This window comes from Candidatus Margulisiibacteriota bacterium, assembly GCA_028715625.1.
In the GTDB taxonomy this organism is placed as follows: Bacteria; Margulisbacteria; Riflemargulisbacteria; order GWF2-35-9; family GWF2-35-9; genus JAQURL01.
In genome coordinates, this window is sequence record JAQURL010000016.1 from 1 (window position 1) to 42090 (window position 42090).

The window sequence follows — 42090 nt, forward strand, 5'->3', positions numbered from 1 at the left end:
AATAAAAAAATATTCCGGCCTGATTCAGTATGCCAGCGGAATAATTTTGATCCTTCTGGGAATTCTGTTGTTTTTGGGAAAATTAAGATTTACAGGAGTATAAGATGTTAAAAAAATATATGTTCATATTTATTATGTTGCTGACTTTTACCTGGACCATGGCAGACAAGCTGCCTGACTTCAAATTAACAAGCCTTGAAAATAAACCTGTCAGTATCAGTAGTTTGATTAAAGAAAATGATTATACACTGGTCAGTTTTTTTGAGACATGGTGCCCTTATTGTCGCGAGGAGTTAAAAGATTTCGTGATTCTCAAGAAAAAATACGGGTATCAGAAAATCGGTCACCTGGCAGTCGCTTTTGACAGCAATCCGGACTTGGTGGTGCGGCTCATTAAACAACTGGGTATAAATTTTCCTGTAATCAGAGGCAGTGATGAAATCCGCGCGTATTTGTCAATTCGTGCATATCCTGTAACTCTGGTTCTGGATAAAAATCAGAATATTATTCAAAATAATCTTGGGTACTATCCTTTGGATTATTATGAAAATTTAATCAAAGAGCTTAAAAAGGAAGGTAAAGGAGAGAAATAGATGGCAAAATACGAATATAAATGCCGGCACTGTCATTGCAGATTTTCCAAATCTGTAAAAATTGAAGAACGTAACCAGCCGCAAATGTGCCCGTCCTGCGGCAAAACCGATTCCGAAAAAGTTTTATCCAATATAGCTTTTAATAAAACAAATTTTCAGGATTCAGCTGACTGTGAATCTTGCGTAGAAGATTCAGGTCAGGCTGGCTGTCATGGTGACGGCTGTGCCTGCTGTTCAAATTAGTATGGTTTTTTTTGTTTTTGCTCAGACCTTCAGGTATGATATACTTCTTCTGTCACCCTGAGCCTGACGAAGGGTGAACAGTTTAATTTTTTGTCATACTGAGCTTGACGAAGTATGACAAAAAATTCTCAATACAGTTAATAACTAGAAGTTGTTAGCATTTTATGGAGGTAAAGCGTGAATATACTGGTAATAGGCAGCGGGGGCAGAGAACATGCTATTGTCTGGAAATTAGCGCAGAGTAAAAAAGTAAAAAAAATTTATGTAATGGCAGGTAATGGCGGCACTGCTCTTTTGGCTGAAAATTTGCCTGGAAGTGAAACCGATTTTCCCTTGATCCATAAATATATTTTAGATAAAAATATTGATCGGGTTATTGTTGGCCCTGAAATACCTCTTGTTGAGGGAATAGTAGATTACTTTGAGCTTAAAGGTATAAGAGTATTCGGGCCCGCTAAACATGCCGCTCAGCTGGAAGGCAGCAAGATTTTTTCCAAAGAATTCATGCTTAAATATAATATTCCTACAGCACAGTATGAGCAGTTTTCAGATATGCACGCGGCCATGAAATATTGCGACAGACAGGCGCGTTATCCTTTGGTAATCAAGGCAGACGGGCTGGCCTCCGGCAAAGGAGTATACATTGTTCAGGATGTGCGTGAAGCAGTAAAAACTCTGCAACAAATCATGCAGGACAAGATATTTGGTATTGCTGGCAATAAAGTAGTTATTGAGGAATTTTTGCAGGGTGAGGAAGCCTCAATTCTGGCTTTTGTTGATACTAAAACTATTGTGCCGATGGTTCCTGCTCAGGACCATAAGGCAGCATTTGATGACGATAAAGGGCCGAATACCGGAGGTATGGGCGCTTATTCTCCGGCTCCGATTATCAATTCAAAATTAATGGAAAAAATTAATAAAGAGGTTTTTGCCAGAGTTTTGGAAGGATTTCAAAAAGAAGGTATTATTTATCGTGGAGTTCTATATGCAGGGCTTATGATTTGCAAAGGCGAACCGAAAGTATTGGAATTCAATGCCAGATTTGGAGACCCGGAAACCCAGGTGGTTCTTCCCAGACTGGAAACAGACCTGGTAGATGTGGTGGAAGCGGTCTGCGAAGACAGGTTATCGGAATTGAACCTGAAATGGAAAGATGAATACGCGGTTTGCGTTGTTCTGGCAAGTGAGGGTTATCCTGGTTCTTATGAAAAAGGCAAGGAAATAAAAGGATTGGACAAGACCTCCCAACTGGTGTTTCACGCTGGTACAAAACTGGATAAGGACAAAGTAATAACTAATGGCGGACGGGTGCTGGGTGTGGTTGCTCTGGATAAGGATTTGAATAAAGCCATAAGAAAAGCATATGCGGATGTAGAACTGATCGAGTTTGATAATAAAATGTTCCGTAAAGACATCGGACAAAAGGCTTTCAAACATCTCTAAAATGGAAATTGTTCTTGCCAGTCATAATGCCCATAAGGTAAGGGAAGTAGCTGCTATTTTAAACTTCTGGAAGGTTTTGTCTTTAAAAGATATCGGATACTCTGCGGAGATTGAGGAAACCGGTAAAACTTTTGCCCAAAATGCGTTACTGAAAGCCGGGACCATTGCAGGCGCAATAAATAAAATAGTTCTGGCTGATGATTCCGGGTTGGAAATAAAATGTTTACATGGCGCGCCAGGCATATATTCAGCACGGTACGCCGGTGTTGGCGCTACCAAAGAAATGCTTTGTAATAAGGTGTTAAAGGAGATGGAGCAAGCCACTGACAGAAGTGCCCAATTTCATTGTGTGATGGCGTTGGTAGACCCTCTGAAAAATATCAGTAAAACTTTCGAGGGAATAGTTAAGGGGCAGATTATCCATGAGATGAAAGGTCAGAATGGTTTCGGATATGATCCGATTTTTTTTGTGCCTTCAAAGAATAAGACAATGGCCGAGATGTCCGAACAAGAAAAAAATTTGCTCAGCCACAGATTTCGAGCACTGGAACAGGTCAAAATCTATATTCAGGAACATTATTTAGGCGATGACAAATAAACATTCTAAAGTTTTATTTTTATCAAATGGTCACGGCGAGGACCTGATTGCCTGCGCTGTCATAAAAGAGTTGCAAAAAAAAGGAAATGTTGACATTTATGCACTGCCACTTGTTGGCAGAGGACTCGCATATTCAGCCCTAAAAGGAATAAAAATAATAGGCCCACAGAAAGAAATGCTGTCTGGAGGTTTTATTAAATCCGTGTCGGTATTCTTCAAAGACATTGTCAACGGTTTACTGTTTTTGCATTATAAGCAGGTAAAAAACGCCCGAAAAATTAAATATGATCTGGTCGTAAGTGTAGGTGATTTTTTCCCTTTTATCCTATCGGCACTTTTTATAAAATCAGATAATAAAATACTGATCGCAACCGCCAAATCTGATCTGTTTGAGCCTCATTTCGCGATTGAAAAATGGTTTTTTAGAAAATATAAAGTTCGCGTTTTTGCAAGAGATCAGGTGACAGCTGATAACCTGTTGGCAGAAGGTGTGCTGGCTGAGTATGCCGGTAATGTAATGATGGACCTGATAGATATCAGCAAGAGGCAAGTAGATGATAGCGAAACTGTAGTCGGTATACTTCCCGGCAGCAGATTCGAAGCCTATCGCAATTACGAAACTGTTAAACAGGTTATAACACATTTTCCGAAAGAATGGACTTTTCATGTGGCTGTTTCTTCTCATCTGCAACCTGAGAGATTTAATAACAGTGGTGTTCGGCAGAAGATTATATTTACCGATTTCTCTGACATTATTAATAAAGCCTCCTGTGTAATCGGTCTGGCAGGTACGGCAAATGAACAATGTATCGGCTGCGGCATACCTGTTTTTTGTTTTCCGGCAAAGGGACCTCAGACTACAAGGGAAAGATTTATTCAGCAAAGGAAGCTCCTTAAGGGATTAATTGAATTTGTAGACTCGCGGGATTCTGGTATAATAGCTAAGCAAATTCTGAAAAAAATGAAGGATTTCAAGTTTCTGCAGAAAGTACAAAAAGAGGGTCCGCTGGTAATGGGCAAGCATGGAGCCGCAGGCAGGATAACCAGGGAGATAGAATGTATTTTAGAATCCTCAAATACATAAAACCATATTATAAAAAATTACTTGTAGCTATATTTTTTGCTTTTATTTTTTCAGCTACCAATGTTTATTTTATTGCTCTGGTCCGCGATATCTCAAAGGCCATAGCATCAAAGGATATCTGGCTTTTTAATATCTATATCATAGACACTATAGGTTTATATATAGTGAGGCTTTTGTCCACTTATTTCCAGACCTACTGGATGGCCTATATTTCCAGCAGACTTACAATCGATTTAAGAGTTGAGCTTTATAAACACATACAGGGCCTTTCCCTGGATTTTTTTGAGAAATACAGACAAGGAGATATTATCAGTCGTGTGCTCAATGATATCGGGGCCATAGAAAATGTCATTCGCCAGAGCTTTACCCAGATAATACCGCAAACTCTCACTTTGATCGGAGTTTTCATCTATCTTGTAATAATCAACTGGAAACTTACTGTTTTAACCTTCATAGTTTTACCGGTTTTTATTTATCTTATCCAGATTTTCGCTAACCGTATCAGAAAAATCAGCAGTAAAATACAACGTAAAAATGCGGATATTATTTCCGTTTTGCAGGAATCCATAGCTGCCATAAGAATTGTTAAAGCTTTTGTCATGGAAAATTTCGAGACCAAAAGGTTTGTGCGGGAAAATGAAAGGAATTTCAAATTTACCATGCGTAATGTACGCATATCAGCTTTGCAGGAACCGGTTATAGGGTTCTTGCAATTCCTTTCTATAGTTCTTGTTATCTGGTATGGCGGTCAGCAGGTTGTTTTGAATGAAATGCCCGTTGAACAGCTTATAGCTTTTTTTACCGGGATACTGCTGTTAATAGACCCGGTAATTGCCTTAAGTAAAGTCTATACTCTCGTTGTCGGCGCCATGGCTTCCGCGGAAAGGGTTTTTAAAATCCTGGATATTATTCCTTCTGTAAAAGACAAGAAAAATGCGGTTATACTGGAAAACCTTCACGGAGATATAGAATTTAAAGATGTTTCTTTTGTTTATCCCGAGGGGCAGAACAAGGTCCTGGACAATATTAATGTCAAAATAAAAAGCGGAGAAACTGTAGCTATCGTTGGGCCTAGCGGAGCTGGCAAAACTACCTTTGTGAATCTTATACCCAGATTCTATGATGTTAGTGAAGGGGCCATTTTAATCGACGGGAAAGATGTAAGAGATCTTAATAGTAATTCTTATCGCAGCTATATTGGAATTGTTCCGCAGGAAACGATACTTTTCAGTGGTTCCGTGGAAAACAATATCGCCTACGGCAAAATAGGCGCCAGCAGAAAAGAAGTAATAGATGCCGCCAAACTCGCTAATGCCGATCAATTTATACTCAAAATGAAAAATGGTTATGTAACACGTATCGGAGAAAGGGGCATCAAGCTTTCCGGTGGACAGAAACAAAGAATAGCCATTGCCAGGGCTATTTTAAAGGACCCCAAAATACTTATTTTGGACGAAGCTACTTCTTCCCTGGATAACGAATCGGAAAAGCTTGTTCAGGAAGCTCTGGACAGGCTGATGAAAAACAGGACAACTCTGGTAATCGCACATCGCTTATCAACAATTATAAATGCCGACAGGATTTTGGTTCTCGACGAGGGTAAAATTGTGGAGAGCGGATCTCATAAAGAGCTATTAAAGAAAAATGGCCTTTATAAAAAATTATATGATATGAATTTTCAGTTTACAGCTGTCAGCAAAAAAGATTAATTCCGGTTAAGCCGCTTCCGTTTTATATAGGTCAACAGGAAGTTTGCCCTTTAGTGATGACGCTATGCTGTTCAGCTGAGTCCATCTTTCTTCCCAGACCTTTCGTACATTTTCCGGTAACTCGGTAAATGACGAATAGGTGGTACCATGGTTTTTATTGTATCTGGATAGAGCTTCAGCCTTTTCCTGCTCCTGATTTTCATTGGCTTCCAGATTTACCCTGGTATTAAGTTTTTTCATGAAGGTGTTCATGGTGTTCTTGAATTCGCTGTCGGAAGCACTCAGTTCATTCATTTTTGTATAAAAAGAATTCCCGGAATTAGCCAGGTCCGAACCCCATGTCTCCAACACAGCCCTGTCCAACACCCAAACACACTTGTTGTTGGCATTATCTTTTACTGCGTCGGTAAACATACTTTTGATCGTGTCATTATCCAGCTTGCTGAAAAGATCTCTGGCTACGCTGGAACCGGCCGTTGGATTGCTGGGATCGTTGGTGCAAAGAGCGATGTTCCTGAACATTAATCTCTGGTCATCGGCGTTAAGGGTTTTAAAGTAATCGGTAAATTCGCTGTTGTTTACCATTTTGCTCAACGCGTCATTAACTTTGCTCTGGGAGATTTTGCCGTTCGTGATCATTTTGTCTATCTGTTGGAAGAATTTTGCTGTCTGGTTTTTGTCAAAGGATTTGAGCTCGTCTAAATTTCCCTGTGCAATCGAATCCAGCAGGCCGTTCAGGAAATTCTGCATATTAGTTTTTAAAGTTGAGGTTTTTTTTATCTTATTCTGTTTTATTGTAATATCATAATCGTCAGATTCTCCGTTAGCTGTACCGTCCAGATCTATATTGAATGTGGTTATGCCTGTGCCGTCAAAGCCTTTTACATCGCCTATATCGTTTCCATCATGGCTGTAGATATTGTTATTTTTTATAAAGGCAAGCTCATCAACAGATATGCGATCATCTTTGTTCATATCCAGACAAATCAGATCCACAGTGCCGGTGCTGTCTGTGCCGTATGTCCAGGGCATACCGGCACCGCTAAATGAACTGGCATCAAATTGTTCGTCTGCTTCAAATTTACCGTCTTTATCCAGGTCAAAACTTACTTTGCCTGTTTTACTGTCATACTGATAATTTGTGTTCATATCCATTAAATATTTAAAATCCATAATCTCCCCCTGTTAATTATTGTTTTCTAAATATAGATATCGGTAAAAATTTAAAAAGAATTGTAACGAAAAAAATTGATTTATTTATTTTGTCAGATTAAATAACCACCGGTTTTTATGAACTGATTATAGTATTTCTTTACCCCTTCTTCGACAGTGTTGAAGTTTTCGGTAAAGCCCGCCTTGCGCAGCCTGGTCAGGTCTGCTTCAGTGAAACCCTGATACTTGCCTATTAATTGGTCGGGGAAAGGAATATATTTTATTTCAGTTTTAGGATTCATTTTCTGTAAAGCGAGTGCTATATCATTAAAGCTCTGAGCTTTGCCGGTGCCGCAGTTAAAAATTCCGTTTACTTTTTTTTCAAAGAAAAACAGATTTATTTTTACCGCGTCTTCGATAAATATAAAGTCACGTTTGAAGTTCTGACTTCCTTCAAAAAGTTTCATCGGTTCTTTGTCTTTAATCTGGTTCATTAAGTGAAAGGCAACAGAGGCCATTCTTCCTTTATGGTTTTCTTGATAGCCATAAACATTAAAATAACGAATCCCGCAAATTTGTGAGCTTAGGTTCTTTTTGTAATTAAAAATATTGCGTACATAATTATCGAACATGTATTTGGAAAAAGCATAGATATTCAAGGGATATTCGCAGGAAGGGTCTTCCTTGAAACCTGAGTCACCATTGCCGTACACGGAAGCGCTTGAAGCATAAATAAAGTCTATATTATGCAGTAAGGCAAAATCCAGTAATGCCTTGGAATATTCATAATTATTTTTCATCATGTACCGGCCGTCGGTTTCCATAGTATCCGAGCAGGCTCCAAGATGAAAAATGGTCCGAATATTTTTATATTGCCCCAGACTTTTTATGAAATCTTCTTTATCTACAAAGTCTTCAATTGTACAGCCGTTAAGATTAAGATGTTTGCTGGGATTCTTCAGGCTGTCTACAACTATAATTTGTTTGATGCCTTTGGCATTAAGGGCTTTGACAATATTGCTCCCTATGAATCCTGCCCCTCCGGTAACGATTATCATGCATCCGCTCCTTATATTTACTGCTCACATTGTATATTTTTTCTATCAGTTTTGGCAATGAGTAGTTCGAGCAATGTCATCCTGAGATAGTTTACCCTGAGCTCCGCCGAAGGGAAGGATTGACACTAGATATTCTGTCTACACTTCGTCAAGCTCAGCATGACAGAATACATTAATTCGTCTACTGTTTTCATTTGATTTTCCTTAAAAATCGTTGATATACTTCAGAACCCTGTAGCATATTATGATAATAATTATTAGCCTCAAACATATTGCATCCCTGCACACATTTCCGCCAGTCGGTAAAACATAGCATACCTTTCTGAGCTTTCAAAAAATACTCTCCGGGATTTTCAGGAAAAGTACTGCTGAGGATAAAAGGCTTGATATTTCCTTGGGAAATATCTTTGGTGTCGCAGCACATAGCTGCTTGCCCCAGGCTGTTTATGTGCATTTTTAAAAGCGGTGCAAAACAGACCGGGAAGTTCATCCGATAATCGTATAGCAAGCGGTCCAGCCTGTTGGAATTAATTATAAATTGAGGGGTGCTGGAAGCTTCCTTATCTTTAATTATGCTGTAAAGAGCTTCATTTTTAAAAAATTTTCTGGTTTTTTGCTGTTCATCAAAAGAATATGCCGGTTTAAAAGAAGCCATGGCCGCGCCGTATTTTTTACTTTTTTTGAGGAAGTTATTTATTTCTGCTTTATTTGTATCAGGATGCAAAAGCATTGATGTCCTGATTTTTAAAGGCAGGTTATATTTTTCTATAATTTTTCGTGTCTCTTGAACAACCTGAAAAATGTGTTCATTGTTTAGTTCATGAATAGAAACATTGAACCATTGAATTGTGTTCTGATAATTCTTATAAAGTGCTTTTAGCTGGTTAGGCCTGATTTTATTGATCCTCATAAAAGCCGCGCCCCAGGAATTGAATTCGGTCAGTAAACCCTGTTTCAGAGCCATTTTAAATATTTGCGGGAATTCTTTATATTCTCCCGGTTCACCGCCTCCTGTCAGAAAAAGCTGTCGACCGCCAAAATGTGCAAAGGAATTGATTATTGACAGATTTTTTGTGATTGGTAAATGAGTGTGTAAGTCAGCCTGTTTATATGAACAGTTTAGGCAATCTTTCGGAGGTTGTTTGCCGGTTTTGTGTTGTTTGAAGTTTTGTACCTGTTTTTTATAACTGCAATAACCTGTCAGATCAAGCTGCAGTTCTGAAGGAAAAAAAGAAGGCAGGGTATTTTTAAGAAATATGCTTGTAATTATGTCCATGGCAACCTGATTACTACGCTGCAAAAAGGCATTGTCAAAGACAGAACTGTTTATTTTATTGTTATTATCAGCGATAATTTTTGTTCGCATTTCATTATTTCTTAATGTCATCCCGACCGAAGTGGAGGGATATGCATTTCCTTATTATTATTAAAAGTCAGATTTCTCGACTACGCTCGAAATGACGTTTATTGCTGGCTCATGCTAAGCATATATTGTTAATATTCGTGAAATATTTCATAAAAATTCGTGAAAATTTCATAAAGCTTGTTCGATAAATTGGCATGGTGAATTTAAAAGCTATTGCGGGCAGTTGTGGTGTGGGTATCTCAACCGTTTCCACAGCCCTTAATCATCCGCAAAAAATTTCCAGGACACTGCGTGAAAAAATTCTGACCAGCGCCAGGAATATGGGATACTTTGAAAAGAATAACAAGAATGTTCTGACAAAGGTTATTATTGTCGCGGATAATTATAAAAATTATTTCTATGGAGAATATTATCAGGACGTTATTTTTGGTATTCAGCAGCAATTATCATCCATGAAAATACCTCTGCTTATTCTTTCTGATTTTTCAATTGATTATTCAGAGATTTATGATTACAGCGGTATAATATTTGTAGGCAGAACGCCAGAGGAATATATTTCCAAAGCCGTTAAATACAAAATACCTTTTATTCTTGCCGGGCATCCCTTTCATAATAATCAGTTCACCTGCGTTTATCAAAATACAGTGAGCGGTATTCAGGACTTGCTGGAATATGTCGTTAGTTGCGGCCATAAAAATATTGCTCTTTTAAAGGGCGAGACAGACCCGCTGGACTGGGCCTGGGGGAATTTTAACTCCACCTTCCTGGATGTCCTTAAGGACAGACGGATAGACTTTTCGGACAAAGATATTTTTCAGGCCAGTTATCACAAAGTAGAACTGGTTGAAATAGCGGTAAATAAATTGCTGTCTGCCGGAAAGAAGTATTCGGTGGTAATGTGCTCAAATGATTTGTTGGCCTGCTATGTCTATAAAGTGGCTGAAAAATATAAGATAAGAATTCCAGCCGAAATTTCTATAACCGGATTTGATGGTATAAACTTTCCCCGCCATACAAGAAGATATGAGCCGGAATTAACAACAATGGTAGCGGACAGGATTTTGATTGGTACCGAAGCGGTAAAAGGCTTAATCCTGATTATTAAGAAAGACGAAAAATATAAAGGCGCGGTAATTGATATGGTGCCCCATATAGGCAACAGTGTAATAAGAGTTTAATACTGCCCTAGTACATGCATTCAGCTAATTTTTTGACAGAGCCCATATAAATAAAGTAATATATACTCACTATGGTAGACAAAGTCAGAAAAAAACTGGTACTACATTTTCCCTCCAATTTAATAAATAAACCGATTGCTTATCATCTGGTAAAAGACTTTAATCTGGTCATCAATATCCTGCAGGCCAGCGCCATGGAAGAAAAGGATTCGTTTCTTATTCTGGAAGTAATGGGCAAAAAAAAGGATTTGGATAACGCTATAACTTTCCTCAAAACACAAGATATCGAAGTAGAAGACATGGAAAAGGGAATCAATCTTAATTTCAATAAATGTATCCATTGCGGTCTATGTGTAGGCTTATGTCCTACTGAGGCCCTGACCATCAATCAGAAGAATTACGAAGTGTGTTTTGATAAAAGTCAATGCATTGTATGTGATTTGTGCCTTAAGTATTGCCCGGTTAACGCCATCGAAATGGAGTTTTTAAAATGATAGTTACCAATCATCAGTTACTGAATATGGTAAACAAGGATGGTCTTAAAAAGACTGCCGCCAAAGTGGACAAAGTGTCCCTTGGTGTTTTTGAACCGCTGGACCATATCTATTTAAGGTTCGCTGTAAAAGACCTTGATGTGAAGCCTTTTTCAGCAAAACTTCAAAATGTTCCGCTGCATATCGAAAATAATGATCATTTTCTGGTAGGTTCACAAACTCTGGCCCAGGATGATCCGATGAATTCACATTTCCCCGGTGAGTTTACCTATGGCGGAGCGTTCCTAATTGAGGACTTGATCAATAAAAAGCATTTGGATTTGCGCGTGAACGGTTACATTAATGATGTTTTTGAAAAACATGAAATACGTAAAAATATAACCATGAAGGATATCAGCGAGGCCGAGTTGATCGCCGATATTTATCCGTACCAGGGCTTTAAAGCCTATGTAAATTCATCTGAGCACTTTAAGTTTACCGAGAACGGTATGGTCAAAAATAACTTCAGTACAATCAATTTTCGCAGTAGCGGCATACTTCAGCTTATCATAGAACTTCGTAAAAATATCGATAAAATATTTTTTGGTGGGACCAACGCTGAATATATATTTTCCAATAACGGACATTTAAAAATTACCGGTAATTTCCTGAAAATGGATACACTGTATATCAGCGGACTTAGTCTAAAGGGCTTTGGCGTTTATTTGGCAGTAGGTATAGGAGCCTTGATAAACGTTAATAAAAAACAGGACATCATTGAAAAAATTGTTGATAATGAAAACCGCTGCTTCAATGTTTTTGACATTGCAGCAAAAAAAGAACTGGAAAAAACCACATTTAAAGACCTGAAAAAACCTATTTTTACTTATAAGAAAAACAAAATGAAAACAGCCTCCCTTACCAGTTTGTACCTGTCCGAAAAAATAGCGGAAAAGATACAGAAGTAGTTTTACCAGACTCGGATTTCACAAGTCGTTAAGATTACTGTTATAAATTGCCTGATAATTTTGATGCGCGTGCCAGCAGATCACTTATTAAATTGAAAATTTCCTCGCTGCAATCTTTTTTTACTTGTAAACCTTGACTTATCGATTCAAGTTGTCGTTTCACGTTTTCCAGATAGATTATGGACCTGTCTCTTTGTTTCGGGCTGGGATGGTTGCAGGTAATTTCCATAAGAGCTTCGATGTGATTTACTATGGAATATGCTTCATCCACAACCTCCGCGTCATAATATCCTCTTGAATTGGTAAAGAAATTTTTGTCGAGATAGTCAGCATCATATACGCGTAAAACAGTTTTATAAAAATGTCTTGTTAGAGACCCCATTGTTTCTCTAAGTTTGATGTGGCCCAAAGCCTCATGGGCAATGACTTCTATTATATGTTCCAAACTGCCGTCCAGCCGGTCTAAAAAAATACCGATTCGTCGGGAGCTGGTGTAAGCTTCTCCTAATTTGTCTTTTTCTGACGATGTAGTTAAAAGATCAATGTAACTGATGTGTTTTATTATTTCATCATATATTTTTAAGGATGTATGCTTTACTTGTGTCATTGCTTGTTCTATTTTAGCGACATCTTTAAATACTCCGGCAACAGTTATGGAAGTGTCTTCCAAAACAGGCCATAAATATTCCCTGAACAGGTTTCTGTTTTTATCCATATGCTGCACAACCGTATTGCTTCTTAGATATTCCAGGCTGCGGGAAAACAATATTTCATCGGCTGCTTTAAATACTACATTTTGTTTATCAACTTCAATAATAATATCCGTATTTTTCAGGCCGTTTGAGAATTGCCAGTATCTGGGCAGTCCGCTGATAAACAATCTGCCTTGTTCATCAGTCTGCGTAATAAATGTTCCGCGAAGATCAGCCATATAGGCAATTGCCTCAATACCGCCATATACACCTGAAGCGTAAGGATACTGTCCGATTTGTTTATCGTTGGAGTAGATGAAATTATCTTTTACAGTGATATCCGCATGGGTTTCTTCATATTCTCTGGAACGGGCGACATTAATAATGGACAAACGCAGGTCAGGAATAGTCAGTTTGTTTCTTTTAAAAGTGACATCAACGGTGTATTTGCCAGAGCTTATAATACCGGTGTTATGTGGTAGAGATTGCATCATGGTATCCGTACTGTTGAAGATTACCCTGCCATTGTTGTCCAGAAGACTGAGGAGAGCAGGAAGGTCTTCCATATAGCCTTCCATGTCATAATAATATTCGGAAAGTATCCATTCGGCGTTATGCATACCCGGAACAGATTCTCCGGGAGTAGTTTCCAGTACATCATAAAAATTTATGCCCGGACATCTCAGCAAACTGCTGAAGCGGCTGATACATGGTTCTCTCCTTAAGGCTTTGTTGCCTGTAATAGTTGAAGTTATTATTATTATTTCCAAAATATTCAGAGATGTCAGTAATTCAATATATTTTGCTTCATAGTTTTCCGAAGATCGGCCAAAACGTCCTGTGATTACCTTGTCTTGTTTTACAGTGGTGTCAGGGTTACGCAATTGTTCGATAATGGATTCTCTTTCTTTGATACTGGCACTGGATAAATTTTTAATACTTAAATGAGCGGGCGCAATATTATTTTTCGCGTTGTTAATGAAAACATCAAATATCCTGGTATACAACGCGCTAAGGTATTCTATTTCATAAGATAGCTCAGGGACAACGTTTATAAGCACATAATGATCTTCCTGATCGCGCAACATATCCAGTTTTTTGATAAGGGGTCCTATCCAAGGTTCAATAGCCCACAGTTTGGAGATGAGTTCTTCTTTTTTTTCTTTTAGATAATATTCGTTCGCTTCCAACGCATAGCGCATTGTTTTTAGAATTTGTTCGAACTCTTTATCTACTTTGCTGATCATGGTTGAAAGTTTTTCATATTCATCCTTAAAATCAGCCATAGTATAGGTGTTTGTAATGCTAACTATTTTTTTGTTCATGGATTTAAATTCCTTGCCTTAGTAAAATATCGGCAAAAAACAAATCCGATTTCAAAGATTTGTAAAACATTTTGGAGAATGTGGATTTTGTGCCATTCGGCGTTGTTTTATACATGACAAAAAAAAGCGGATGTGGTTTAATTTTTTCTAAAGAATTAAGCCCAGTTTTGTAAGGAATTAATAAAAAAGATTAATTGACATAAAACAGCAATAATGGTATCTTTCCTTACTGTGCAAAAATTTGGGAATTATAAGGAGATTTAAGCATGTATGCGATTGTGGAAGTAGCGGGAAAACAATACAAGGTCACAAAAGGCCTTAAGCTTTATGTAGATCTGCTCAATGAAGATGTTGATAAGGCAGTCAGTCTTGATAAAGTTTTATTCGTTAAAATGGAAAATGATATTAAAGTAGGAATGCCTTATGTGGAAGGCGCAAGTGTTGAAGCAGTTGTAAAAGACCCTACTTTTAAAGACAAGAAGGTTATTGTTTTTAAATTCAAAAATAAAACCGGTTATCATAAAACACAGGGGCACAGACAGAAATATACCATGCTGGAAATCCTGGATATTTTAACCGAAGGCAAGAAAATTAAAAAAGCAGCCAAAGCAGAAAAAGAAGTTATTACCGAACAGATTGGGGAAAAGCCGGAAATAGTAGAAGCTGCTAAAGAAGCTGTTGAAGCAAAATCCGATACGAAAAAAGAAAGCGTGAAAGTTAAAAAAACAGAGGAAGTCGCTGAAGTGAAAACTGAAGAAAAGAAAAAGAAAAAAGTAGAAGAGACTAAAGCAACCGACTCTGAAAAACCGGTTCGTAAAAAAGCTAAAGCCAAAGAAGAATAATTTAAGGAGACCATTATGGCACATAAAAAAGGTAAAGGTAGTTCAACAAACGGCAGAGACAGTAATCCCAAATATCTCGGTGTAAAAAAATTCGGCGGTCAGCAGGTTGTAGCCGGCAATATTATCGTGCGTCAGCGCGGTACTCAGATTAAACCCGGAAGTAATGTAGGTTTGGGTCGTGATTTCACCATTTATTCTCTTATTAACGGTATTGTAAAGTTCGGAACGGTTAAAGGTGATCGTAAGATAGTCAGCGTTTTTGAAAAATAACAAGCTGGTTTTCAGATATAGAATTTAAAAAGCGGACACATAGTCCGCTTTTTTATTTTATACTCTTTCAAAATTGGTTTTCGGCTTTGCTCGCCTCGGCGAAGCCTCCGGCGTAGCGTGGGTTGTCTGCGTCGCCATGTGCTCGACGTATGTTTGAATACACCTCCGCGCTTGGCTCCTGGGCGCCTTGCCGAATTCCCAATTTTGTGCGAGTATGCCTTAAACCAGTTTAAATTATGTATATATTCCGGTTTAGTTGAAAGGATTTATATGTTTGTTGATTACGCGGAAATAAAAATTAAAGCAGGACATGGCGGAGCGGGCAGTGTACATTTCCATCGCGAAAAATATGTCCCCAAAGGCGGTCCTGACGGTGGAGACGGTGGTAAAGGCGGGGATGTGATATTTCAGTCCGATCATAATTTAAAAAGTCTTATGGACTTTAATTATCAAAAAGAATATTTAGCCGGTGACGGTATGCCGGGAGGGGGTAGGGACTGCTACGGAAAAGCGGCTATCGACCTGCATGTAAAAGTTCCTGTGGGTACCATCGTTAAAAATAAAGAAACGGGCGAGACAATAATCGATTTTAACGCAGACAATATGGTCCATGTCATGGCCAAAGGAGGGTTGGGCGGCAAGGGTAATGCCCGATTTGCCAGCAGCACCAATCAGACACCTTTTTATGCTCAGAAGGGCCTGCCGGGACAGGAAATGGAAATAATATTGGAACTGAAACTCATAGCGGATGTAGGAATAATCGGTCTGCCGAATGTCGGTAAATCTTCACTCATTTCTCAGATGACACATTGTAAGCCCAAGATTGCCAATTATCCTTTTACAACACTGGTGCCCAATCTGGGAGTGGTCAAGTATAAAAACGAAAAAGAATTTATTATTGCGGACATGCCCGGCCTTATAGAAGACGCGCATCATGGACATGGTCTGGGCATTCAATTCCTCAGACATATTGAAAGAACCACAATCCTTGTGCATGTTCTGGATATTTCCGATTTCTATAATCGTGATGTCCTGGATGATTTTCAGGTAATAAATAACGAACTTGAGCTATATAATCCGGATATAAAGAAAAAAGAACAGATTGTCGTTTTTAATAAGATAGATGCTGTAGCAGATAGAAAAAAAATTACTCAGCTTAAAAAAAAGTTTAAGAAATATCAGGTACTGGCTTTGTCCGCTGCAACCGGGGAAGGTGTCGCCGAACTTATCGACCGGCTGGCTTCTAAAGTAACATAAAAAATAAATATATAGAGTTATCCACAGGTAAAACGTGAAAAGTGGTCAATCGTTAACCTCATCCCCCTTCAGGAAACATCGATACAGGCAGTTGCATACGACTGTTTCTTCTTGTCCCTTCACTTTTCACCTTTCACTTTTCAGGATTTTGACTACTCATTGTGGTCAATCGGTAAAATTTGCAGAATTTTCAATTTTCATCTTTAATTGACTTTCAAAATTTTCTTTGTTAGTTTTTAATTACTATGGATTTTTTTAGCGACCCCAATTTGTTAAATGTTAATCTGCAAAACGCTGTCGCTAATAGTAGCAATACCAATTTGTTCAGCGCGCCAAATCCCAATGACCCAAATCAGACAGCTTTATATTTTCAACAGAAATTTTCGGATATATTCAGCGATTTTTTAACCACCTCTTCTGTAGATAGTGGTGACTTAACCGGCTCCAATAGCTCGGACCTTGATTCTTTGCTGGGCAGTTCTACAACAGACTCCTTGCTAACTAACTCCAATTATGAGCTGGTCCAGTTGATGATGGCCCAGAACGGACTGAATGCTTTTACTAATATTGACCAGCTAAACAAAACCTCAGCTCTGATCGGCGAAACAGCTTCATATAGTTATAACGGCGCCAGATTAACCGGAATTATTCAAAGCGTGGTAAATAATAATAATCAGATTTTTCTGAAAATAGATGACAATCTTGTCGCTCTGGATCAAATTGCAGAGATTAAAAAAGGTACAGTTTAATGCTTGATATTATGAAAAATGGCGAAAATGCCATGAGAGCTTTTGAAACTGCTCTCAGAATACAGACAGCCAATATGGGCAATATGAGCACAGTTGGCTACAAATCTCTCAAATATTCTTTCAAAACCATATTCAACAAAGTTTTAAATACGGGTTCGGCCGGAACGATCGATACCGGAGGTACCAATCCCAATCAGGAAGGTTCCACAGTCGGTCTTGCCAATATATGGGTTGATTTTTCCCAGGGAGAAATCGGCAGCGGGGGTAAATTGGACCTTGCTTTACAGGGCAACGGTATGTTTATGGTTTCTCCGGATAATGGCAGAACTTTTTTATATACCAGGTCTGGTAATTTCAAATTCAGCCAGGACGGATTTTTACTGGATAATTCCGGGAGGCAGGTTTATGGCTTCAAATATCTGGGGAATGGACAATACGATACTACCAATATTTCACCGATAAAAGCTAATGATTCCGCTACAGCCGGATGGCAATATCAGGGACGCAGCGGAATATTGGTAAATGATTATGATGCATCACAGAAAAATGTGGGTGATCTGGAAAACGCCAAGCCATTATATAAAGTTGCGCTTACGGATTTTCCCAACAGCGCGGCTCTTATCCAGCATGACGGTACAACATACAGAGCAACTCCCGCAGCCGGCATCCCGTTCAGTCCGGCAGTATCCGGAGAAAACGGTATGGCTGAGGCTATTTCACAGGCTGTTGAAAAGTCTAATGTGTTTTTTATAGGTGAAACGGTTGATGCCATGGAAGTTCAGCGAGCTATGTCTGCGAGTTTGACCGCAGTAAAAATAGCAAGTCAGCAAATACAAAATATTATTCAGCAGTTAGGATCATAAAATAATTAATAGTTTTATTTATGAAATCTAATATCAGCATAAATTATCAGGTGCATCATGAAGACTGGCATATATATAACCCGGTCAAGGACGAAGTTGTCAACGTAACACAGCCGGCGCCGTCATTTTCCAGAAAGGACATTGTCGGCTTTCAAAATCAGTTCAGAAAATTACTGGAGCTCTGGAGGGCTTCGCTGGAAGCTCTTTTTTCGGTATCGTTTGTGGTTACAGGATTCCAGTTTGATCAGCTTTCCTTTAAAGATTATTTTTCCATGGAAAATCATATAATTTATAGCATCAGGGAAAAAGACATGTTTTTTTCCATCTATATCGAGGACAGGATTGCCAAGTATTTGATCAATCAGTCATTCGGTGTCACAGAACTAGCTGTGGACAAGTTATCTTTTTCCGATATGGAGCAGCTGTTTTTCAGTCAGTTGTTCCAGGACCTGTTTATCCCGTTATTTGGGAAGACCGGTATTATTTCCGGACAACCGGATTATGAGTTTATTTATGGCAAAAAAGAAAAAAATACTTTAATCAATGATTCTGAGACCTATTATTTATTTACTTTCCATATGCAGCTACCGAATATTCACGAGAAGACCAAGGTTATTTTCGCTCTCACGAAGAAAAATCTGGAACAGTTTATGAGCCGGTTAAAATTTCCCGGAGAATCATTTTCCAGGATAATTCTTAATCCAATGGTGCAAAAGAAATTTAACACGGAAGTTGATGTGATTTTTGATGAGGTGACAATTAATTTGTCGGAATTACAGGCCTTACGTGGCGGTGATGTTTTATTGACTGGTAAAAAAATAGGTGATCAGGTCGAGGTGATTATAGGCAATGATCTGAAATTTTCAGCACTTCCTGGAATAATAAACGGTAAAATGGGTGTTCAGCTTAAGCATAAACTTGCCGATAATTCGAAAAAAGAAGATAATATTGAAGAAAAATTAACATTAAGTATGTCTGATGATCAAAACTCAGAGGATGAGGAATGGTTTGAGAAATCAGAGGAAGAGGAAGCCGACAGCCAGGATGAGGCATTTGTTTCCAAACTTGATGAAGAGGATAATTCTGAAAATGAATTTGATTGGGAGAATGTTTAATGAGCGTGGATAAAGAAGGTTTGCGGGAGCTGATAGAAAATAATTTATTCGGTGAAGGCGAGGAGAACTTTTCTCTGGATGATTTGCTTAGTAACGACAAAGAAGGTACTGGTGACGGTGAACTGTCATTAGAACCACAGGAAGAACAGATTCTAAATAAAAGTTTGGATATTGAGGACTCTTTTGATGACACGCTGGGTATGCTTAATGAAGCCATGGATGTCGGTACTGTTAGCTCAGCTGAACAACTCAGTGATAAAAACGATTACGACAATCTGGACTTGTCATTCGAATCTGCTGATAGCGAACCTCAGCCCGCAGCAACAATTGATGAGCATGATGAGGAAGAAGTAATGTTCGAGGATGAGTTCCATATACCCGATGGTCAGTCACCGGATATGAAGTTAGGACCGCTGGAAGAAGAAGAAAAAATTGTTGATGATTATATTAACAAAGTTGAAAAGGAAGTTGAGGAAACCCTGGTTATTAATGAACCTGTTTATGACGTCCCCAAAGTTGAACCCAAAATAATCGAGGAACCTGTTGCTCCTCCGGTAAGGGAAAGAACCGAACAGGAAGAATATGTTAATATCAGGCCTATAGAATTTCCTGAACTGGACGCGAAAATAACCGGAAAGAATTTTGACCTGGATTTTTTTGCCAATATTCCCGTAAAAATTGATGTTTATCTGGGAAATACTACCATTTCACTGCGCGAAATTTATGAGTTGACCGAAGGATCGGTTATTGAACTGAACAAACTCTTCGGAGAGCCTCTGGAGCTGAAAATCGGTGGACAGATCATAGCAGTCGGAGAAGTAGTTGCGGTAGACAATAACTATGGTATTATGCTAAAAGAAATTGTAAACGCGAAAAAATGAACTTGAGTATTTTTTATTTTATTAATATATTTGTTGTACTGCTGCTTATATTCGCCCTGATTTATGCAGGTTCCTTCGTTTTGAACTATATTCCGGGACGAAAAAGAAAGAACAGCAGGCTCAAACTTGTAGAGTATCTTCCCTTACAACCACAGATCGGGGTATATATAGTTTCTTTGGATGGCGATGAATATCTGGTTTCAGTGAGCAACAGGTCAATTCAGCAACTCGTCAAAATCGAAAAAAAAGATTTTGCCGGAGAACTGAAAAAGAAACAAGACACAAAGCAATGATACTCGCCGCTCCCGTAATGAACCTGGATTATAATACTTTACTCACAGGAACGCCGATACAGTTCAGCAATTCCATTTCTCTGATAATTTTTTTGTCATTACTTTCGGTTATTCCTTTTTTTCTGATCTCTGTTACTTCATTTTTGCGCATTACTGTAGTTTTGGGTATGCTGCGCAGCGCAATGGGTACACAGCAGTCGCCTCCGAATATGGTAATTATTTCGTTGGCCTTATTTATGACTATATTTATTATGGCCCCTGTCTGGCAGGATATTAAAGTAAATGCGCTTGATCCTTTTAATAAAGGCAAGATTACACAGGAACAGGCGCTGGTTAAAACCATAGAACCGATCAGACAGTTTATGTTTAAACAGGTCAGCGAGAAAGACCTGGCCCTGTTTTCGGAATTTGCCAAACTTGATCTTAAAAAAATTAAATCCCGTGATGATATTCCTACTTATGTTTTAATACCTGCCTTTATGATCAGCGAACTGAAAAAAGCTTTTATGATTTCCTTTGTAATTTTTTTGCCGTTCGTACTTATCGATTTGCTGGTGTCCAACATTTTGCTCTCTCTGGGCATGATGATGCTTTCACCGGTTATGATCTCGCTGCCATTCAAAATACTTTTCTTTGTTTTGGTGGACGGTTTTAACCTCATTGTTAAGGGGCTGATGGAAAGTTATTCTCGCTAGATTATTTCTGCTGACCGGCTTTTTGCTGGCCGCTGTTTATCAGGTTGATTATTATGGAAATTTATCTCCACAGCTTTTAAGGGCAGTGCCGTTTGACCTAAAGCTCGACCAGGACGAGACAGGTGCTCTCAAATATTGGAGCCGGCAGGCAGATAATTTTATTCTCTATAATAATGATGAAACGGATAATTGGCAGCAAGTGTCTTTTCGCAGGGTTCCAGCTCCTGCCAAAAGCCCTGTAAAACTATTGCTTTACAGCAACAAACCTGAGAGCATCAGCCAATCGGGAGTTTTATACAAAAGAGATAATGTCAGCGGTAACTTCAGATTGCTGTTTTATCATATGAACGCGGGTGATGATGACGGGGTCTTGTATGTCAGTATAAAGCCCGGTCAAAACCGGCCATTTTATTATACTGCTGGCATCGGAGGCCCGGACCCGTCAGGGATTTATGTAGGGCGGGTAATTGCCAGAACATTGTTCAAAGAACCCAATTGCGGTTATTTGATGAACCAAAACCTGGAAAGATCTTATGAAATTAAAAAGAGTTATGTATTCGGAGGCATTATTGATGTTTTCCCTTTAAACGAATCCGTGACATATGATGTCAGTGTTACATTTTGCTTTAACAATGATATGAAAGATGAGGCAGAGAAAAAATACAATAGACAGTCAGGAGATCTGTACCGCTATCATGAAATTGTTACCGGTGTTCCGCTTACCAATGGAAACAAACTCTATAATATTGTTATCGGGCAGGACAAATTTCTTCAGCACAATACCAAAACTCTTGATGGAAATTATGGTGTAAATCATCGTTATGAAATATTTTTTCCATCCGCAGGTATTTACGGAATGTATTTGACCCCGAACGGAGGACCAGCCGGCCTGGTCTTCAAACTTGACGAAAAAGTTTATGAATATTACGCCAGTCAGGACATTTTTTTGATGGATATAATAGTTGATTTCCCGCAAACAAAAGTATTGGAAACTTTCCCGCTTCCGGGTTCAAATTATCCCGTTACTATTACTCTTAAAAAGAAAAAGTAGTATACTATTTTTCATGACAATAGGTATAGCTACAGATTATCTGCGTCAGGGTATAAATTTACTGCTTCTTCTGGTCTTGCCATCTGTAGGTGCCGGCTTGGCTGTGGGTCTGCTGATCTCATTGTTTCAGGCAGTTACTCAAATTCAGGAACAGACGCTTACCTTTGTACCCAAAATGATAGTGGTTTTCATTGTCATTTCCATTACTTTTCCCTGGATGGCATCAAGTATAATATCCTGGACTACTTCTCTGTGGTCTAATATTCCCAAGTTTTAGATGATTCTTAACATTTCCAAAATTCTTTTCATGCTGCTGATGACAGCCAGAATTTTCGGTTTGTTCCTCAGTGTCCCGGTACTCAGCGACAGGTCCATACCTCAAATGATAAAACTGGTGCTGGCCTTGTGGATAGGACTTTTGTTGGGTATGGCCACCCCTATGCCGAGCGATATACCTCAAATACCGCTGGTCTTTGTAATAGCTCTGGTAAATGAGCTTTTTGTGGGGTTCCTAACCGGTTTTATTTGTCGTATTATTTTTGTAGGGATAGAAATGGCCGGTGCCATGATGGACATGCAGATGGGGCTAAGCGTGGCTGCCACCTTTGACCCGGCAAACGGAGGTCAGGTTACCATTATGGAACGTATTATGTTTACTCTGGCTACTTTTCTGGTGTTGGCAACCAATACACACCATCTGTTTCTGGTATCTATTTATGAAAGTTTCAAGGTCATACCCGTGGCACATTTTGTCGAATATCAGGGAATTTTGCAACAGTTGGGAAGCTTGGCTTCCAAGCTGTTTATGACTGCCCTGGATTTGTCCATACCATTGCTGATCATTATTTTTTTACTGGATTTTTCCCTTGGTCTTCTGGCCAGGTTGGCACCGCAGGTTAATGTTTTTTTCCTTGGGTTTCAGATAAAACCCATGCTCGGATTATGGATATTTGTTTTTATTATTCCGGTTTTGGCTAATGACATCAGCAACATTTTTAACGAGACTATGGTGGAAATTTATAAATTTTTTTCCAATGTAAAGGTGTAGTATGGGCGATCAGGGCGACAAAACAGAAGAACCCACGCCGCACAAGCTCAGGGAGGCGGCCAAAAAAGGGCAGGTTGTAAAAAGCAGGGAAATCACGACTGCTTTTCTGTTTTTTGCTTCTTACTATGTGCTGGCCTGGAGCCTACCCTATATGTGGAAAAGCGTGACCAATTTTTTTCTGTTAACCTTTTCTATGATTTCTCATGATATCGAATTTGCGCAGGTACTCAGAATTTTAAAGGAACTTCTAACAGTCATGCTTTTAACCTTGCTACCTTTAATGCTTACCAATGTGATCATAGCTATAATCGTGGAGTCATTACAATCCGGCTTCAATATGTCTATGGAACCGCTAATGCCGAAACTGAACAAATTGAATCCTTTGGAAGGGTTTAAACGAATATTTTCTTTAAAAGGTTTGGTAGAACTTGCCAAATCTATAGCCAAGATGGGCATTATATTTTACATCATGTATAAAGCCTTACTGCCTGTGTTGCCTGTCCTGTTACGTGCCGGCGCACTGCCTATACTGGCCGCTATTGCCTTGACCGGTGATATCGCCATGAAAGTAGCTATACGTGTTGGTATGTTTTACGCTTTTATCGCCATTCTTGATTACTTTTGGCAACGTCAGCAGTTTATGAAACAAATGCGCATGACCAAGCAGGAAGTAAAGGATGAATATAAAAAACTGGAAGGCGATCCCATGGTCAAGCAGCGGCAAAGAGATATGGCCAGATCATTATCGTCAGGACGCAGAGGTGGTGGGGTGGCCGGAGCTGACGCTGTTGTTACTAACCCTACACATATAGCTGTGGCCCTTAAATATGATAGCGATGTGATGCAGGCACCTCAGGTAGTAGCCAAGGGAAAACTTCTTATTGCCGAAGAAATCAAACGAATTGCCGACGAGAACAATATTCTTATTACGGAAAACAAGGAGCTGGCCTGGGCCCTTTTTAACGCTGTGGAAGTAGGGCAGGAAATAACTCCGGAACTTTATACTGAGGTAGCCGGTATCCTGGCTATTGTATACGAGATCAGGAATAAAAGAAAAAAGGCGGCGTGAATAAGAGATAAGAGATAAGAGATAAGAGATAAGAGATAAGTGGCAGGTGGAATGTTGAAGGGTTGAATTGAGTCATACTGAGCTTGCTGCTTAAGTTTAAAAAGATCATAGGGATGAAAAGTGTTATATAATTTATTTAAAAACAAGTCATTTCAGATATCTGTTTTGCTGGTTATTTTTTCCATTGCGGGTTTAATGATTTACGAAAGAGGCAAAGACAAGGCCAATGAACTTTCGTTGCCCAAACCTGTAAGCAAGATTGAACCGGCTGCTACAAATAATATTACGGTACATATCGAAGGCGCTGTTAAAAATCCGGGAGTTTATATAATTTCACCCGACATGCATACCTATGAACTGGTTTTACTGGCCGGTGGAATTTTACCCGAGGCCTCCTTAAAAAAAGTTAATTTGGCCAAAATATTGATCGACGGAGATAAAATAATGATTGCCGCTGAAAAACAAAAAAACTCTAAATCAGCGGCCAAAGTTGCAGCTGTTAGGGAAAAGTTAAATATGGTAAATATCAATTACGCCAACAAAGAACAGTTGATGAGCCTCCCGGGTGTAGGAGAAAAAACAGCATCGGATATTATCGCCCTCAGACAGAAAAACGGAATTTTTAAAGAAATAAATGATTTGTTAGTCATCAAAGGTATGGGCAAAAGCAAACTGGAAAAAATTAAAAAGTATTTGTATCTCTAAAAGTACATTCCAGTTATTTCCATGAAGCGGCTTTGTTTAGGGACATGAAGATATATTGTCACACTGAGCTTGACGAAGTGTGACGATATACGTTTTGTCATGCTGAGCCTGACGAAGTGTGACGATATACTTTTTGTCATGCTGAGCCTGACGAAGTGTGACGATATACTTTTTGTCATGCTGAGCCTGACGAAGTGTGACGATATACGTTTTGTCATGCTGAGCCTGACGAAGTGTGACGATATACGTTTTGTCATGCTGAGCCTGACGAAGTGTGACGATATACGTTTTGTCATGCTGAGCCTGACGAAGTGTGACGATATAAGTTTTAGCGTGAGCTGGTTTACATTGTTAGTTGATGGAACTTTTTCATTGCAATCTTCCTGTGGAGTATCCGATATATGTGAAGACATTTCATGAAGGAGGCAGTAGATGCTATTAAAAATAATTTCTTTAATCCAAAATCGTGTTAATTTTAGAGTAGGGACGAATAAAAGAATAATGGAGCTTCCTAAAGATATGGTAGGTTATATAATCGGCAATAAAGGAAACAGAATAAAAGTTTTACAAAAAGAGTCTGGCGCTGATATTCAGATAAGAAGAGGTGACCATTTTGCTATTATAACAGGGAATCCTGGTGCTGTTGCTTTGGCATCAACAGCCATCCATTTGTTGCTGGCTAGAGAAAACGTAGGGGATATTTTGACAGGTCGGGTTAAGCAAATCACTGATTTTTGCGCCTTCATTGATTTGGGTAATGAAACCCGGGGTTTCCTGCATGTATCTCGTGTGGTCAAAGGTAGGCTGGAACAATTAAGCACAGGCCAGGTATTAACTGTTCGTGTTTTGGAAAAGGACAGCAGATATAGGTTAGTCCTTGATGAAAAAATCGATTAGTTTTATTATTAAAAAATAATAATTGTTTGTTAAAAAACTTACAGTTTAGGCTTTTTACTCAATAAATATGAGATACTCAGTAGTTCGGCATAATACAAACAAATTGAGGTTATACGCTGCTGAATATATAATTAGCTGTCTATTATTTTAAACAAAGGTTAATTAATGAAAAAAAGAATAACTGAAGAAACGGTATTGTTTTTCAGTATAATCAAATGGGTTTTTTTTGCTACCATCATAGGGGGTATCGTAGGATTATCCACTACATTTTTTCTTTATATTTTGAGTTGGGGGATAAGTACAACCCATAGGTATCCGCTATATTTTATATTATTACCGTTAGCTTTATTTTGCAGTGCCATACTTATTAAATATCTGGCTCCTGATGCTGAGGGGCACGGTACGGAACGGGTTATTGAAGCTATCCATAAAAATTTCGGGAAAATTAAAGCTATAGTAGTACCGGTAAAATTAGTCGCCACCGTTATAACCCTGGCTTTTGGTGGTTCGGCAGGGAAGGAGGGCCCAAGTGCGCAAATTGGTGCGGGCTTATCTTCAGTTTTCGCAGATCTGTTCAAGTTTTCTGACGAAGACCGTAAGAAACTTGTAATTTGCGGTATCAGTGCCGGTTTTGCCGCGGTTTTTGGTACTCCAATAGCCGGTTCCATATTTGGGGTAGAAGTTCTTTTTGTCGGAGGTATTTTGTATGAGGTATTGCTTCCTTCGTTTATTGCCGGAATTACCAGTTATCAAATCTCATCCAGGTTAGGTATAGTTTATTTCTATCACCCTACCAATATATTGAGCGGTTTTACAGAATTATTTTTTATTAAAATAATTCTCGCCGGCATTTTTTTTGGTATTTGTTCATTTATTTTTATTGAAATATTAAAATACGGGAAAAAAATTTCTCAAAAAATGAAAATATGGAGTCCGTTAAAAGGTCTTTTTGGCGGAGCATTGCTTGTTTGTTTATCATTCATATTCACTACAAAATATTTAGGACTGGGGTTAGAAAGTATAGAAACGTTTCTCAACGGAAATTTTGCTGATTGGGGTGCTTTTATTTTAAAACCTGTATTTACCAGTATTACTTTAAACTTTGAGGGAAGCGGGGGTGTAATAACCCCGATATTTTTTTCAGGGGCTGCGGCCGGTACATTATTTGCTCGGGTTTTACATCTGAATGTAGCAAATTTTGCCGCTATCGGAATGGTCAGTATGCTTGCAGGCTGCGCCAATACTCCTATAGCTGCAAGTATTATGGCAGTAGAACTTTTTGGCCCCAAAATAGCACCTTATGCCACAGTAGCATGTATAATAAGTTTTCTCATGACCGGGCACAGAAGTGTTTATCCCTCGCAAATATTGTCTGTTACCAAATCACAATCAATACAGGTAGATATAGGTAATGAAATCAAAAATATAAAGCCGGTCTGTATTTCTGCAGGAGAAGACTTCAATAGCAGATTACGTCAGGTTTTTATTTCTATACGGAATTTATTCAGGCTATAAATATTTTTTTCCATAATCAGCAGCATAAATAGGTTTTTAAGGGTTACTCTTCATGATATAATCAATGTCTGCTGTATGCTTAACGAAGCCAAAATTAAAAAACGCATCAGGCAACTGCAAGAACAAATTAATTATCATAATAATCGATATTACAATCTGGATACTCCGGAAATATCCGATTTTGATTATGATGTTCTGGTCAAAGAACTGGAATATTTGGAACAACAGTACCCTCAGCTAAAACAGCCCGATTCACCCACATCCGTAATCGGAGCCGGAGCATCTGAAAATTTTGCCAAAGTTCGCCATATTATTCCCATGATCAGTTTATCCAACTGCTATTCTTTGCAGGAGGTCACCGAGTTTGACACCAGAATAAAGAATCTGCTGGTTAAAGATGTCAGTAATTTAAAGCCTGTTGAGTATTTTTGTGAACTGAAAATCGATGGACTGGCTGTCAGTCTTGTATACATAAATGGTACATTGGAGAGAGGTATAACCCGCGGAGATGGAGAAATTGGTGAGGATGTCACGCAGAATATTAAAACAATAAAAGATATTCCTTTAAAAATAACATATAAAGAACCTTTGGAAATCAGAGGTGAAGTATATCTGGAAAAGCAGCAATTGGAAAATATTAATAAAGAGCGTGAAAAGATTGATCTACCCTTGTTTGCCAATACTAGAAACGCAGCGGCCGGTTCATTGCGTCAGCTTGATCCCGAGGTCGTAGCAGTCAGAAATCTGCGTTTTTTCGGATATTATGTTGTTAATGCCGGATCGATCGGTATCGATAGCCAGGAGCAATCCTTTGCTTTTTTAAAAAAATATAATTTTAAGACAAACCCACAGGTTTTGTTGTGTCGGGATTTACCTCAGGTTTTTGCTTTTTGTAATGAATGGGCTGAAAAAAAAGATGATCTGCGTTATGAAATTGACGGTGTAGTTGTAAAAGTTAACAATTTGCAGTATCAGGATGTATTGGGTATGACAGCCAAGTCCCCGCGCTGGGCAATCGCTTATAAATTTACTGCCGAGCAGGCAAAAACCATCATCAAGGATATTGTTTTTCAGGTTGGCAGGCAGGGTACTATTACGCCGGTTGCCATGTTTGATCCTGTAAAAATAGCCGGAGCAACTGTTTCCAAGGCCACTTTGCATAATCAGGATTTTATTGAGGAAAAAGGTGTAAGTATAGGTGACGAGGTGGTGGTTAAACGCGCAGGAGAGGTTATTCCGGAAGTAGTTATGGTTTCACACAAGAATAAGGCAGGCAAGGCAGTGCATTTTCCTCATAAATGTCCTGTTTGTTCTACACCGCTGATAAGTCCGGAAGATCAGGTTGCTATCATATGTCCCAATGAAGAATGCCCGGGCAGGGTAAAAGCACAGATACTGCATGCTGTATCCAGGGATGCCCTGAACGTTGACGGTCTTGGTGAAAAAATGGTAGAACAGCTAATTCGCAGTCATCTTATCGGGAAATGGCCCGATCTTTTTAAACTGACTGAAAAGGACCTGCTTGGTCTGGAACGTGTCGGCGACAAAACAATAGCCAATCTTTTGCAGGAACTGAATAAAGCAAAAAAAATGCCGCTAAAGAAAGTGTTGTATGCAATGGGTATTAAATTTATCGGTGAAAAAACCGCGGATATTATTGTAGAACACATTTCAGATTACACAGACCTTTTCAGGATGACTGTTGAGGAATATCTGCATATTGAGGGAATTGGAGAGAAAACCGCCCGCTCGCTTTATGATTTTTTTCAAGATCAGCATAACCGGCAGTTGTTCGAACTTTTAAAAGAAAGAGGTTTTACTCTGCAGAAAGTTTCACAGCGGCTGGGCAACCAGTTGGCCGGGCTAACTTTTGTCTTGACCGGATCACTGGAAAATTATTCACGATCGCAAATAGAACTTGCTGTTAAAAATCACGGTGGGAAAGTGGGGAACAGCGTTTCCAAAAAAACCGACTACGTTTTGGTGGGGACCGAACCAGGTTCAAAGTATGATAAAGCCAAAAAATTAAATGTAAAGATTATCAGTGAGAAGGATTTTGAGGCTCTGCTCAAAACATCATGAATTTTATTGGTATAGATTTAGGAAGCCGTAATATCAAACTTGTGACCATCAGTGTCCAGGGGCAGCTTTTATCTAAGAAAATGTTCGATTCGGTTCATTTTTATAAGCATTATGGAGAATTGAGTAACGGTCAGTTTAAGCTTAATCTGAAAAAACTGGATATCCAGCCCGAAGACAAGATTGTTTCCACAGGTTACGGCAAGCATCAGGTCAATATTCAGCAAGCCGAAAAAATATCAGAGCAAAAGGCCCATGTTTTCGGCGCTATTCATCAGACGAGCCTTAAATCCTTTATTTTACTGGATATAGGTGGTCAGGATACTAAAATTGTACAGGTAGAAAATAAACATATCTTGGATATTTATATGAATGACAAATGCGGAGCTTGTTCCGGCCGTTATTTGGAAAACATGGCTAACATTCTGCAGATGTCCATAGAAGAGCTGGGACAATATGCTGAGGATTTTGTGCCTGTCAGCAATACCTGCGCCATATTCGGCGAATCTGAGCTTCTAGGCAAAATTTTTGAAGGTATTGCCATACCCAGGCTGGCAGCGGGAATAAACTATAGTATTTTTTCTAGGATAAAATCGAATCTCATTCGATATATAGATTATGGTGTGCCGATTATATTTACCGGAGGTGTAGCTTTAAACAAAGCACTGCAAAATATCATTCATAAAGAAACAGGACTGGAAGTGATAATACCTAAAGAGCCACAATTTAATGGAGCTCTGGGTGCGGCAGTGAGCAAAATTAGTTTGCAAACAAAGGCATGAATCGTTATAATGAGTTCAATAATATTCGGAGGTTAACTATGATAAAAAAAGCGCTGGTAGTTCTGATTTTCATGACATGTTTTCTAATCGCGGAAGAAGCTAACACGCCTTGGAACGGCAAGATTGATGATTTTGAAAACGGTAATATTACCGAAAAACCTGCTTGGTGGACATTTGGTAATAGTGAACAGAAAGTTGTTGAATCCGATGTGTTTTCCAAAGATCCGTTGTTTAAATATCTTGGTCGTTATGTACTGGAAGTAAAAGGTAACGCCAAAGATTGGTATGTGGGAGGCATGGGATGTTACCTGGGAGTTGACGCTACTCCATTTACCCACGTTAAGCTTTATGTTTACGGGACAGGTCCGGACAGCGGTAAATTAACTCTTCAGTTATATGATGACGATAACGGCAATTACCAGCTGGAACAGGATGTAAATAAAAATTACGAACCGATTAATGATGACAGGTTTGAATACAGCGCGAATATCAACTGGAAAGGCTGGAAAGTCTTGTTGATCCCTATATCCTCCTTTAAAGATACCAATAAAACAGTCGGTGACAACACTTGGAACCCGGACCATAAAAACGGCTCGGGCGGTCTGCTTCATTTTCAGTTTATCTTTTTGGCCAATACCAAAACAGGCAGCGTAAATTTTAGTATTGATAACATAAAATTAATTGATATGAGGGGTAAAAAAGGGGATAGCGATGAAAAGTAAAACTCTATTTTTATTGATACTTTTATCCGGTTTTATGTTTTCTGCTACTCAGCAGACCAGCGTGCAGGTTATGGTAAATGTGAAAAGTTTTTTTGAGCTGGCTGTAGACCGCAATTTAATTGACTTTAAAACCATGAATCCCGGTGAGATGAAAAGAGATATGCCGGATAACGAGGGTGTTAAGGTCAATATAAAAAGTAACAGCGGAACTCCCTGGTTTCTTAAAATCAGCGATATGTACGAATTAACCAATGGAAAGGACGTAATCTCCAACGGCAATTTTGTATGGTACGGATATCCGTCCAAAACAGCTTTAGGCACCTGGTACGGTAATGGCGAAGACAAGATCAGTCTCAGCCCGGCGCTGGCTTATTCCAGTAATACCAGCGAGTATAACAATTTGCCCAACGGGACGGATTTGTTTTTCAAATTTGCCTTAAAGATCCCACCCAAGCAGAATAGCGGATTATACAGATCTATTGTTGCTTTTACTTTAACGGAATAATTTTATGAAGAAGATAATTCTCTTCATATTCTGTGCAGGATTACTGCAAGTTGGTTTTGCCAATTTCAGCCTGACCATAACCCAAAACCCGGTAGTTAATTTTGGAAGTTTGAATCCTAACGAGGGAGAATGGGTCACCTTTGGAAGCAGTTATCCGAATACTGTTGTGCAATTCGAAGTAAACAGCGGCGCTCCCTGGAGCCTTGATATTAAAGCTGATCCCTTTAACGGCCCTGCTGCAATGGGCGTGGAAAACATGCAGTGGGACCTGGTCTATGCTCAGGAAGGTTCTACTTCCATAACATCAGCTATACCTAATGCCAATCAGAAAAAGACTTTTACTACAACCGGAGAAACCGTATACAGTAAGACTCCGGTAAGTAACGTTACCAATTTGTTCAACTTTATCTGGTTTCTAAGGATACCGGTTAATCAGACAGCCGGGAACTACTATAGTACTATAGTGTTTACCCTAACTCAGTGAGGTGTAAAAAATGAAACGAATTATAATACTTTTAAGTCTACTTTGCGGTTTCAATGTTTTTGCTTTGCAGATCAGTCTGGACCCGCCTCATTATAATGTCCTTATGAAACAAGGCTCTGCCGTGCGCAAAACACTGACATTAACTAATCAGGGCAAGGAAAACCTGAACGTTAAAGTTTATCTGAACGACTGGTATATGCAGGATGGCAAAAAAGTATTTATTCAGTCCGGAATGACGGCTTATTCTTTAAAAAATTCCTGTCTGATTTTCCCTTCATCCTTTTCCTTGAAGGCTAAAGAAAGCAGAACTGTAATCCTGACCCTTACCTCTGCTGCTAATGAAACCGGCGGTCAGTACGGTGTAATTTTCTTCGAAGCCTATCCGCTTGTTAGTATAAAAAATTCCGGTGTATCGTTTGGTGGTCGCATCGGCAGCATGATCTATAAAGAGATCGATGGCCAGGTTTCCAAAGTTTATAATTTAAAAAATCTTAAAACGAGTCTTGTTGGCAACAAACTTTATTATGAATATGCTCTGACCAATGAAGGTAACGTGTTATTGCAACCCAAATGTACCATCGTACTTATGGATAATAAAACAAATGAAGTATATTTAAAGGAAGACCTTAAAGACGTTGTTATTGCTTTGCCCAAGGATACTTTCACCAAAAAGGGCTTTACAGTTTTAAATAAAGTACCTGAAAAGAAAGATAATTTATCTTTGTTGCTTACTCTGGATTTCGGTGACGATAATATTATTATAAAAGAAATCAAAGTGAATGAATAAATGTTAAAAAAATTAGTAATATTATCCCTTGTTTTTACTTTTTCTCTGGCCGGGCTCATTGAGCTTACCTATGATGAAGAAAAACAGGTGGTCATTAACGGAATTACGGGCTTTATAATTATCGATAATAAGGATGTTATTCAGGCTAATACCAAAACCAATCTTTTACTTTTAAAAGGCTTAAAGCCCGGTGAAGCTTCCATTATAGTGCTTACAGATAAAAACAAGACAGCTTACAAAATCAAAGTCAAGCCGCAGGAGCTTGTGGCTACGGCCAAATCGGAAGTAGATTACAGCGGCAAACGTTTTATTAGCAATATCAGCATGGGATACGGTGCAGGCTCATCAAAATCAGATTATTCTCAGAACGTTTGGGACTACGGATATACTTATTATAAATTTAATACTCAGGGTGAAACACCCTGGGGTTTTCTGACAAATTATACATATTTCAAAAATACTGCTGCAGCCCAGGGACTGAACAGCTTTACTACCTCACTGAAAAACAGTTACGGTTTATTTACCATAGGAGATCAGTTTTATGAAGAGATATCTTCTATTGTTTTTCCATCGCAACCCTTGCAGGGCATTAGCTATCAGGGTGCTTACAGCAACCTGGATATACTTTTATTTTATGGCCGTAACAATTTCGGGAATTGGGGCAGTACCGCCGAACGTGAAGAGCGTGATACCCAGACATTGTCTTTTTCCAGGTTGGGTTACAGACTTAACCGAGATTCCAGTGTGGGGTTAAATCTCAGCAATTTCAGCAGCAGTTTGTTTTATAAAACTTTTATTTATCTTTTTGATGTTAACGCGGAGGTGGGTCAGGATAAAAATTCCAGAATGGCAAGAGATTTTACTCTGGCCTATAATAATCATCTTGATTTGAATGCCAAACTGAACTATAAAGATTTCGCTGAAGGCTTTGAACTGCCCTTCGGTATGGTGGACTACAGAGGGTTCAGAGGTTTCAATTATAATCTTAATTATTTTATTAATAACCTGACAGATTTAAGTTATTACGGTGAAAATTATAGAAGGTCTATTAATGCTCAGGACTTGGGAACAAATAAAAACAATTTGGTGTTCAACTGGAGACTGGAAAAGTCCGATAACAGACTACCAGACATCACAGTATATTACTGGGACCAGCGCGATGAGTCGGTTACCAACTCTTATTCTGTGGTAACAGCTATTTCTCCGACTGCCTCAGTGACATCCAATTTTATTAATAATTATCAGTATGCCCAGCAGGGTATGTATTATCAGGCCAGGAAAAAAATATGGTTACTTGATTTGTGGGCCAAATATTCACCGATCCATTATGAAAACGTGGGAAATCCGGCGGCCGGTTATGATCAGAAGAATTATACTTATGGATTCATAGTCCCGGTGATCAAAGGTCTTTTATCGTATCAGGGTGAATATACTCTGGAAGATAATCAGCTGACTACTTCCAGTTACCAGCAAGATATTTACAGGTCGTTTATTATGTTGACACCTATACCGGTTTACAAAACAGCACTATTTTTTAATGCTTTTTACCAATATGATACGCGAAAAAACAGATCTACCGATGAAGTATTTTCTAAACATTTTGCCAAACTGGAACTTATTTACTATCCGAATCCTGATGGTAATTTAACCTTTGGTTTTTACAGGACAATCGACGATGCTCCGGTTGCGTTTCAAGTATCCAGAGTTCTGGATGAAATTCGTCTGGAATATTCCCAGAATTTCAATTATCTGGCACAGTTCGGTAAGGGTAGAGCTGTATTGACCGGTATGGTTTACTTGGACGATAATGCAAACGGCCAACTGGACGAAGCGGAAAAACCTGTTCCGAATATCAGGGTGAAAATTTCCGATGGTCAGGTATCGACTACCAATCAATATGGTGTGTATAAATTTGACAACGTATATGAGGGCTCCACTACCATTGAGTTGGAAGAAGGAACCCAGAAACTTTCTGCCACAGAAGATTATCCCAAATTTGTACAGGTCCAGCCCGGTCAGAGAATGGTTGTAAATTTTGGCGTACTTCTGGCCAACAGGATTTATGGCAATGTTTTCAGGGATGACAATCAGAACGGTACTAAAGAAGAATTTGAAAAAGGTTTTTCTGGAGTTCGTATAATAATTGGGGAAACTGTTATAAAAACCGACGAAGACGGATATTATGAATATGTGACTGAAGGTATCGGTCAGGAATTTCCAGTAGAACTGGATTTATCATCTGTTCCTGACGGATATAAACTTAGTGGAGAACGTAAAACTACTGTAATCGGCAACGGTAAAGTTAATTTTGTCCTGGAAAAAGTAAACAAAAGTACCTATAAAGATGATTACGTGGAAATAACCGGGATAAAAAAGTTGAACAAGAAGGAATTAATGGTATCCGGAAAGATTTTAAAACCGGTACAATACGCGATTATTAATGACCGGAAATTCAATATAGAATCAGGCGAGTTTCAGGTCAAAGTACCTGTTTCCGGGAATAAAGTTAAGGTAAAATTGTATACCCGAGATCGAAACTATTGGATAAAGTTTTTTAGTTATTGATGGATTATACCTCAACCAAGTTGGTTTACGGTATACTCGCACAAATTTCGGAATTCGGCGAGGCGTCAAGGAGCCAGACGCGCAGGCGTATTTAAATATACGACGAGCACATGGTGACGTAGACAACAAAGCCCCGAAAACCAAATTTGAAAGAGGGAGTTTACAATGAAAATAGCTGTTGTGGGTACGGGTTATGTAGGCTTGGTAGCGGGTAATTGTTTTGCCGATTCCGGTAATCAGGTAATCTGTGTAGATATAGACAAAGCTAAGATAGATAAACTGAAAAAAGGGATCCCTGTTATTTATGAACCCGGTTTGGAAGACCTTCTGGCCAGGAACCTCAAAGAAAAAAGGATCAGCTTTATAACCGATATCAGGGAAGCTGTTGAGCAATGCGAAATTATTTTCGTAGCTGTCGGAACACCTCAGGGAGAAGACGGCTCAGCGGATTTAAAATATGTTTTGAACGTGGCTGCGGATGTAGGGTTATTTATGAACTCCGATAAAATTATCGTTAACAAATCCACAGTGCCGGTAGGTACTGCCGAGAAAGTACAGAAAACAGTTGAAAAAGAATTGCATAAACGTAAAGCCAGATTTAAAGTTTATGTTATCAGTAACCCGGAGTTTTTAAAGGAAGGCACTGCTATTGACGATTTTATGCGCCCTGACCGTATCATTATCGGTGGTAGTTCTGAATATGCTTTAAATATGATGCAGAAATTGTATTCACCATTTTTGAGAACAGACAATCGGATATATTTTATGGACAATAAAAGCGCGGAGATTACCAAATACGCGGCTAATTCTTTACTGGCTACCAAAATTTCATTTATGAATGAAATCGCGACATTGTGTGATAAAGTCGGCGCCAATATCGATAAAGTAAGAGTAGGAATAGGTTCGGACATCAGGATCGGGCAGAAGTTTTTATTCCCCGGAATCGGTTACGGCGGTTCCTGTTTCCCTAAAGATGTTAAAGCACTTATAAAAACCGGACATCATCATGAAGTGCCTATGGATATTTTGCGATCCGTAGAGGAAGTTAATCATAGACAGAAAAAATTTCTCTTTGAAAAAATTAAAAAGTATTTCAGCTTAAAAAAGCAGTCTCTAAAAGGAAAGACTTTTGCCGTTTGGGGTTTGGCCTTTAAACCCAAAACCGATGATATGAGGGAGGCTCCTTCCATAGTTGTTATCAATCATCTCCTGGAACACGGGGCCAAAGTCCAGGCCTATGATCCTGTGGCTATGGATAATTGCAGGTCCATTTGGGATGAGACTGTATTTTTCGGGAAAAACGCTTACGAGGTACTGAAAGGGGCAGATGCTTTAATTATTCATACTGAGTGGAACGAATTTCGTACCCCTGATTTTTTGAAAATTAAAAAGCTCCTAAAAAGTCCTCTGATATTTGACGGACGTAATATTTATAATCCGGACGAAATGTTGCAAATGGATTTCGAATATTTCTCCATTGGACGATAAATGTATATAAAAAAAATTGTCTTGATCTGTTTCCTGCTATTTTTAACGGTTGTCGCTAACGCCGCAATCAGTGATGAAAACTGGGAGAAATTGAGTAAATACTATTATCTGGCCAAAACAGCGAGCGCTGATCCCCAGGCTCATTTTAATCTGGCCATGGCCTATGCTTATACGGGTTTCGTTGAGGAAGGGTTCAGGGAACTGTCGGTTATACCTTCACTGGACAAAGAATTCGCTAAAAAAGTTCTGAGCAAATATCAAAAAAAAGTAGCTCAAAATAAAACCAACTGGGAAAATCATTTCTATTATGCTTTTGCTTTATACTTTAATGATATGAAGGATAAGGCTCAGGAAGAATTCAGAAAAGTCATTCAATACGCCGGAGATAATGCGGTTAAAGGTTGGGCATATGGCTATATTGCTTATATATATGGAGAAAAGAAAGACTGGAATAAAGCTCTGGACTCTATTACAACAGCGGTAAAATTTGAACCTGACGGCGCAGCTCTTTATTTTGCCATGAGTATTGCTAAAAAAGAGAATGGGGATGCTGTGGGAGCTACAGGAGCAATACTTAAGGCCAGCACTCTGCAGGCCAGGCAAATGGTTGGCAAACGATCGCTTCAGCGGTTAAAGAATGAAAAGTAAATTACTTTTATTTTTACTATTCCTGGTAGTTCTTTTTTTTATTTTTAGTCAGATTCAAATTAAAAACACAGGGCCGGCCAAGAAAAACGAACCTGATTTTATCTTGGAAAACAGTACTACCAAACACTATATTAACGGACAGCTTAAATTTAAAGTACAGGCAAGAAGAATAGAAATCCAGAAAAAAAAATTTCTACTTACAGATGCGATAGTTAGTTTTAATAACGGGGTTACCATTGAAGCCGACCAAATGGAGGCGGACCTGAAAAAATCACAGATTATAGCCCGCGATCATGTGATTTTGTTATCTAACAACTTGCAGTATACTGGAAGTTTGATAACATATTTGATTACCGAAAAAAAATTTTTTGGTTATAATGATGGCAAGATAACAATAAAGCCAAGAAAGAAATTATGAACAAACAACTTGTATTGTATTTAATTTCAGCTGTCTTTTCGTTAACAGTTGCCGCTGTCAACACTGAAAAAGTAATTACACAGGACCAGTTGGAAATTTCAGCGGGTCATTTTGAGGTAGACATTTCCAATAATTATTTTACTGCAGAAAATAATATACTTATTGTACAGGGGCCTTTACGAATTACCGCTGATAAAGCCATGTATACTGACAAAAAAGATGTTATTACTTTGTATGACAATATCATCATGCTTTATAAAAAATTAAAAATCAATTGTAATCACCTGATTTATAACCGAAAGATAGACTCTATAACTGCTTATGATCAACTGTTTGTGACTTACAATGATTTTTTTATACAAGCCGATCAATTAACCTATGATATGAAAAAGAATGAGGTTTTTTTCGCCGGCCCTACTGTAATTCGTCGCGGGAAAAATGTAATCAAAAGCAAGGATATTATTTTTGATGTCAATAATCAGAAGCTGTTATCCAAAGAAAAAACCAGGGCTGTTCTGGATGAAGTGAAGTAAGATGTCATCAACCGAATTTCAAACCAAAAAGGATACTATACAGGCAGATCCTAAGACAATAATGGACATTATTATAATCGGAGGAGGGCCTGCAGGTATTAGTGCCGCGCTAATGGCTGAAAGTCGAGGCTTGAATGTTCTTCTAATTGAAGAAGCGGTATTATGCAGCAATTTATTCAATGTCCCCTATATTGAGGATCTCCCTTATTTCGACGAGGAAAAACTGGTCGGACATAAGCTTTCCGACCTTCTCATTGCCAAAGTTAACGAACATAAATTGCATGTAGTCTATGAAAAGGTAACGGATTTGGATGTGTTGGAAAATAACAGAAAAAAGATAATCACCGATAAACATGTTTATTACTCAAAAGCAGTTATCATCGCCTGCGGTTTCAAAAATAAGAAAATACCGATAAAGGATGATCAGAAATTCTATGGTAACGGTTTGTCTTATTGTGCTCCCTGTGATTATATGTACTATCTGAATAGCCCTGTTCTTCTGGCAGGGAGCTCGGAATATGCTGCCAAGATGGCTTTATATTTGACGTCTTTTGTCAGCCAGCTTTATTTTGTAGTAAATAATAATAAATTTACGGCAACTGAGTTCATCAAAAAAGAAATCTATAAAAATAAAAAAATCAGGATTTTTTTTCAACATGAGCTATTATCCCTGGATGGTAAGAGTAAATTGGAAGCCGTTCGCATCAAATCCCTGGGAAATAATAGAGAAGTATCTTTAAATGTAGCCGCGGCTTTTATTTATATGGACATAGAGGGTAACATCGAGTTTTTATCGAACAAAAAAAACGGGATAAACCTTTCTGATGATCAATTTATCATTACTGACAATCTGACCGAAACTTCGGTCGCAGGCATATATGCCATAGGTACTGTCCGGCACGGAACTATGAAGCGGATAACCGCTGCCACGACTGACGCTCTTACTGCCGTAAATGAAATCCAACATTACCTATATTTTTTGAAATGAATATCGCGCTGGTAGGCTATTTCGGACATGACAATCTTGGCGACGAAGCCATTTTACAAAGTGTTTTGCAGCAATTAAAAAAATATCATGTTCCTCTGAGGATCATTGTATTTACCCAGACTCCGCAGGAAACGTCCAGGCGTTATAAAGTTATTGCCTTTCGAAGAAAATCATGGCCTGATCTATTAGCCGGTATCACCATGACTGATGTGGTTGTTTTTGCAGGAGGCTCACTTTTACAGGACAAAACAAGTTTTAAAAGCCTGCTCTATTATTTGTCGATTATTTTTTTGGCGAGAATTTTCAAGAAAAAAATCATTCTTTACGCACAGGGTATAGAAGATTTTCGTTATCCGCTAAGTAAATGGCTGGTAAAAACGTTTTTAGGCTATACACATTTCATCAGCGTCAGAGATGAAGAAAGTTATAAATATCTTAAAGATGTACTGAAAATAAAAAAACCGGTCCATTATACTGTGGATTCCGCTCTGATGCTTTGCCCTTTACAAACGGATAACCGTTATCTGGGCTATATCGGATTGAATTTTATCGATATAGAAAATTTCCCGTACAAGAATGTGTCTGACACCTTGGTTAAATTTTCCCGGGAACATAATAAAAAATATGTGTATATTCCTTTTCATGAGGAAGATTTGAAAATAGCCGGCACCTTGCAGCAGCTCATACCCAGTCAGTATTTTGAAGTTTTGCAACCGCAGGAGAATATATCCATGCTGATAGGGATTATGCAGCAGCTGGACATGGTAATCGGCACCAGATTACATAGCTTGATCCTTAGCGCGGCAGCTTATACTCCATTCATGGGCATACATTATCATGATAAAGTGGAAAGTTTTGCCAAAGAAGTTAAGCAAAAATATATGTTGTTTGATAATTTACAAAACGGTCATTTCTATAGTAATCTGGTAGATGTTTTTTCTCAAAAGGAAAGTTATAAAAATCAGCTGAAGTTTTTGGTGGAAGACCTGAAAACAAAATCAAAAAACAACCTGATTAATAATATCATAATTAAATATGACAAAACGTGAAAATAAACTGCTGGGCCTTCTTTTTTTTAACCAGGGGTATACTAACTTAATTCTGCAGATTAACGAAGCTATAACTGCCAAAAAAAGTTGTTCGATAATTACTCCTACAACCGAGATTTTAGGGGCGTGCCTTGATGATCAGGCAATTTACGGGATAATATCTGAGGCACAGATACTTTTACCCGATAGTGTAACGCTTATTCTTTTATCACGTTTACTGCGCAAAGCAATAACACGAAGGCTTACCGGTATCGATACCATCTATGAGCTTGGCAGGCAAACAACAAGGCAATACAAAGTGTACCTGCTGGGAGCGCAACAATCTGTATTGGACCAGACTGTAAAACGTGCCGGGGAATTATTTCCGGCCTTCAAAATTGTCGGCTGCCAGCATGGTTATTTTGACGCAAAGACTGAAACCGATAAAGTTATCAAACATATTAACGACTCCGGCGCTGAAATATTGTTCATAGGCATGGGTTTCCCTCGTCAGGAGAGGTTTATCAGTGAGTATGGCAAGCAAATACTGGCCCCGGTTAAAATTACAGTAGGCGGCAGCTATGATGTGATTTCCGGTCATTTGAAAAGAGCTCCCAGATGGATGCAAAACAGCGGCTTGGAATGGCTGTTCCGTCTGCTGCAAGAGCCTACACGTATTTTTAGAATGTCGCTTATTCCCTGGTATTTGCTCAAACTGCTCTCAGCGGAGATACAACACAAATATGATCGGCATTGATATCGTAGAAATTAGTCGTTTGAAGGCCCTCATTAAGGACAGAGGCTTTCTGGACAAGGTTTATACTGATGAAGAAATTGAATATTGCGGCTCAGCCAAATCCGATCATTTAAAAGCCTCACGTTTTGCCAACCGTTTTGCTGCCAAGGAAGCTATTTTTAAGGCGGTGGACAAGCTGGACGCTTTATATTGGAAAGAAATTCAAATACTTAATGAGCCCAGTGGAAAACCAGTGGTTACATTTAGCGGTAAAACAAAAAAAGTAATGCAGGAAAATAAGTTGAATATTGAATTGTCTTTATCTCATAGCCGTCAGTTCGCGGTTGCTGCCGCTATGTGCGTTCGCGGCTGATTTTCAGTTCATACACTGTACGTATTCTTCCATACTTTCAAAGATTTTAATTTTTTGATAAATATAAGTAGGAGTTATAATTTCTCGGCAGTCATCGGATATGCTGCAAATCGAGAACTGTTTTTGGTTTTTTTCCGATTCTTTTTGCCCCCTTAGCAACGTTCCCAGACCTGAAAAATCAATATAATGACAATCTTCCAGGTTCAGTGCTATATTTTTCTTTTTGTGATAGAGAATGTCTTCAAAGGTATCGGTCAACTTTTTAGAATCATCAAATTCAACATCACCTTCAATAAAAATAAATGACGTATTACCTTTATCTTCAGTCTTTATATTTCGCATATTGTTGCCCCCCTGTACATAACTAACCCCATTAATAAAATATCAAATTTTATTAATAAATGCAAATTTACTAGTTTATTTTTTTTTCAGGTTTGCCCCGGAGCAGCAAATATCTATTGCTGACTTCATAAAAGCAGCCAGTCCGGACTTCACTTTATCAATATTTTCAGCAAAACGTTGATCAGAAATATACAGGTTACCCAGCCCCGCAAAAATTTCGTCGGTGCAGTTATAGAAGTATTTACTGATATGTTGCTGCCATTCCTTGATTGCCTGCTGGGCCAGCGGATGCCCAGGCCCTTTATCCATCAGATCGGCCAGTTTTTGATGAATTTTGGCTGATTCTGAGTTAATCTTAGCCCAATCTTCGGCTTTGTAACCCTTTGTTTTCAGCTGACTTTCCTTGTAGGCATCAGTATGCCCATATTTCTTTTTTGTTTCCTCTGCGTACTTTTCCCGATGTATATTGATTTCACTCAT

47 protein-coding genes are annotated in these 42090 nt (G+C 38.7%); 40 read left to right on the plus strand and 7 right to left on the minus strand.

The window, feature by feature from the left end; genetic code table 11:
- The first annotated feature begins 104 nt into the window (after positions 1-104).
- The 6 genes from PHV30_03775 (at position 105) to PHV30_03800 (ending at position 5670) form a co-directional block, all read left to right on the plus strand.
- Positions 105-593, plus strand: a complete 489-nt coding sequence (locus tag PHV30_03775; GenBank protein ID MDD5456132.1) for a TlpA disulfide reductase family protein — start codon at positions 105-107, stop codon at positions 591-593.
- Positions 594-836 carry a zinc ribbon domain-containing protein gene (locus PHV30_03780; protein ID MDD5456133.1) on the plus strand — a complete coding sequence of 81 codons (243 nt, stop codon included), beginning with the start codon at positions 594-596 and terminating at the stop codon, positions 834-836. It begins immediately after the preceding gene.
- A gap of 177 nt (positions 837-1013) precedes the next feature.
- On the plus strand, positions 1014-2279 hold the full coding sequence (gene purD / locus PHV30_03785; GenBank protein MDD5456134.1) for a phosphoribosylamine--glycine ligase: 1266 nt from the start codon (positions 1014-1016) through the stop codon (positions 2277-2279).
- 1 nt (position 2280) lies between these two features.
- The gene (locus tag PHV30_03790) at positions 2281-2877 is read left to right on the plus strand and encodes an XTP/dITP diphosphatase (GenBank protein MDD5456135.1); all 597 of its coding nucleotides are present in this window, start codon (positions 2281-2283) and stop codon (positions 2875-2877) included.
- Complete coding sequence (locus PHV30_03795) at positions 2867-3961, plus strand: hypothetical protein (GenBank protein MDD5456136.1); 1095 nt, start codon at positions 2867-2869, stop codon at positions 3959-3961. Before PHV30_03790 ends, PHV30_03795 begins: the two co-directional genes overlap by 11 nt.
- On the plus strand, positions 3934-5670 hold the full coding sequence (locus tag PHV30_03800; protein ID MDD5456137.1) for an ABC transporter ATP-binding protein: 1737 nt from the start codon (positions 3934-3936) through the stop codon (positions 5668-5670). Before PHV30_03795 ends, PHV30_03800 begins: the two co-directional genes overlap by 28 nt.
- Positions 5671-5676: 6 nt before the next feature.
- On the opposite strand, the gene PHV30_03805 is transcribed toward PHV30_03800, so the two are convergent.
- From PHV30_03805 to PHV30_03815, 3 genes are all read right to left on the minus strand, one after another.
- On the minus strand, positions 5677-6843 hold the full coding sequence (locus tag PHV30_03805; GenBank protein MDD5456138.1) for a hypothetical protein: 1167 nt from the start codon (positions 6841-6843) through the stop codon (positions 5677-5679).
- Between the two features lie 92 nt (positions 6844-6935).
- Positions 6936-7880: an ADP-glyceromanno-heptose 6-epimerase gene (gene rfaD / locus PHV30_03810; protein ID MDD5456139.1), complete on the minus strand. Its 945-nt coding sequence runs from the start codon at positions 7878-7880 to the stop codon at positions 6936-6938.
- Positions 7881-8070: 190 nt separating this feature from the next.
- On the minus strand, positions 8071-9246 hold the full coding sequence (locus PHV30_03815) for a hypothetical protein (GenBank protein ID MDD5456140.1): 1176 nt from the start codon (positions 9244-9246) through the stop codon (positions 8071-8073).
- Positions 9247-9440: 194 nt separating this feature from the next.
- Between PHV30_03815 and PHV30_03820 the strand changes: the two genes are divergently transcribed.
- The 3 genes from PHV30_03820 (at position 9441) to PHV30_03830 (ending at position 11865) form a co-directional block, all read left to right on the plus strand.
- The gene (locus PHV30_03820; GenBank protein ID MDD5456141.1) at positions 9441-10424 is read left to right on the plus strand and encodes a LacI family DNA-binding transcriptional regulator; all 984 of its coding nucleotides are present in this window, start codon (positions 9441-9443) and stop codon (positions 10422-10424) included.
- A 71-nt stretch (positions 10425-10495) separates the two neighbouring features.
- On the plus strand, positions 10496-10918 hold the full coding sequence (locus PHV30_03825) for a 4Fe-4S dicluster domain-containing protein (protein ID MDD5456142.1): 423 nt from the start codon (positions 10496-10498) through the stop codon (positions 10916-10918).
- Complete coding sequence (locus PHV30_03830) at positions 10915-11865, plus strand: homocysteine biosynthesis protein (protein ID MDD5456143.1); 951 nt, start codon at positions 10915-10917, stop codon at positions 11863-11865. Before PHV30_03825 ends, PHV30_03830 begins: the two co-directional genes overlap by 4 nt.
- 40 nt (positions 11866-11905) lie before the next feature.
- Here the strand turns inward: PHV30_03830 and PHV30_03835 are convergent, their stop codons facing one another.
- Positions 11906-13882 (minus strand): hypothetical protein, encoded by a 1977-nt coding sequence (locus PHV30_03835; protein ID MDD5456144.1) that lies wholly within the window; start codon positions 13880-13882, stop codon positions 11906-11908.
- Positions 13883-14148: 266 nt separating this feature from the next.
- Between PHV30_03835 and rplU the strand changes: the two genes are divergently transcribed.
- The 14 genes from rplU to PHV30_03905 all read left to right on the plus strand — a co-directional run bounded on the left by rplU (position 14149) and on the right by PHV30_03905 (position 24720).
- Positions 14149-14724, plus strand: a complete 576-nt coding sequence (rplU, locus tag PHV30_03840) for a 50S ribosomal protein L21 (GenBank protein MDD5456145.1) — start codon at positions 14149-14151, stop codon at positions 14722-14724.
- Between the two features lie 15 nt (positions 14725-14739).
- Complete coding sequence (rpmA, locus tag PHV30_03845) at positions 14740-14994, plus strand: 50S ribosomal protein L27 (protein ID MDD5456146.1); 255 nt, start codon at positions 14740-14742, stop codon at positions 14992-14994.
- A gap of 270 nt (positions 14995-15264) precedes the next feature.
- On the plus strand, positions 15265-16251 hold the full coding sequence (gene obgE / locus PHV30_03850; GenBank protein ID MDD5456147.1) for a GTPase ObgE: 987 nt from the start codon (positions 15265-15267) through the stop codon (positions 16249-16251).
- Between the two features lie 245 nt (positions 16252-16496).
- Positions 16497-17000 (plus strand): hypothetical protein, encoded by a 504-nt coding sequence (locus PHV30_03855; GenBank protein MDD5456148.1) that lies wholly within the window; start codon positions 16497-16499, stop codon positions 16998-17000.
- Entirely contained in the window at positions 17000-17863 is an 864-nt protein-coding gene (locus tag PHV30_03860) for a flagellar hook-basal body complex protein (GenBank protein ID MDD5456149.1), read from the plus strand. Before PHV30_03855 ends, PHV30_03860 begins: the two co-directional genes overlap by 1 nt.
- A gap of 20 nt (positions 17864-17883) precedes the next feature.
- On the plus strand, positions 17884-18978 hold the full coding sequence (locus PHV30_03865) for a FliM/FliN family flagellar motor C-terminal domain-containing protein (protein MDD5456150.1): 1095 nt from the start codon (positions 17884-17886) through the stop codon (positions 18976-18978).
- Positions 18978-19859, plus strand: coding sequence for a FliM/FliN family flagellar motor switch protein (locus PHV30_03870; GenBank protein MDD5456151.1), 882 nt, complete (start codon positions 18978-18980; stop codon positions 19857-19859). The genes PHV30_03865 and PHV30_03870 overlap by 1 nt, the downstream gene beginning before the upstream one ends.
- Positions 19856-20152 (plus strand): flagellar biosynthetic protein FliO, encoded by a 297-nt coding sequence (locus PHV30_03875; GenBank protein MDD5456152.1) that lies wholly within the window; start codon positions 19856-19858, stop codon positions 20150-20152. The genes PHV30_03870 and PHV30_03875 overlap by 4 nt, the downstream gene beginning before the upstream one ends.
- Positions 20149-20847: a flagellar type III secretion system pore protein FliP gene (gene fliP / locus PHV30_03880; protein MDD5456153.1), complete on the plus strand. Its 699-nt coding sequence runs from the start codon at positions 20149-20151 to the stop codon at positions 20845-20847. Before PHV30_03875 ends, fliP begins: the two co-directional genes overlap by 4 nt.
- Positions 20848-20869: 22 nt before the next feature.
- Complete coding sequence (locus PHV30_03885) at positions 20870-21898, plus strand: hypothetical protein (protein MDD5456154.1); 1029 nt, start codon at positions 20870-20872, stop codon at positions 21896-21898.
- 13 nt (positions 21899-21911) lie between these two features.
- Entirely contained in the window at positions 21912-22175 is a 264-nt protein-coding gene (fliQ, locus tag PHV30_03890; GenBank protein ID MDD5456155.1) for a flagellar biosynthesis protein FliQ, read from the plus strand.
- Entirely contained in the window at positions 22176-22946 is a 771-nt protein-coding gene (gene fliR, locus PHV30_03895) for a flagellar biosynthetic protein FliR (GenBank protein ID MDD5456156.1), read from the plus strand. It abuts the gene before it with no gap.
- 1 nt (position 22947) lies between these two features.
- Positions 22948-24015 carry a flagellar biosynthesis protein FlhB gene (gene flhB / locus PHV30_03900; GenBank protein MDD5456157.1) on the plus strand — a complete coding sequence of 356 codons (1068 nt, stop codon included), beginning with the start codon at positions 22948-22950 and terminating at the stop codon, positions 24013-24015.
- Positions 24016-24135: 120 nt separating this feature from the next.
- Positions 24136-24720: a ComEA family DNA-binding protein gene (locus PHV30_03905; GenBank protein MDD5456158.1), complete on the plus strand. Its 585-nt coding sequence runs from the start codon at positions 24136-24138 to the stop codon at positions 24718-24720.
- Here PHV30_03905 and PHV30_03910 read toward each other — a convergent pair.
- Complete coding sequence (locus tag PHV30_03910; GenBank protein MDD5456159.1) at positions 24717-25016, minus strand: hypothetical protein; 300 nt, start codon at positions 25014-25016, stop codon at positions 24717-24719. The genes PHV30_03905 and PHV30_03910 overlap by 4 nt on opposite strands.
- A gap of 136 nt (positions 25017-25152) precedes the next feature.
- On the opposite strand from PHV30_03910, the gene PHV30_03915 reads away from it, so the two are divergent.
- The 17 genes from PHV30_03915 to acpS all read left to right on the plus strand — a co-directional run bounded on the left by PHV30_03915 (position 25153) and on the right by acpS (position 41268).
- The gene (locus PHV30_03915; protein MDD5456160.1) at positions 25153-25617 is read left to right on the plus strand and encodes a KH domain-containing protein; all 465 of its coding nucleotides are present in this window, start codon (positions 25153-25155) and stop codon (positions 25615-25617) included.
- 165 nt (positions 25618-25782) lie between these two features.
- Positions 25783-27132, plus strand: coding sequence for a chloride channel protein (locus PHV30_03920; protein MDD5456161.1), 1350 nt, complete (start codon positions 25783-25785; stop codon positions 27130-27132).
- 75 nt (positions 27133-27207) lie between these two features.
- On the plus strand, positions 27208-29214 hold the full coding sequence (gene ligA / locus PHV30_03925) for an NAD-dependent DNA ligase LigA (GenBank protein MDD5456162.1): 2007 nt from the start codon (positions 27208-27210) through the stop codon (positions 29212-29214).
- Positions 29211-29993, plus strand: coding sequence for an acyl-CoA dehydratase activase (locus PHV30_03930; protein MDD5456163.1), 783 nt, complete (start codon positions 29211-29213; stop codon positions 29991-29993). Before ligA ends, PHV30_03930 begins: the two co-directional genes overlap by 4 nt.
- Positions 29994-30031: 38 nt before the next feature.
- The gene (locus PHV30_03935) at positions 30032-30715 is read left to right on the plus strand and encodes a hypothetical protein (protein MDD5456164.1); all 684 of its coding nucleotides are present in this window, start codon (positions 30032-30034) and stop codon (positions 30713-30715) included.
- Positions 30705-31220 (plus strand): hypothetical protein, encoded by a 516-nt coding sequence (locus tag PHV30_03940; protein MDD5456165.1) that lies wholly within the window; start codon positions 30705-30707, stop codon positions 31218-31220. Before PHV30_03935 ends, PHV30_03940 begins: the two co-directional genes overlap by 11 nt.
- Positions 31221-31224: 4 nt before the next feature.
- Complete coding sequence (locus tag PHV30_03945) at positions 31225-31704, plus strand: hypothetical protein (protein MDD5456166.1); 480 nt, start codon at positions 31225-31227, stop codon at positions 31702-31704.
- Positions 31705-31714: 10 nt separating this feature from the next.
- Positions 31715-32491, plus strand: a complete 777-nt coding sequence (locus PHV30_03950; GenBank protein MDD5456167.1) for a hypothetical protein — start codon at positions 31715-31717, stop codon at positions 32489-32491.
- On the plus strand, positions 32492-35056 hold the full coding sequence (locus tag PHV30_03955) for an SdrD B-like domain-containing protein (protein MDD5456168.1): 2565 nt from the start codon (positions 32492-32494) through the stop codon (positions 35054-35056).
- A 165-nt stretch (positions 35057-35221) separates the two neighbouring features.
- Positions 35222-36544 carry a UDP-glucose/GDP-mannose dehydrogenase family protein gene (locus PHV30_03960; GenBank protein MDD5456169.1) on the plus strand — a complete coding sequence of 441 codons (1323 nt, stop codon included), beginning with the start codon at positions 35222-35224 and terminating at the stop codon, positions 36542-36544.
- Positions 36545-37192, plus strand: a complete 648-nt coding sequence (locus PHV30_03965) for a hypothetical protein (GenBank protein MDD5456170.1) — start codon at positions 36545-36547, stop codon at positions 37190-37192.
- On the plus strand, positions 37182-37610 hold the full coding sequence (locus PHV30_03970) for a hypothetical protein (protein MDD5456171.1): 429 nt from the start codon (positions 37182-37184) through the stop codon (positions 37608-37610). The genes PHV30_03965 and PHV30_03970 overlap by 11 nt, the downstream gene beginning before the upstream one ends.
- Positions 37607-38143, plus strand: a complete 537-nt coding sequence (locus PHV30_03975; GenBank protein MDD5456172.1) for an LptA/OstA family protein — start codon at positions 37607-37609, stop codon at positions 38141-38143. Before PHV30_03970 ends, PHV30_03975 begins: the two co-directional genes overlap by 4 nt.
- Before the next feature lie 61 nt (positions 38144-38204).
- Positions 38205-39131: an FAD-dependent oxidoreductase gene (locus PHV30_03980; protein MDD5456173.1), complete on the plus strand. Its 927-nt coding sequence runs from the start codon at positions 38205-38207 to the stop codon at positions 39129-39131.
- Positions 39128-40180, plus strand: coding sequence for a polysaccharide pyruvyl transferase CsaB (gene csaB / locus PHV30_03985; GenBank protein MDD5456174.1), 1053 nt, complete (start codon positions 39128-39130; stop codon positions 40178-40180). Before PHV30_03980 ends, csaB begins: the two co-directional genes overlap by 4 nt.
- On the plus strand, positions 40167-40916 hold the full coding sequence (locus tag PHV30_03990; protein MDD5456175.1) for a WecB/TagA/CpsF family glycosyltransferase: 750 nt from the start codon (positions 40167-40169) through the stop codon (positions 40914-40916). The genes csaB and PHV30_03990 overlap by 14 nt, the downstream gene beginning before the upstream one ends.
- Positions 40903-41268: a holo-ACP synthase gene (gene acpS, locus PHV30_03995; protein MDD5456176.1), complete on the plus strand. Its 366-nt coding sequence runs from the start codon at positions 40903-40905 to the stop codon at positions 41266-41268. The genes PHV30_03990 and acpS overlap by 14 nt, the downstream gene beginning before the upstream one ends.
- A 3-nt stretch (positions 41269-41271) precedes the next feature.
- Here the strand turns inward: acpS and PHV30_04000 are convergent, their stop codons facing one another.
- Both PHV30_04000 and PHV30_04005 read right to left on the minus strand, forming a co-directional pair.
- Positions 41272-41610, minus strand: a complete 339-nt coding sequence (locus tag PHV30_04000) for an STAS domain-containing protein (protein MDD5456177.1) — start codon at positions 41608-41610, stop codon at positions 41272-41274.
- 75 nt (positions 41611-41685) lie between these two features.
- Positions 41686-42090, minus strand: a 405-nt coding sequence (locus PHV30_04005; protein MDD5456178.1) for a TipAS antibiotic-recognition domain-containing protein, incomplete at its 5' end; no start/stop codon positions are given.

Excerpts from the sequence above, each read along its gene's own strand:
- PHV30_03945 (MDD5456166.1), top strand. The coding sequence starts at position 31,225 with ATGAAGAAGATAATTCTCTTCATATTCTGTGCAGGATTACTGCAAGTT.
- PHV30_03775 (MDD5456132.1), top strand. The coding sequence starts at position 105 with ATGTTAAAAAAATATATGTTCATATTTATTATGTTGCTGACTTTTACC.
- flhB (MDD5456157.1), top strand. The coding sequence starts at position 22,948 with ATGGGCGATCAGGGCGACAAAACAGAAGAACCCACGCCGCACAAGCTC.
- PHV30_03980 (MDD5456173.1), top strand. The coding sequence starts at position 38,205 with ATGGACATTATTATAATCGGAGGAGGGCCTGCAGGTATTAGTGCCGCG.
- PHV30_03960 (MDD5456169.1), top strand. The coding sequence starts at position 35,222 with ATGAAAATAGCTGTTGTGGGTACGGGTTATGTAGGCTTGGTAGCGGGT.
- fliQ (MDD5456155.1), top strand. The coding sequence starts at position 21,912 with ATGACAATAGGTATAGCTACAGATTATCTGCGTCAGGGTATAAATTTA.
- PHV30_03805 (MDD5456138.1), bottom strand. The coding sequence starts at position 6,843 with ATGGATTTTAAATATTTAATGGATATGAACACAAATTATCAGTATGAC.
- PHV30_03780 (MDD5456133.1), top strand. The coding sequence starts at position 594 with ATGGCAAAATACGAATATAAATGCCGGCACTGTCATTGCAGATTTTCC.
- obgE (MDD5456147.1), top strand. The coding sequence starts at position 15,265 with ATGTTTGTTGATTACGCGGAAATAAAAATTAAAGCAGGACATGGCGGA.
- PHV30_03855 (MDD5456148.1), top strand. The coding sequence starts at position 16,497 with ATGGATTTTTTTAGCGACCCCAATTTGTTAAATGTTAATCTGCAAAAC.
- PHV30_03975 (MDD5456172.1), top strand. The coding sequence starts at position 37,607 with ATGAACAAACAACTTGTATTGTATTTAATTTCAGCTGTCTTTTCGTTA.
- rpmA (MDD5456146.1), top strand. The coding sequence starts at position 14,740 with ATGGCACATAAAAAAGGTAAAGGTAGTTCAACAAACGGCAGAGACAGT.
- PHV30_03910 (MDD5456159.1), bottom strand. The coding sequence starts at position 25,016 with ATGACAAAACGTATATCGTCACACTTCGTCAGGCTCAGCATGACAAAA.
- PHV30_03920 (MDD5456161.1), top strand. The coding sequence starts at position 25,783 with ATGAAAAAAAGAATAACTGAAGAAACGGTATTGTTTTTCAGTATAATC.
- PHV30_03950 (MDD5456167.1), top strand. The coding sequence starts at position 31,715 with ATGAAACGAATTATAATACTTTTAAGTCTACTTTGCGGTTTCAATGTT.
- PHV30_03825 (MDD5456142.1), top strand. The coding sequence starts at position 10,496 with ATGGTAGACAAAGTCAGAAAAAAACTGGTACTACATTTTCCCTCCAAT.
- fliR (MDD5456156.1), top strand. The coding sequence starts at position 22,176 with ATGATTCTTAACATTTCCAAAATTCTTTTCATGCTGCTGATGACAGCC.
- PHV30_03795 (MDD5456136.1), top strand. The coding sequence starts at position 2,867 with ATGACAAATAAACATTCTAAAGTTTTATTTTTATCAAATGGTCACGGC.
- PHV30_03790 (MDD5456135.1), top strand. The coding sequence starts at position 2,281 with ATGGAAATTGTTCTTGCCAGTCATAATGCCCATAAGGTAAGGGAAGTA.
- csaB (MDD5456174.1), top strand. The coding sequence starts at position 39,128 with ATGAATATCGCGCTGGTAGGCTATTTCGGACATGACAATCTTGGCGAC.
- rfaD (MDD5456139.1), bottom strand. The coding sequence starts at position 7,880 with ATGATAATCGTTACCGGAGGGGCAGGATTCATAGGGAGCAATATTGTC.
- PHV30_03955 (MDD5456168.1), top strand. The coding sequence starts at position 32,492 with ATGTTAAAAAAATTAGTAATATTATCCCTTGTTTTTACTTTTTCTCTG.
- PHV30_03935 (MDD5456164.1), top strand. The coding sequence starts at position 30,032 with ATGATAAAAAAAGCGCTGGTAGTTCTGATTTTCATGACATGTTTTCTA.
- rplU (MDD5456145.1), top strand. The coding sequence starts at position 14,149 with ATGTATGCGATTGTGGAAGTAGCGGGAAAACAATACAAGGTCACAAAA.
- PHV30_03965 (MDD5456170.1), top strand. The coding sequence starts at position 36,545 with ATGTATATAAAAAAAATTGTCTTGATCTGTTTCCTGCTATTTTTAACG.
- PHV30_03970 (MDD5456171.1), top strand. The coding sequence starts at position 37,182 with ATGAAAAGTAAATTACTTTTATTTTTACTATTCCTGGTAGTTCTTTTT.
- PHV30_03870 (MDD5456151.1), top strand. The coding sequence starts at position 18,978 with ATGAGCGTGGATAAAGAAGGTTTGCGGGAGCTGATAGAAAATAATTTA.
- PHV30_03860 (MDD5456149.1), top strand. The coding sequence starts at position 17,000 with ATGCTTGATATTATGAAAAATGGCGAAAATGCCATGAGAGCTTTTGAA.
- PHV30_03830 (MDD5456143.1), top strand. The coding sequence starts at position 10,915 with ATGATAGTTACCAATCATCAGTTACTGAATATGGTAAACAAGGATGGT.
- PHV30_03800 (MDD5456137.1), top strand. The coding sequence starts at position 3,934 with ATGTATTTTAGAATCCTCAAATACATAAAACCATATTATAAAAAATTA.
- PHV30_03915 (MDD5456160.1), top strand. The coding sequence starts at position 25,153 with ATGCTATTAAAAATAATTTCTTTAATCCAAAATCGTGTTAATTTTAGA.
- PHV30_03990 (MDD5456175.1), top strand. The coding sequence starts at position 40,167 with ATGACAAAACGTGAAAATAAACTGCTGGGCCTTCTTTTTTTTAACCAG.
- acpS (MDD5456176.1), top strand. The coding sequence starts at position 40,903 with ATGATCGGCATTGATATCGTAGAAATTAGTCGTTTGAAGGCCCTCATT.
- PHV30_03835 (MDD5456144.1), bottom strand. The coding sequence starts at position 13,882 with ATGAACAAAAAAATAGTTAGCATTACAAACACCTATACTATGGCTGAT.
- PHV30_03820 (MDD5456141.1), top strand. The coding sequence starts at position 9,441 with ATGGTGAATTTAAAAGCTATTGCGGGCAGTTGTGGTGTGGGTATCTCA.
- PHV30_03940 (MDD5456165.1), top strand. The coding sequence starts at position 30,705 with ATGAAAAGTAAAACTCTATTTTTATTGATACTTTTATCCGGTTTTATG.
- PHV30_04000 (MDD5456177.1), bottom strand. The coding sequence starts at position 41,610 with ATGCGAAATATAAAGACTGAAGATAAAGGTAATACGTCATTTATTTTT.
- PHV30_03865 (MDD5456150.1), top strand. The coding sequence starts at position 17,884 with ATGAAATCTAATATCAGCATAAATTATCAGGTGCATCATGAAGACTGG.
- PHV30_03875 (MDD5456152.1), top strand. The coding sequence starts at position 19,856 with ATGAACTTGAGTATTTTTTATTTTATTAATATATTTGTTGTACTGCTG.
- fliP (MDD5456153.1), top strand. The coding sequence starts at position 20,149 with ATGATACTCGCCGCTCCCGTAATGAACCTGGATTATAATACTTTACTC.
- PHV30_03815 (MDD5456140.1), bottom strand. The coding sequence starts at position 9,246 with ATGCGAACAAAAATTATCGCTGATAATAACAATAAAATAAACAGTTCT.
- PHV30_03930 (MDD5456163.1), top strand. The coding sequence starts at position 29,211 with ATGAATTTTATTGGTATAGATTTAGGAAGCCGTAATATCAAACTTGTG.
- ligA (MDD5456162.1), top strand. The coding sequence starts at position 27,208 with ATGCTTAACGAAGCCAAAATTAAAAAACGCATCAGGCAACTGCAAGAA.